The 57671-nt window shown below is 30.2% G+C and carries 51 protein-coding genes and 1 riboswitch (1 of these 52 running past the window's edge); of the genes, 36 read left to right on the top strand and 15 right to left on the bottom strand.

What is annotated here, in order from left to right; all coding sequences use genetic code 11:
* Positions 1-2047 carry the 5' portion of an amidohydrolase family protein gene (locus tag Q0684_RS05235; protein WP_299013486.1) on the bottom strand. The gene continues 914 nt to the left of window position 1, outside the view, so only the first 2047 of its 2961 coding nucleotides appear in the window; it begins with the start codon at positions 2045-2047; its stop codon lies beyond the left edge, outside the window.
* A gap of 458 nt (positions 2048-2505) precedes the next feature.
* On the opposite strand from Q0684_RS05235, the gene Q0684_RS05230 reads away from it, so the two are divergent.
* The gene (locus Q0684_RS05230) at positions 2506-2859 is read left to right on the top strand and encodes a hypothetical protein (RefSeq protein ID WP_299013484.1); all 354 of its coding nucleotides are present in this window, start codon (positions 2506-2508) and stop codon (positions 2857-2859) included.
* Between the two features lie 121 nt (positions 2860-2980).
* The gene (locus Q0684_RS05225; RefSeq protein WP_299013482.1) at positions 2981-3619 is read left to right on the top strand and encodes a hypothetical protein; all 639 of its coding nucleotides are present in this window, start codon (positions 2981-2983) and stop codon (positions 3617-3619) included.
* Between the two features lie 17 nt (positions 3620-3636).
* Here the strand turns inward: Q0684_RS05225 and Q0684_RS05220 are convergent, their stop codons facing one another.
* Positions 3637-4695 carry a DUF3810 domain-containing protein gene (locus tag Q0684_RS05220; protein WP_299013480.1) on the bottom strand — a complete coding sequence of 353 codons (1059 nt, stop codon included), beginning with the start codon at positions 4693-4695 and terminating at the stop codon, positions 3637-3639.
* A 165-nt stretch (positions 4696-4860) separates the two neighbouring features.
* On the opposite strand from Q0684_RS05220, the gene dnaB reads away from it, so the two are divergent.
* The 10 genes from dnaB (at position 4861) to Q0684_RS05170 (ending at position 19385) form a co-directional block, all read left to right on the top strand.
* A complete protein-coding gene (dnaB, locus tag Q0684_RS05215; protein ID WP_299013478.1) occupies positions 4861-6375 on the top strand; it encodes a replicative DNA helicase in 1515 nt (504 codons plus the stop codon).
* Between the two features lie 61 nt (positions 6376-6436).
* Positions 6437-6688 (top strand): DUF6364 family protein, encoded by a 252-nt coding sequence (locus Q0684_RS05210; RefSeq protein WP_299013476.1) that lies wholly within the window; start codon positions 6437-6439, stop codon positions 6686-6688.
* Positions 6688-7104: a PIN domain-containing protein gene (locus tag Q0684_RS05205; RefSeq protein WP_299013474.1), complete on the top strand. Its 417-nt coding sequence runs from the start codon at positions 6688-6690 to the stop codon at positions 7102-7104. The genes Q0684_RS05210 and Q0684_RS05205 overlap by 1 nt, the downstream gene beginning before the upstream one ends.
* Before the next feature lie 78 nt (positions 7105-7182).
* A complete protein-coding gene (locus Q0684_RS05200) occupies positions 7183-8367 on the top strand; it encodes an asparagine synthetase B (RefSeq protein ID WP_299014359.1) in 1185 nt (394 codons plus the stop codon).
* A 294-nt stretch (positions 8368-8661) separates the two neighbouring features.
* Complete coding sequence (locus Q0684_RS05195; RefSeq protein WP_299013472.1) at positions 8662-9507, top strand: transketolase; 846 nt, start codon at positions 8662-8664, stop codon at positions 9505-9507.
* 244 nt (positions 9508-9751) lie between these two features.
* Positions 9752-10882, top strand: a complete 1131-nt coding sequence (gene bshA / locus Q0684_RS05190) for an N-acetyl-alpha-D-glucosaminyl L-malate synthase BshA (RefSeq protein WP_299013470.1) — start codon at positions 9752-9754, stop codon at positions 10880-10882.
* Positions 10883-10969: 87 nt separating this feature from the next.
* Entirely contained in the window at positions 10970-13864 is a 2895-nt protein-coding gene (locus Q0684_RS05185; protein WP_299013468.1) for a histidine kinase, read from the top strand.
* 2 nt (positions 13865-13866) lie between these two features.
* Entirely contained in the window at positions 13867-14622 is a 756-nt protein-coding gene (locus Q0684_RS05180) for a LytTR family DNA-binding domain-containing protein (RefSeq protein WP_299013466.1), read from the top strand.
* A 92-nt stretch (positions 14623-14714) separates the two neighbouring features.
* A complete protein-coding gene (locus Q0684_RS05175; RefSeq protein ID WP_299013464.1) occupies positions 14715-15758 on the top strand; it encodes a hypothetical protein in 1044 nt (347 codons plus the stop codon).
* A 99-nt stretch (positions 15759-15857) separates the two neighbouring features.
* Positions 15858-19385 carry a LamG-like jellyroll fold domain-containing protein gene (locus Q0684_RS05170; protein ID WP_299013462.1) on the top strand — a complete coding sequence of 1176 codons (3528 nt, stop codon included), beginning with the start codon at positions 15858-15860 and terminating at the stop codon, positions 19383-19385.
* A gap of 147 nt (positions 19386-19532) precedes the next feature.
* On the opposite strand, the gene Q0684_RS05165 is transcribed toward Q0684_RS05170, so the two are convergent.
* A complete protein-coding gene (locus Q0684_RS05165) occupies positions 19533-20183 on the bottom strand; it encodes a DUF937 domain-containing protein (protein ID WP_299013460.1) in 651 nt (216 codons plus the stop codon).
* 120 nt (positions 20184-20303) lie between these two features.
* Here Q0684_RS05165 and Q0684_RS05160 point away from each other — a divergent pair, with 120 nt between their 5' ends.
* From Q0684_RS05160 to typA, 10 genes are all read left to right on the top strand, one after another.
* Positions 20304-21632, top strand: coding sequence for a dicarboxylate/amino acid:cation symporter (locus Q0684_RS05160; protein WP_299013458.1), 1329 nt, complete (start codon positions 20304-20306; stop codon positions 21630-21632).
* 224 nt (positions 21633-21856) lie between these two features.
* A riboswitch (TPP riboswitch) is annotated at positions 21857-21951 on the top strand.
* Between the two features lie 42 nt (positions 21952-21993).
* A complete protein-coding gene (thiS, locus tag Q0684_RS05155) occupies positions 21994-22197 on the top strand; it encodes a sulfur carrier protein ThiS (protein WP_299013456.1) in 204 nt (67 codons plus the stop codon).
* A 42-nt stretch (positions 22198-22239) separates the two neighbouring features.
* On the top strand, positions 22240-24099 hold the full coding sequence (gene thiC, locus Q0684_RS05150; RefSeq protein WP_299013454.1) for a phosphomethylpyrimidine synthase ThiC: 1860 nt from the start codon (positions 22240-22242) through the stop codon (positions 24097-24099).
* A gap of 157 nt (positions 24100-24256) precedes the next feature.
* Positions 24257-24850: a thiamine phosphate synthase gene (locus tag Q0684_RS05145; RefSeq protein ID WP_299013452.1), complete on the top strand. Its 594-nt coding sequence runs from the start codon at positions 24257-24259 to the stop codon at positions 24848-24850.
* Positions 24851-24861: 11 nt separating this feature from the next.
* Positions 24862-25632, top strand: coding sequence for a bifunctional hydroxymethylpyrimidine kinase/phosphomethylpyrimidine kinase (locus Q0684_RS05140; RefSeq protein WP_299013450.1), 771 nt, complete (start codon positions 24862-24864; stop codon positions 25630-25632).
* Entirely contained in the window at positions 25629-26276 is a 648-nt protein-coding gene (thiE, locus tag Q0684_RS05135) for a thiamine phosphate synthase (RefSeq protein WP_299013449.1), read from the top strand. The genes Q0684_RS05140 and thiE overlap by 4 nt, the downstream gene beginning before the upstream one ends.
* A 7-nt stretch (positions 26277-26283) precedes the next feature.
* Complete coding sequence (locus Q0684_RS05130) at positions 26284-27054, top strand: thiazole synthase (RefSeq protein ID WP_299013447.1); 771 nt, start codon at positions 26284-26286, stop codon at positions 27052-27054.
* Positions 27055-27058: 4 nt separating this feature from the next.
* Positions 27059-28174, top strand: coding sequence for a 2-iminoacetate synthase ThiH (thiH, locus tag Q0684_RS05125; RefSeq protein ID WP_299013445.1), 1116 nt, complete (start codon positions 27059-27061; stop codon positions 28172-28174).
* A gap of 6 nt (positions 28175-28180) precedes the next feature.
* On the top strand, positions 28181-29233 hold the full coding sequence (locus tag Q0684_RS05120; RefSeq protein ID WP_299013443.1) for a HesA/MoeB/ThiF family protein: 1053 nt from the start codon (positions 28181-28183) through the stop codon (positions 29231-29233).
* A 124-nt stretch (positions 29234-29357) separates the two neighbouring features.
* Complete coding sequence (gene typA, locus Q0684_RS05115) at positions 29358-31130, top strand: translational GTPase TypA (protein ID WP_299013441.1); 1773 nt, start codon at positions 29358-29360, stop codon at positions 31128-31130.
* 181 nt (positions 31131-31311) lie between these two features.
* Here the strand turns inward: typA and fahA are convergent, their stop codons facing one another.
* Positions 31312-32595, bottom strand: a complete 1284-nt coding sequence (gene fahA, locus Q0684_RS05110) for a fumarylacetoacetase (protein ID WP_299013429.1) — start codon at positions 32593-32595, stop codon at positions 31312-31314.
* A gap of 192 nt (positions 32596-32787) precedes the next feature.
* On the opposite strand from fahA, the gene glyA reads away from it, so the two are divergent.
* Positions 32788-34062: a serine hydroxymethyltransferase gene (glyA, locus tag Q0684_RS05105; protein WP_299013422.1), complete on the top strand. Its 1275-nt coding sequence runs from the start codon at positions 32788-32790 to the stop codon at positions 34060-34062.
* Between the two features lie 172 nt (positions 34063-34234).
* Here glyA and Q0684_RS05100 read toward each other — a convergent pair whose 3' ends face one another.
* Together Q0684_RS05100 and rmuC are read right to left on the bottom strand one after the other, a co-directional pair.
* Positions 34235-34645, bottom strand: coding sequence for a hypothetical protein (locus tag Q0684_RS05100; protein ID WP_299013420.1), 411 nt, complete (start codon positions 34643-34645; stop codon positions 34235-34237).
* 177 nt (positions 34646-34822) lie between these two features.
* On the bottom strand, positions 34823-36160 hold the full coding sequence (gene rmuC, locus Q0684_RS05095) for a DNA recombination protein RmuC (protein WP_299013418.1): 1338 nt from the start codon (positions 36158-36160) through the stop codon (positions 34823-34825).
* A 93-nt stretch (positions 36161-36253) separates the two neighbouring features.
* On the opposite strand from rmuC, the gene Q0684_RS05090 reads away from it, so the two are divergent.
* Positions 36254-36784: a 1-acyl-sn-glycerol-3-phosphate acyltransferase gene (locus Q0684_RS05090; protein WP_299013416.1), complete on the top strand. Its 531-nt coding sequence runs from the start codon at positions 36254-36256 to the stop codon at positions 36782-36784.
* 156 nt (positions 36785-36940) lie between these two features.
* Here Q0684_RS05090 and pepT read toward each other — a convergent pair whose 3' ends face one another.
* Genes pepT through Q0684_RS05075 form a run of 3 tightly spaced genes read right to left on the bottom strand, consistent with a single transcriptional unit; the run spans position 36941 to position 39780 of the window.
* The gene (gene pepT, locus Q0684_RS05085) at positions 36941-38182 is read right to left on the bottom strand and encodes a peptidase T (protein ID WP_299013414.1); all 1242 of its coding nucleotides are present in this window, start codon (positions 38180-38182) and stop codon (positions 36941-36943) included.
* Complete coding sequence (locus tag Q0684_RS05080) at positions 38175-38750, bottom strand: hypothetical protein (protein ID WP_299013412.1); 576 nt, start codon at positions 38748-38750, stop codon at positions 38175-38177. Before Q0684_RS05080 ends, pepT begins: the two co-directional genes overlap by 8 nt.
* A complete protein-coding gene (locus tag Q0684_RS05075; protein WP_299013409.1) occupies positions 38740-39780 on the bottom strand; it encodes an oxidoreductase in 1041 nt (346 codons plus the stop codon). The genes Q0684_RS05080 and Q0684_RS05075 overlap by 11 nt, the downstream gene beginning before the upstream one ends.
* 45 nt (positions 39781-39825) lie before the next feature.
* Between Q0684_RS05075 and Q0684_RS05070 the strand changes: the two genes are divergently transcribed.
* Positions 39826-40800 (top strand): patatin-like phospholipase family protein, encoded by a 975-nt coding sequence (locus tag Q0684_RS05070; RefSeq protein ID WP_299013406.1) that lies wholly within the window; start codon positions 39826-39828, stop codon positions 40798-40800.
* Positions 40801-40866: 66 nt separating this feature from the next.
* On the opposite strand, the gene Q0684_RS05065 is transcribed toward Q0684_RS05070, so the two are convergent.
* Positions 40867-42354 (bottom strand): S41 family peptidase, encoded by a 1488-nt coding sequence (locus Q0684_RS05065; RefSeq protein WP_299013401.1) that lies wholly within the window; start codon positions 42352-42354, stop codon positions 40867-40869.
* Positions 42355-42358: 4 nt separating this feature from the next.
* Entirely contained in the window at positions 42359-43813 is a 1455-nt protein-coding gene (locus Q0684_RS05060) for a S41 family peptidase (protein ID WP_299013398.1), read from the bottom strand.
* A gap of 167 nt (positions 43814-43980) precedes the next feature.
* On the opposite strand from Q0684_RS05060, the gene Q0684_RS05055 reads away from it, so the two are divergent.
* From Q0684_RS05055 to Q0684_RS05030, 6 genes are all read left to right on the top strand, one after another.
* Positions 43981-44490, top strand: a complete 510-nt coding sequence (locus Q0684_RS05055; protein ID WP_299013395.1) for an RNA polymerase sigma factor — start codon at positions 43981-43983, stop codon at positions 44488-44490.
* On the top strand, positions 44477-44899 hold the full coding sequence (locus Q0684_RS05050) for a hypothetical protein (protein ID WP_299013393.1): 423 nt from the start codon (positions 44477-44479) through the stop codon (positions 44897-44899). The genes Q0684_RS05055 and Q0684_RS05050 overlap by 14 nt, the downstream gene beginning before the upstream one ends.
* A gap of 22 nt (positions 44900-44921) precedes the next feature.
* Entirely contained in the window at positions 44922-45440 is a 519-nt protein-coding gene (locus Q0684_RS05045) for a DUF4252 domain-containing protein (RefSeq protein ID WP_299013391.1), read from the top strand.
* A gap of 61 nt (positions 45441-45501) precedes the next feature.
* Positions 45502-46044 (top strand): DUF4252 domain-containing protein, encoded by a 543-nt coding sequence (locus Q0684_RS05040; protein WP_299013388.1) that lies wholly within the window; start codon positions 45502-45504, stop codon positions 46042-46044.
* A gap of 77 nt (positions 46045-46121) precedes the next feature.
* Entirely contained in the window at positions 46122-47696 is a 1575-nt protein-coding gene (locus tag Q0684_RS05035; RefSeq protein ID WP_299013385.1) for a S41 family peptidase, read from the top strand.
* 121 nt (positions 47697-47817) lie between these two features.
* A complete protein-coding gene (locus Q0684_RS05030) occupies positions 47818-50262 on the top strand; it encodes a M1 family metallopeptidase (RefSeq protein ID WP_299013383.1) in 2445 nt (814 codons plus the stop codon).
* 121 nt (positions 50263-50383) lie between these two features.
* On the opposite strand, the gene Q0684_RS05025 is transcribed toward Q0684_RS05030, so the two are convergent.
* Positions 50384-50740, bottom strand: coding sequence for a helix-turn-helix transcriptional regulator (locus Q0684_RS05025; protein WP_299013381.1), 357 nt, complete (start codon positions 50738-50740; stop codon positions 50384-50386).
* Between the two features lie 346 nt (positions 50741-51086).
* Between Q0684_RS05025 and Q0684_RS05020 the strand changes: the two genes are divergently transcribed.
* From Q0684_RS05020 to Q0684_RS05005, 4 genes are all read left to right on the top strand, one after another.
* Positions 51087-52145, top strand: coding sequence for a M14 metallopeptidase family protein (locus Q0684_RS05020; RefSeq protein WP_299013379.1), 1059 nt, complete (start codon positions 51087-51089; stop codon positions 52143-52145).
* A gap of 76 nt (positions 52146-52221) precedes the next feature.
* On the top strand, positions 52222-52701 hold the full coding sequence (locus Q0684_RS05015) for a winged helix-turn-helix transcriptional regulator (protein ID WP_299013377.1): 480 nt from the start codon (positions 52222-52224) through the stop codon (positions 52699-52701).
* A gap of 125 nt (positions 52702-52826) precedes the next feature.
* The gene (locus tag Q0684_RS05010; RefSeq protein WP_299013375.1) at positions 52827-53831 is read left to right on the top strand and encodes an NADP-dependent oxidoreductase; all 1005 of its coding nucleotides are present in this window, start codon (positions 52827-52829) and stop codon (positions 53829-53831) included.
* A complete protein-coding gene (locus tag Q0684_RS05005; protein ID WP_299013372.1) occupies positions 53831-54016 on the top strand; it encodes a CPXCG motif-containing cysteine-rich protein in 186 nt (61 codons plus the stop codon). The genes Q0684_RS05010 and Q0684_RS05005 overlap by 1 nt, the downstream gene beginning before the upstream one ends.
* A gap of 301 nt (positions 54017-54317) precedes the next feature.
* On the opposite strand, the gene Q0684_RS05000 is transcribed toward Q0684_RS05005, so the two are convergent.
* Positions 54318-55022 carry a pseudouridine synthase gene (locus Q0684_RS05000; protein WP_299013366.1) on the bottom strand — a complete coding sequence of 235 codons (705 nt, stop codon included), beginning with the start codon at positions 55020-55022 and terminating at the stop codon, positions 54318-54320.
* 127 nt (positions 55023-55149) lie between these two features.
* Here Q0684_RS05000 and Q0684_RS04995 point away from each other — a divergent pair, with 127 nt between their 5' ends.
* Entirely contained in the window at positions 55150-55692 is a 543-nt protein-coding gene (locus Q0684_RS04995) for a DUF4251 domain-containing protein (RefSeq protein ID WP_299013363.1), read from the top strand.
* A 76-nt stretch (positions 55693-55768) separates the two neighbouring features.
* On the opposite strand, the gene Q0684_RS04990 is transcribed toward Q0684_RS04995, so the two are convergent.
* Entirely contained in the window at positions 55769-56176 is a 408-nt protein-coding gene (locus Q0684_RS04990; RefSeq protein ID WP_299013361.1) for a DUF805 domain-containing protein, read from the bottom strand.
* Between the two features lie 49 nt (positions 56177-56225).
* Entirely contained in the window at positions 56226-57557 is a 1332-nt protein-coding gene (locus tag Q0684_RS04985) for a DUF58 domain-containing protein (protein WP_299013359.1), read from the bottom strand.
* Positions 57558-57671 lie beyond the last annotated feature (114 nt).

Genomic DNA, 57671 nt, shown 5'->3' with positions numbered 1-57671 from the left:
TTAGTTTAATAATTGCAGAACGCCCACCAATAGGATTTGCAGAACCGTGTAAAATTTGTGCAGTTGTGGTTCCTCCAGAAAGATTTCTATAAATGTTGATGTCATTTGGATCTACAACATCTTCTATAGTAACTTCTGCCGTAGAATTTTGTGCCCATTCATTTACTGCAGATGTTGCAATATGCGAATGTTCATCTACAATTCCAGCAGTAAGATGTTTGTTTGTACCGTCAATAATGTTAGCACCTCTTGCTTTTAAATTCTTGCCAATTTTTTCGATTTTACCATCTTTTAACAAAACATCTGTATTTTCTAGAATTCCTGCATCTTCGCTTGTCCAAACTGTAGCGTTTTTAATTAAAATGGTTTCTGTTTTTGGCAATTCGTAGTTTCCAAAACCTAAATTTGGGTAACTTACAGGAAGCACAACAATTGGTTCTTCTTTTTCTTTTTTATTCTTCTTTTTCTTGTCTTGTTTTTTTACTTTTTTAGCAGCAGACCAAGAAGTTTCGTTTCCTAAAGTATCAAAAGCGGTGCCTTGCATAACATTGGCAGCATTAATAGTTTGCCCCATCATTCTAGTATAACCACTGTCTTCATTTAAAGTAATCGAAATCCAATCGTCTATAAACGAGAATTTAGACTTTATTTTTTTATCACCTAATTTAATAACAGCTGTTTGTTTTGCACCTTTTCCTGAAATGGTTAAATCATACGTTTTGTTATTTACAGACAACATATAGTTTCCAGATAAATCTTTAACAGACATATCATTCACCATATTTTTTGAACCTTGTACCCAGTTTTCATAAAGTGTAGTTTTAGCATCAAAAATATCACCAGAAGTGATTATAAAATTAGCGTAACTGCCTTCGTTTAAATTACCAATTTTAGTGTTTCCTAAGATATTTGCAGGAATAGCAGTTAATGCCGCTAAAGCTTTTTCTTTACTAAAACCATACTTAATAGCTTTCTGTAAGTTTTTATGGAAAGTTTTTACAGATTTTAAAGTATTGGTAGTTAAAGCAAAATTTACTCCGTTTTCTGCTAAAACCTTTAAGTTAGAAGGTTCTTGATTCCATTTACGCATATCTCTTAAAGAAATTTGTTGCGCTAAAAGCGGATTAGAAACATCATAAGCATTGCTAAAGTTTACAGGAATAATAAAGTTGGCGTTTGTACTTTTAATATCTGCCACTCTTTCATATTCGTCTCCAGAACCAACAATTGTATATTGAATTCCAAATTCGTCACCAACCTTATCTGCTCTAAAAGCATCCAACAAGTTGGAAGTTTTAAAGATTTGTACTAAGTTTTTATTTGCATTTAATGCCTCTAAAGCCAAATCTTTATTTTTCATGTTTCCATTAGCATACCAAGAAGCATCATTATAGGTTTGTCTTAACAAAGCCATTGCACCCATAATAGAACCAGGATACACTTGTAAAGAAGTCACACTTTTACTGAATGATAGGTATTGTGCAGATTTGGTATCTAAAATTCTGTAAGCATCAGAAGAATTTGGATTTAAAGCTACCAATAAACCATTTCCTCTAATAATACCATCTTCCATGTGTGTATTTACCACACCAAAACCAGCATTAATTAATTCTTTTGCTTGTTTGCTATCAAAAGAAAACGCTTTTAACGGATTTACATCTGATCTAATATGGTCGTTCCAATAATAACCTTCCCTAGAAGCTTCATATTGTGTTCTTCTAGAATTGCTTGTTTTTCTGTTGGGTTTTTTAATTCCGAAATTTGAATAAATATCAACAAAAGAAGGGTAGATGGTTTTACCTTCTAAATTAATGGTTTTCGCATTTTTAGGAATTTTTACAGATTTACCAATCGCAATAACTTTACCATTTTCTATTAATAAAGTCGCTTTTTTAAGTATCTTTTTAGAAGTTACATAAATCTTAGCATTGGTAAATGCTGTTAAAGTGTTTTCTGTGGTTTTTACTCCAGCATCCGTAGGAAAATAATCTTGTGCGTAAGAAAAAGAGAGCGACAAGAAAAAGAGTAAGAAAAGTAGTTTTTTCATGTAGTACATATTAATTTGAATAATTTCTAAATTTATTACTATGAAATTGGAAAGCCGTTAAAATGAATCATTTTAACATATTTTTAGGAAAGTTAGCGGTTTTGAGAAGTTTCAAAATAAGTAATCCATAAATCACCTAATTTACACTTTATCTTTACAGCGTAATTGCAATTATGGTCTACTGTGTTATGCAAGACCTAAAATAAATAAGACATTATTATTTAATCAGAATTCTTTATATATCTATTAAATAAAGTATTCGCAAAATTTCTTTTATGAAATAAATATTTTCTTTAGTTTTAAAATTAGTTTTAATTAGTTTTGCTTCCTGTGATAGTGAATATAATACAACAGCAAATAAGGCTACATCATGGGATTTCTAGATCGAATTAACAAAATTAAACTTAAAAGCCAATGGAAAGGTTTCAACAAAAGGTAGTTCAGATTTAAATAGTTTAATGATCATTAATGTGATAGATGAGGAAAATAGCGTTTTAGATTTTGATATTTCTGATGAAATGATAGCTGCTATGGGATTACCAAAAGACGAATTATACAATTCAATTTACAATGAACTGAATAAAAATGGTTATGAGACAAAAATATCAGAGAAAAGTGATGGTAAAGATGACAAAAAGGGCGATAGCGATTATAAAAATTGCAGAAAAAACTGTCAAGATAAACATACAGATCCTGATACTGGTGAAAAGACAGGACCAAGAGGTTGGTGCAAAGCAGGTTGTTTTGGACAAGCTGTTCTAGATGCAGCTGTAGTTGCATTGCCAGCAATTATAATTGCTATTATAAGTTAACTTATTTCTAATAAAAGAGAAGTTTTTTAAAAAAAAACTTCTCTTTAACCTATTTTTTATGAAAAATACAATTTTAATATTATTATTTCTGATAACTTTCAACTGCTGTACAAAAATTTATATGGCCATTATTACTCCTAAAAATGTTACCAAAAGTTTAAAAATTTTCGAAAAAGATGATCAAACTGTCATTTTTCTGCCTATGGTACATTTGGCGAAAGCAAAATTTTATGATGAAGTTAAAATAGTTATTGATTCTTTGAAAAAAGAGGGTTTTACAGTTTTTTATGAACAAATATCAGTTTATAAAAACCAACAAAAAGATACTTTAGACAAAAATATAAGAAAGTTACGTAAGATGTTTGGAGCCAATATTGTTGGACCTTATAACAAAAAGGATAATCACTCTTTGCCTAGTCTTTTCAAAAACAAAAAATATGTATCCCAGCAAAATATCAAATTAGGTTTAGATTCTTTAGATATTATCGCAGATTTAGAGTTAACAGAATTAATTAGATTACGTGAATTGAAAGAAGGTAAAATAGTTTTAACCGATTGTGATTTTAAAACTGATTTAAATGAGAAATATAAATGTAAAACTGTAGGTAAATATTATGCAACTCATATTTTGAGAGATAGTATTGCTGCAAATGTTGTTTTAAAAGCTAACAAAAAAAAGAGCTTAATAGTATTTGGTAAGGCTCATTTCTATGGGATTTTCCGATATTTCAGAGATGAAGATTTTCTTTTAAAAGAATAATTTAAAATCAAAAGTAATTAATTCATCTTGTTTAAATTTTTATGCTCAAAATAAGTAATCAATAAATCCACTACATAATTATAAGATGCAATGCCTTTATCTTGTTTATTGGCTTTTAAATAGGCATTGTATCCTTTTTTAACCAAAGGCTCAAACGGATTTTTATAGGCTTGCCAAAATTGAGAACTCGCACTAAAATCTTTTAAAATTCCCTTATTTACTTTGGCAATTACTGTTTTAGCCATTTCAGGATTTCTTTTTCGTAATTCTGAATAGCAATACAAAAATGCCATTCTGTAACTGGCGTATTTAAAAAATACGTCATTATTATAATTAGCTGCTAAAAATCCTACAAAATTCGCTTCATTTTCTGCTGCAAAACCAATTTGATGCGCCATTTCATGACAAACTGTAGTTGGGTAACTCGTTTTTGGTATTCTATCATTTACCTGTGCCTCACCCGTTAACGGATTTAAATAGCCAGAAGTACCATTATAACTTTGTAGCAAACTCATTAAAGAACTTTTTACAGATTTATGAGTGTATTTTAATTGTGGAATGTCTTTTTCCAAATTTTGATAACCATTCAGAGCCAAATTGTACATTTCTTTTGGACTATATTTATTGATCACTTTTAAACTATCGTTTTTAGTGATTTTAAATTGATAAATATTCAGCTGTTTTGCAATACTTTCTGTAACTTTTTGCAGTTGTGCTGTAGTATATTTTTTTTGTTGATAATTTAGATTTTCAGCTAAAGTTTTTCTGTAATAATTTAATCCCCAGAAAAGATAAAAGCACCCATAAATTACTGATAAAACAGCAAAAAAATGTATGAATTTTGGAACACAGTTTTTAAATTTGTTTTTTACAATTCGATATAAAAATCGAAGAAAAATAAAGAGGAGGAAAGCCAACAAAACATCACCAAAAGAAAAAGGTAACCAACCCAATAAAATTCTTAAAAATTTAGCAATGTAAGGGTAAATTCCGTTAGAATAATAACGTTCTACAAAATCTGGATTACTGGCAGCCATTTGCACTAAAACAACCTGAATAGGTAGTAAAATAGCCAAAAAAATATGTTTTTTATTCCATTTCATTTCAGCTAAAATAGTAAAATGAAATAGAAGTGAACTGGTTATTAACAAGATAATAACAATTTAGTTTACAATAAATGTCAACAAATAAAAACTAAGTTTAACAGCGCACAATCAACCTAAAAAAGTACATTTGTAATTATGGAAAAGTCAAATACAATCCCAGGAAAAAAAATAGATAAATCTAGAATTATTAGCCTTGAGAAAGGTAAAATTCCGCCACAAGCAGTAGAATTAGAAGAAGCTGTTTTAGGTGCAATGATGATTGATAAAAAAGGTATTGATGATGTAATTGATATTTTAAGCTCAGATGCGTTTTACGATGCCAAACATCAAGAAATTTACGCTGCTATTTATGAGTTATTCCAAAACTCACAACCAATTGATTTACTTACGGTTTCTAACTTATTAAAAAAGAATGGAAAATTAGATTTTGTTGGTGGCGATTTTTTCCTAATCCGTTTAACACAAAAAGTAGCCTCTTCTGCGCATATTGAGTTTCATGCACGTATTATCCTTCAAAAATACATACAACGTAAATTGATTTCTATTTCTAGTGAAATTATAGAAAATGCTTACGATGAAAGTACAGATGTATTTGATTTATTAGATGATGCTGAAGGAAAATTGTTTGAAGTTACCCAAGGAAACCTTAAAAAATCTTCTGAAGATGCAGGTTCTTTGGTAAAACAAGCCTTAAAAAAGATTCAGGAAATTGGTAACCAAGAAGGAATGTCTGGTTTGGCAACTGGTTTTACAAAATTAGATGCATTAACTTCTGGCTGGCAACCTTCAGATTTGGTAATTATTGCAGCAAGACCTGGTATGGGAAAAACAGCTTTTGTAATTTCTATGGCCAAAAATATGGCAATCGATTTTAATCATGGTGTTGCAGTTTTCTCTTTAGAGATGTCTTCTGTGCAGTTAATTACACGTATGATTTCTTCTGAAACAGGCTTAACTTCAGAAAAATTAAGAAAAGGAAATTTAGAACCACATGAGTGGGAACAATTAAACGTAAAAGTTAAAAAATTATCTGATGCGCCTATTTTTATAGATGATACGCCATCACTTTCTATTTTCGATTTGCGTGCAAAAGCACGAAGATTGGTATCACAACACAATGTTAGAATTATTGTAATTGACTATTTGCAATTAATGACAGCAGGAGGAAAAGCAGGAGGAAACCGTGAACAAGAAATCTCTATGATTTCTAGAAATTTAAAAGCTTTAGCCAAAGAATTAGAGGTGCCTGTAATTGCACTTTCGCAATTATCGCGTGCTGTAGAAACACGTGGAGGCTCTAAAAGACCACTTTTATCAGATTTACGTGAATCTGGGGCAATTGAGCAAGATGCAGATATTGTAAGTTTTATTTTTAGACCAGAATATTACGGAATGACAGAGTGGGATGATGATGATCACTCACCATGTGAAGGACAAGGAGAATTTATTGTTGCCAAACATAGAAATGGTGGTTTAGATAATATTCGATTGAAATTTACTGGTCATTTGGCCAAATTCTCAGATTTAGAAGAAGGTTTTAGCTCAGAATTCCAATCTTCTATGAACAATCCTTTTGAAGATGAAGGGTCTATAAACCAAAGAATAGAACCAAAAGATGCTTTTGGAGGTGAAGATGATGTGCCTTTTTAACAGTTTGTAAAATAACTTATACGTAATAATTTATTATATTTGTACGTATAAATTAATTCTTATGGATTCTAAACTCACTTTAAAATTAGATAAAGCTGTAATAGAACAGGCGAAAGCTTATGCAAAAGAACAGCAAATAAGTTTATCTCGTTTAATAGAAAATTACCTTTCAATTTTAACTAATAAAGATAAAAAGGAAGATGATTTTGAAATTTCACCATATGTAAAAAGTATTGCAACAGGTAAAAGTATACCTGCTGATTTCGACTACAAGAAAGAAATCGGAAATATCTTATCTGAAAAATATCAATAATGGATAGAATCTTTTTAGATACAAATATTATGATAGACTTTTTAGGGATTAGAAAACCATTTTACAAAGCAGTATCAAAAATATTAACGTTGGCAGCAGAGCAAAAAATAATTGTTGTTTTATCTCCAATTTCTTTTATTAATACTAATTATGTTTTGATTAGAACAGAAGATAATGCATTGGTATTAGATAAATTAAGAAAATTTAAAGTTATTTGTGAAGTTTGTGAAACAGATGATTTGATTATAGAAAAGAGCTTACAATCAGGTTTTAAAGATTTTGAAGATGCTGTTCAATATTTTAGTGCTCTAAAATCTAAATGTAAAGCAATTATTACAAGAGATTCCAAAGGTTTCTTAAAATCTGAAATACCTGTGATGTCTCCTTCTGAATTTTTAAATTCTTTAAAAAACTAAACATTGAAAAAAATCATATTTTCACTCTTATTAGTACTGATTTCTAAATCAATATTCGCATCATTTATTTACGTGCCAATGAGTGACGATAACCAGAAAAATCACTTAAAAGCTTATGGAATCGTATACTTTTCTTTAGAAGCTGGTTTAAAATCCAAGTGGCTTTTAAATTATGATGGTGGCGCATTTTTAATAGAAAACAACAAATTGGTAGAAAACGAATGTAAAATTCGTGGCGTTTCTTATCAAGTTATTTCAGACGCAAAATCGCAATTAATTTTGCAAGAAATTGCTTCGCCAAGTTCTAATCAAGATGCAGTAACTTTAGAAAAAGCACCAAAAATTGCTGTGTATTCTCCAAAAGATAAAATGCCTTGGGACGATGCAGTAACCATGGTTTTAACCTATGCAGAAATTCCTTTTGATGTAATTTACGATAAAGAAGTTTTAGAAGACAAACTACTTATTTACGAGTGGTTACACTTGCATCACGAAGATTTTACAGGACAATATGGTAAATTTTATGGCTCTTTTAGGGCCACACCTTGGTACATAGAAGGCAAACAAAGAGCAGAAAAATTAGCACAAGAATTGGGCTATAATAAGGTTTCACAAGAAAAATTAGCGGTTGCCAAAAAAATTAGAGATTATGTAGTTGGTGGTGGCTTTATGTTTGCTATGTGTTCTGCAACCGATAGTTTTGATATTGCATTGTCTGCAGAAGGCGTAGACATTGCAGAAGCAATGTTTGATGGTGATGCATCAACACCCAATTATCAATCGCTAATCAACTTTAATAAAACATTTGCGTTTAAAAACTTCAATTTGGTAAGAAGTCCAACTACCTACGAGTTTTCTTCCATAGACATGACAAGAAAACGTAAAATACCAAAAACTTCAGACTATTTTTATTTAGTAGAATTCTCTGCAAAATGGGATCCTGTGCCAACAATGCTCACACAAAATCATACGGTTTTAGTAAAGGGTTTTATGGGGCAAACTACTTCTTTTGATAGAAATACCGTAAAAAGTAACGTCTTAGTTTTAGGAGAAAATAAGGTAAATAGAGAAGCACGTTACATACATGGTACCAAAGGAAAAGGCATGTTTACTTTTTATGGTGGTCATGATCCTGAAGACTATACACACAGAGTTGGCGACCCAAAAACGGAATTAGATTTGCACCCAACTTCACCAGGTTACAGACTAATTTTAAACAATGTTTTGTTTCCAGCAGCAAAAAAGAAAAAGCAAAAAACTTAACATACTATTTTGGGCGTTACCTAAAGGTCGGGCTTTTTGTTACAATCTTTTTTTTACCCTGAATTTATTTCAGGTTCTCTCTTTTCTAAAAACTTTTATTAGAATCCTAAAAATAAGCTGATTACAATAAAAAGGATTTTCACTACAATCCCTAACGCAAATTGTTATTTTCAATTAAAATTTGTCTTTTATTAAATTAAATAGAAAAAATTAATAATTCACAAATAAATTCTTTAGAAAAACCATTCAAATTAAATCACTTTTGTATTTTTGCTCGCAACAAATAAAATAATAATGCCAACAACACAACAATTACAAGATTTTACACAACAAGTTCGTAGAGATATTTTAAGAATGGTGCACAAAGTAAACTCTGGACATCCAGGAGGTTCTTTAGGTTGTGCAGAATTTATTACCTGTCTTTATCAAGAGGTAATGGAGTATTCTACAGAATTTTCTATGGATGGTAAAAATGAAGATTTATTTTTCTTGTCAAACGGACATATTTCTCCCGTTTTTTACAGTGTTTTGGCACATTCAGGTTTTTTTCCTGTAGAAGAATTAAATACATTTCGTTTAATAGATTCTCGTTTACAAGGGCACCCAACAACTCACGAAGGTTTACCAGGAGTTAGAATTGCATCTGGTTCTTTAGGCCAAGGTTTGTCTGTAGCTTTAGGTGTTGCACAAGCTAAAAAATTAAACGGAGACAATAAATTAGTGTACACTTTACACGGAGATGGAGAGTTACAAGAAGGCCAGAACTGGGAAGCAATTATGTATGCATCTGCTAAAAAAGTAGACAATTTAATTGCAACTGTAGATTTAAATGGAAAACAAATAGACGGTTCTACAGACGATGTATTACCAATGGGAAGCATTAAAGCAAAATTTGAAGCTTTTGGTTGGGACGTTTTAGAAGTAGAAAAAGGGAACGATATTGAAGCCATTTTAGCAGGTTTAGCAGAAGCAAAAGCATTAACAGGTAAAGGAAAACCAATTTGTATTTTACTAACTACAGAAATGGGTAATGGCGTAGATTATATGATGCATACACATGCTTGGCATGGTAAAGCACCAAATGACGAGCAGTTAGAAAACGCTTTAGCGCAAAATCCTGCCACTTTAGGGGATTACTAAAGCAATCCCCATCCTAACCTTCCCAAAGGGAAGGAACTGTTATGGTTAAATTGTGTGAAGTATTTTTAGAATTTAATGTTTACACAATTACACAATTAAACATTTACACATGTAAAAAAAAGAGTTTTTCAAGCAATTGAAAAACTCTTTTTTTATGATTTCATTTTGTATCCTTTGTAAGATTACAGTTATCTTTACATCTAAGATTATAAAAACAATTAATTTTTACAATTTATAATTATTTATGAAAATAGGTATTGTATGTTATCCCACCTTTGGTGGAAGTGGAGTAGTAGCAACAGAATTAGGTATGGCTTTGGCAAATAAAGGGCATGAAGTCCATTTTATAACCTACAATCATCCTGTACGTTTAGACTTTTTATCACATAATTTACATTTTCATCAAGTTCAGGTAGAAGAATATCCTTTATTTGAGTATCAACCTTATGAATTGGCACTATCTAGTAAAATGGTAGAAGTTGTAAGAAAGTATAGTTTAGAAGTTTTACATGTGCATTATGCCATACCACATGCGTATGCAGCATATATGGCCAAACAAATGCTAAATGAAAAGGGAATAAATATTGGTGTAGTAACCACTTTGCATGGCACAGATATTACTTTGGTAGGTAGCCACCCAAATTATAAAACAGCAGTAGAATTTAGTATTAATAATTCAGATATTGTTACTTCTGTATCTAATAATTTAAAAGAAACCACAAACTCCTTGTTCAATATTACCAAAGATATTGCAGTTGTTTATAATTTTATAGATACCAATAAGTACGATAATGCGCATAAACAAGAATGTAAAAGAAGTGCATTAGCAAAACCACACGAACGCATTTTAACGCATATCAGTAATTTTAGACCTGTAAAAAGGGTAGAAGATGTAATTAAAATTTTTAATGAAGTAAGAAAGACGGTTCCTTCTAAATTATTAATGGTTGGTGAAGGGCCAGAAAAAATAAAGGCAAAAAGATTGGCCAGAAAGTTAAAAATAGATCAGGATGTTTTCTTCTTAGGAAATAGTACAGAAATAGAAAAAATCCTTTGTTATACAGATGTGTTTTTATTACCGTCACAAACAGAGAGTTTTGGTTTGGCAGCATTAGAGGCTATGGCTGCTAAAAGTGCCGTAATTTCTACAAATACAGGTGGTTTGCCAGAAGTAAATATTCATGGAGAAACAGGTTTTTTAAGCAATTTAGGCGATGTTGAAGATATGGCTAAAAATGCCATAGCCATTTTAAAAGACGATGCTACTTTGACACGTTTTAAAGAAAATGCAAAATTGCACACCAAAAAATTTTCTTTAGAAACAATTTTACCTGTCTATGAAGAATTGTATAAATCTTGCTTTGTACCACAATAAAGTAGTTTGCTAAGAATATAGCACCATTCACTAAGTAAAATCATTTTATTTTTTTAATTAATTGTATTTTTGAAACAAAGCTAATATGTGAGAAAAAATACAATTTTTATTCTCTTTTTATTCCTGTTTGCATTTTTTTCATCTGCACAAGAGCCTCTTGCCATACATTTAACAGAAAAAGATGGCTTGCCAGATGTAACAATTTATGACATGTTAGAAGATAACCAAGGTTTTATTTGGTTAGCTGCAGATAAAGGTTTGTATAGATATGATGGTAGAGAATACAAGTTATTTACAAACCCTTTAAAAAGAGGTCGCTCTCTTTTTAGTTTAAAATTAGACGAACAAGGCAGATTGTGGTGCAACAATTTAGCGGGTCAATTTTTTTATATAAATAATGATAGACTAGAGTTGTATAAAGATTTTGAAGATGTAAAAACTTTAGTAGATTATTATTTTTTTGATAAACATTTAGTCGTTTACAACAAAGATAAAATTTTATTTGTTGCGCTCGATTCAAAAAAAATAGAAAAAACATTAGCTGGTGTTATTCAACTAAATAATAACAGTTTTCAGAAGAAATTAGATCATTTTTACTTTACTAGAAATGATACTGTTTATAAGCTAAATAGCTTAAAAAGTAAATTAAAAGCTATTGGTTTACTAAATACTACCAAAAATTTTAAAAGAGCTACAAGACAGTTGTTTGCTTATCAAGAAAACACATATATTTTAGAACAAAATGAAAGCGAACTGTTATTAAAGTTAAAAAACCTAAATTCAAATAGATATTTAGAAATACCAAAAAAAATAAATGGTAAGGTAATTCATAAAGTTATTGTTAAAGAGCATACCATTTATTTATTAAGTAATAAAGGTATTTATTTCTGTAAAATAAAAGACAATTCGCTACAAGTTTTACAACACTATTTTAAAGAAAATTATGCGACTGATTACCTGTTAGATAAAAATAAAAATTTATGGTTTTCTACTTTGAAAAATGGAATTTATGTAATTTCTAATTTGGCTTTTCAAATATATGATAAAGACCAATTTAAAGACATTACTTTTCTTTTAAAAAAGAATGAAAACACACTTTTTCTTGCCAAAAATAACGGACGAGTTTTAGAATATAATATTAGCAATAAAAGCATTAATTATTTAAATTTTACATCTTTAACTGCTGTTAAAAGCCTGTATTATAACAATATATCTAACGAGTTGTTTATTATTAATAATAACATTACCACAGTTTATAATTTAACAAATAATACCTCTAAAAAATTCAATTTAGGAGCAGCTAAAAGTATCGATTATATTAAGGATGATATGTATTTGGTAAGTTCATCTGGCTCTTTTTTAGCATTTGATTTTAGTACAAATACAAAGCATGAGTTTATTAGTAAAAGGTCTTACAATGCTGTCTATGTAGACCAAACAAAACAACATTTTGTAACTTTAATAGATGGTTTTGCAGAATATTATCCAAAGGATGAAAAATTTAGAACACCACTATATAATTCTAAAAAAGTTTATGGTTCTTTATTGGAAAAAACAGCAGATGGTACTGTTTGGATTTCTACACATACCAATGGTATTTTAGCTTATAAAAACAATTGTTTTACAGACAGTTTAATCGTGAAAAATGGTTTGGCATCTACCATTATTAACGATTTACAAGCGGCAGATAAGACCTTGTGGATTTCTACAGATAAAGGTTTACAAACTTATGATTACAAAGAAAAAAAAATAAAAACTATTACTAAAGTAGATGGTTTAGCTACATATACTATAAATAATATTGCAGTATTAGATAGTTTGGTTTTTTTAAATACGAATACTAATATTATTAGCTTTAATAAGAATAAAGTATTTAAAACTAAGGAAAAACCAAAGATTTATTTTAACAGTTTAGAGGTTAATAGAGCACCTGTAGCATTAAAAGAAGAATTGCAATTAAAACAAGATAAAAGCGACTTTAAAATATATTTTAACAGCAATGGCTTTCAATCTAAAGAAAATATTATCTATGAATACTGGTTAGATGGTTTTTCTAAAAACTACACTAGAATTGCAGCAGGAATTAACTTTATCAATTTTAACACCTTACCAACAGGTAATTTCACTTTAAAAGTTAGAGCAAAAAATAAATATGAAACGCAATATTCAGATGCTATTGCACTAAAAATCCAAGTTACAAATCCGTTTTATAAATCTATTTGGTTTTTGTTATTATGTGGTTTAATTCTGCTGATTTTTATTTATTTGTATTTTGATAAAAAGAATAAAAGACTGCAAAAAGAGCAAAAAATTGCTTTAGAAAAAGCCGAAATTAGCAAAGAGTTGGTTTTTTCTCAATTAGAGAATTTACGATCTCAAATGAATCCGCATTTTATATTCAATGCCTTAAATTCCATTCAGGATTTTATCATTTTAAATGAAAAAAAATTAGCAAGACAATATTTAGTTAAGTTTTCTAAATTGATTCGAATTTATTTAGAACACAGTCAAAAAAATGAAATCACTTTAGAAGAAGAATTGAAAGCGTTACAGCTCTATTTAGACTTAGAAAAAGATCGTTTTAATGATGGTTTGTTTTTCGAAATAAATGTGGATAAAGCATTAAATACAAGTCTTGTTTATTTACCCTCTTTATTTTTGCAACCTTATGTAGAAAACTCTTTAAAACATGGTCTATTACATAAAAAAGAAGATAAAAAAATACAAATCGAATTTTTGAAAAAACAAGAAAATTTAGTTTGTATTATCACAGATAACGGAATAGGAAGAGTAGCATCAGCAGAAATAAATAAAAAAAGAAATAACAAGCCAAAATCTTTTGCAACTTCTGCAAACCAAAAAAGAATAGATTTATTAAACCTTGCAAATAATACAAATTCAACACTAAAAATAGAAGATTTGTATAATGATAATTTGGCAATAGGAACAAAAGTTATAATTAATATCCCCGTAAAAAAATAACTATGAATGTAATTATTATTGATGATGAAAGTAGAGCAAGAAATGTTTTAGGAACTTTGCTTAGAGAAGAATGCACAGGAATTACCAAAATTTTAGAAGCTTCTAATTTAGTAGATGGTGTTGCCTTAATTAAAAATAAACAACCTAAAATTGTCTTTTTAGATGTAGAAATGCCACAACATTCGGGTTTAGAAATTTTAGATTTTTTTAAAAATGAACCTATAGATTTTCAAATAATTTTCACAACAGCATACAGTCAGTATGCAATAGAGGCATTTCGTTTATCTGCTATAGATTATCTAATGAAACCTATAGATATAGAAGATTTAAAATTAGCATTACAAAAGGCAAAAGATGCCATAAAAGAAGAAAATATCAACCATAAATTACAGAATTTAGAAAAAGCTTTTCAGCAATTGTCTTTAAATAAAATTGCTTTAGAAATACCTAAAGGAATCATTTTTGCTTCACATGACGAAATTCTATTTTTTGAAGCAGATGGTGTGTATACCAAAGTGCATCTTAATGATGGCAAAAGCCAGTTGATTTGTAAAACACTCAAACATTTTTCAGATCAATTAAAAGACAAACCATTATTTTACAAACCACACAGATCTTATTTAATCAATTTAAAATTTATGAAAGAAGTGGTTAAAAAAGATGGTTTGCACGTTGTGATGCAAAATAAAAAAACCATTCCTATTGCTAGAGATCGTAAAGATGCTTTTTTACAAATGATAAACACTTCTTTTAATTAAGTACCGTTTAAAAACAAATACTTACCGTTCACTAAATAGTTATGTTTAAAAACGCAATCTAATTCTATATTTAAATAAAAAATATAGAAATTATGAAAACACTAACAACTTTAACCGTATTATTTTTTACACTAACATCTTTTGCGCAGACTTCATTTTTTAAAACCATAGAAAAAAATGGAAAAGATGCTGTTTATCAACGTTATTACTCTGTTTATAAAGATGATAATGGCAAACAACACATCAAAGGAGAGCAATACCAACTAAAAGCTGAAATTATAAAGTTTAACGGTGTATATGCTGGTTTAAAAATGGTAGCTGCAACTAAAAATGATAAAGCAGGTATTTTTACCATTGATGCAACAAAATCTAAATCGAGTAAAATTATTGGCTATCCAAATGTTTCACATGTTGTAGACAGAATATCACGCAAAGGCTTTGTAGCTATAGACGATTATATCTTTAAAATTGGTAATGTTTGGAAAGCAAAAGATGGCAATGGGTTTAATTCAATAGATGAAATTTACATTAGAGTAGGAGCTAAAGGCGATGAAACCAATACATCGACTAAAAAGAAAAAGAAAAAGAAGTTTGGTGCATTTATGAAAAAACTAAAAGATGCTGCAGTAAACAACGCACCATCTGAATGTACTAGTCCTGCTTGTAAAAAAGCAGAAAGTATGGATTTGGTTGCTTTTGTTAGAAAGTATTTAAAGCAAATGGAAGCCAAACAAAATAGCTATGTTTTAACTGCAAAAGACAAAGCTGATATTGCCAAAATAAACAATGCTGTAAATGCGTATTATGGCAAAGTAAAATCTAAAAATGATGCGTATTGGAAAAGTGCAGAAGGACAAGCAATAATAGAAAATAGACGAAGAGCAAACGGATATGCTAAAAAAAATGAAGTAACCCTGATAAATAAATCGGGAAGTACTATTTATATAGCCTCTAAGGGATCTAGAAACGCAGGAACTTTAATTGGTGTTGGGCAATCTGTTTCTTGGAGTTGTAAAAGAGACGCTTATTTACAAACAAAGTTAAAGAAAGATACCAATACTTATTACTTTAAAACTACTTCTAGATCAGTTTATAAAGCCAATACCAATTGTGGTGGTTCAAAAACAATAAATTAATTTACGGTTTACTAAGAAAACAATACTATTCACTAAAAAACACCAAATGCAGCCTAAATAAGGTTGCATTTTTGTGTTATAATTAAAAAAATAAATATTATGAAATTAAGATTACTTGCTTTAATGCTTTTTATTACAAGCATTTTATTAGCCCAAGGACCAACAGACTATGAAAAACGTTACGATTTTACAAATAACGACTTTACCAATTTAGCAAATCCCGGAAATAAAGATATGATTATTTCAGGCACAGATTATAACTCTACAGAAGATAGAAATGGAGTTGCCAATAATGCTTTAGAAATTAGATCTTTTGGTATGAATTCTGGCAACTATAGTGCAACTGGAGAAGAATTTACTTTTAGTTTTTGGGTAAATTTAACTCAATCTGATAGTTCTTATCGATTAATAATGAAACAATGGAATAACAATAATAATGGGAATAGTGGTGGAATAAGCATTGCTCAAGAAAACGGGGGAATAAGAGCCTCTATAGATGTAGTAAATTCTGGTTTAGCAAATGCCTCTACTTCTTCTAGTATTTCAGATGGTAACTGGCATCATATTATAGTTGTGGTTTCTAAAGAAGTAGATGGCAATAATGATAGATTTCGAGTAAGTTTATTTGTAGACGGTGTTCAAAATGGTACAGGTACTACACCATATCAATCAATTGCAGCAAATAGAGTTTTATTTAATGGAAACAGAACAGCATTATGGTCAAGATCTCCTGGTGCGTTTCAGTTTATTGGAAAACTTGATGATATAAAAGTTTGGACTCGTCCTTTAGATTTATTTGAAATAGAATCTTTAAGCGAAGTTGAGCCAAGTGACGATTTATTAAAATATGATTTTAGCCAAGGAAGTTTAAACAGTACTGGTAGTATTCAAAACAATTTAAGTTTAATAAACGGAAATGCACCAACAGTAGTTGAAGGTCAAGATGGAAGTGCTATGAGTGCTTTAGAGTCTGCAGGAGCTACAGGCTTAAGAGCGAACGGCATTGGTATTAGAGAAAATTTAACAGTATCTTTTTTTATGAAGACTAATGTTAGTAATGGAAATAATAATGAAATGATACAAAGTACTGTTGCTTCTGGCCCACAGTTTGGTGGTTTAGTGGGTCATGGAATTTCTACTTTAAATTCGGGTGTAGAAGCCATAATAAGAGCAACTTGTAATAATAGTTGTAGAAGTCAACCTATAACTAGGGTTTCTGGAGGTATTGTTAATGATAATAATTGGCATCATATTGCCTATACTATAGAGAAAATTACTACAGGTGCTACAACTCAATTTGAATTGAAACTATTTATAGATGGTATTTTTGAAAATTCTGCAAGAACTCCATTAGTGCCAACATCTAATCAGCCTAATTTTACTGTTGCAGGTCAAGATTTTAGAGTTTTTCAAGGAGGTGGTAATTTCTACACTGGGGCATTAGATGATATCAGAGTTTTTAATAGAATTTTAGATGTTAGTCAAATTCAACTCATCGGAAATATCACTATTTTACCTCCAAGAGATCAATATTTTGTAGATGTTAATGCTACTGGTGCCAATAATGGTTCTAGTTGGGCAGATGCCTACACAAGTTTAGAGGAAGCAGTTGATAGAAAAACTGGAAAAGAATTCTGGGTTGCTGCAGGTACTTATGTGCCATCTGCACGTAATAAGTCTTTTAGAATTGGTAATGAAAATAAATTATATGGAGGTTTTAGCGGTACAGAAACTAATTTAAGCGAAAGAAATGTAAAAACAAATGTTACTATTTTATCAGGAGACATTAATAATAATGACACAGGTTTAGATTTTTCAGGTAATAATAGAGGAGATAATGCTTTTAATATTATAAAAATAATTGCTGATGATACAGTTTTAGATGGATTTACCATACAAGATGGCCATGCTAACGGCAGCACAGGAGATCAAAAAGGTGGGGCTGGTATTTTCATAAATTCAGGCACAAAAAATACAACAATAAAAAATTGTATATTTAAAAACAATGTTTGTTTGGGCGGAGGCTTAATTAGAGCTTTAGATGTTAAAGGAGATTTAAATTTAGAAAATGTAGAAGCTCTTAATAATTTAGCAAAATTTGGTGCTGTTTTATATACTAGAGGTCAAAATGGTGAAGTATTAAATGTTAATATTACCAATTCATTATTTAATGACAATATTGTTAATGATGCAAGTAATGCAAGTGCACCAGGTTCAGTTGCTTGGTTTAGACAAGATAGTAACGCTACACAAAATGTAAGAATTATTAATTCTACATTTGTAGGAAATAATTTTGCTTCAAATACCAACGCTACTTCTTCTGTTATAAACGCTTCAAGAAATGGAAGCGGTAGAATATTTTTAGAAACAGCGAATTCTATTTATTATTATAATCTGAACAATATTAATGGCTCTTTAAGATCTATAGGGAACAGTCTAGCAAATTTTAGAAATGTTATTTTAAGCGCAAATAATTGTATTGCTCAAGATTTACTAAATCAAATACCTGCAAATAGAAAGGTAAATGTAACAGCTTCAATACCAGAATTTTCTAATGTAACAGCTAAAGATTTTACTTTATTGGCTACTTCTCCAGCTATTGATGCAGGAGATAATACAAAAGTTCTTTCAAGCTCTAGAACTGATCTTTTGGGGAATTCTAGAATTTTTAATGGAACTGTTGATTTAGGTGCATACGAGTTTGGAGCATCAACACCAATTAATAGAACGCTTACATTGGCAGCTGTTAATGGAACAATTACAACTAACCCTAATCCAGTTAATGGAACTTATGAAGATGGTGAAGCTGTGCAATTAACTGCAACCCCAGATGCAGGTTTTCAGTTTGATGGTTGGTCTGGAGATGCAACAGGAACTACAAATCCATTAAGCATTACCATGGATGCTGACAAAACAGTAACTGCACAATTTAGTAAAATACAAAGAACCTTAACAATTGTGGCTACAGATGGTGCTGTTACAGCAAGTCCTGCACCAGTAAACGGAACTTATGATGAGGGGTCAGTGATAACCTTAACAGCAACCCCAGATGCAGGTTTTCAGTTTGATGGTTGGTCTGGAGATGCAACAGGAACTACAAATCCATTAAGTATTACTATGGATGCTGACAAAACAGTAACTGCACAATTTAGTAAAATACAAAGAACCTTAACAATTGTGGCTACAGATGGTGCTGTTACAGCAAGTCCTGCACCAGTAAACGGAACTTATGATGATGGAACACTAGTAACATTAACAGCAACACCAGATGCAAACTTTGCATTTGCAGAATGGACAGGAGATATTACAGGAACTGCAGCTATAACTACAGTTACTATGGATGCTGATAAAAATATAACTGCTAATTTTAGCTCTACGTTAAGTGTTCAAGACGAAGATTTTGTAAACAATATTACCATGTATCCAAATCCAGTATCAAATGTTTTAAACATCAAAACAAACAATATCACAATTCAAAAAATTGAAATGTATAGTATTCTAGGTAAAAAAGTATTAGAAACTAGTGAAAATAGAGTTGATGTAAGTACTTTATCAAAAGGAGTATATTTAATTAAAATACAAAATAACAAAGGTAAAATTGCAATTAGAAAAATAGTTAAAAACTAAATATAGAAAAAAGAAGAGGTTCAATAAAAAAGCTCAAAATCGTAAAGATTTTGAGCTTTTTACTTTTATTAATTTATTGAAATTAGTTTAGTGATTTTAGTATAAACATTTTAGTTTTTTTTCAAACTTCAAACTTCATACCTGATTTTATTTTCCAAAAAGACCACCAAGCATTCCACCTAATCCTCCAGATTTTTTTTCAGCACCGCCTAAAAACATTCCAGCAACGTCATCTATAACGCTACCATCACCATCTGCATCTAGTATTTTTTCCAAGAAACTTTGTTCTGTAGTTACTGGTCCAGAATTACTTGCACCGCCTAATAAACCGCCTAAAAGACCTCCAATTCCGTTAGAATCTGTAATGTTTTGTTCTCTTTTTTGCTTTCCTAAAACTCCCATTAAAATTGGTGCCGCTACTTTTAATATATTACCAACAGCACCCGCATCTAAACCAGATTTCTGACCAATAATTTGTTCAACTCCAGATTGTTTAGCACCAAGAACATGTTTTAAAATTCCTGCTCCATCTTGTTTTACAGCATCATCTACACCACCACCAAAAAAACCACCTAAGTTGTCTAAAATACTGCCATCATGCTTATTTTCTAAAGCGTTTTGTAAGCCTTGTGCACCTTCTGGTGTTGCAGTATTGCGTTCCATTGCTTTCATTAAAACTGGTAACGCCATTGTTAATACATTTCCTGCTTTGCCAGAATCTGTTCCTGTAGAGCCTGCTACTCCAGATATAATTTGCTTTCCTAAATCACTGTTTAATAAATCTAAAATTCCTGCCATTTTTATATTTTTAATAATGAATATGTTTGTTCTCTAAAAATATGACACAATATATAAATAAAGTCACGGAAAAATTAAATATTTTTTTATCTTTCAATTTTTAAAAAGGTAAAAGAATTAATGAAAAACTTAGCACTACACTGGAAAATTTTAATAGGAATGGCATTGGGTATTATTTTTGGCTTTGTCATGAATAATATAGATGGAGGGAAAGGCTTTGTAACAGATTGGATAAAACCATTTGGTACAATTTTTATAAATCTATTAAAACTAATTGCTGTTCCGCTAATTTTGGCATCTTTAATTAAAGGAATTTCCGATTTAAAAGATATTTCTAAAATCAAAAAAATGGGTTTTAGAACAATTGGTATTTACCTTTCTACAACCATTGTTGCTGTTATAATAGGTTTAGGTATTGTAAATTTGGTGAAACCGGGCACAGGCATGTCTATAGATACTATTTCTAAAATAAAAGAAAAATACGCTACGTCATCTGGTGTAACTGATAAGTTGACAAAGGCAGGTGCACAAAATGATGCAGGGCCTTTACAAGCTTTGGTAGATATTTTTCCGAGTAATATTTTTAAAGCATTTACGGATGCCAGTATGTTGCAAATAATTTTCTTTGCTTTATTTGTAGGAATTTCTTTGTTATTAATATCAGAAAAAAAAGCAAAACCATTGGTAGACTTTTTCGATTCTTTAAATGAAATGGTAATGAAAATGGTAGATTTAATTATGCTTTTTGCGCCTTATGCTGTTTTTGCATTATTAGCAAACGTAATTATAGCTTTTGATGATACAGAAATTTTAGTAAAACTACTATCTTATGCTTTATGCGTGCTTGGTGGTTTGTTGTTAATGATTACTTTTTATCTTACCTTAGTTAGTATCTACACAAAAAAATCGCCAATTTGGTTTTTAAAACAAATTAGTCCAGCACAATTATTAGCTTTTTCTACAAGTTCTAGTGCAGCCACTTTACCTGTAACTATGGAAAGGGTAGAAGAGCATTTAGGTGTAGACAAAGAAGTATCTGGTTTTGTTTTACCAGTTGGTGCTACTGTAAATATGGATGGTACAAGTTTATACCAAGGAATTGCAGCCGTTTTTATAATGCAAGTTTTATGGCCAGAAGGCTTAACCTTAAGCAATCAATTGGTAATAATTGGTACTTCTGTTTTAGCATCTATTGGTAGTGCTGCAGTGCCAAGTGCAGGTATTGTAATGTTGGTAATTGTTTTAGAAACTATTGGTTTTCCTGCGGAATTTTTACCTATTGGTATTGCACTTATTTTTGCTGTAGATAGGCCTTTAGATATGTGCAGAACTGTTGTAAACGTTACAGGAGATGCTACAGTTTCTATGCTTGTTGCAAAGTCCTTAGGGAAATTAAAAGAAAATCCCCAGCCTAAAAATTGGGATGACAATTACGATAAAGTGAAGTAAAAGGCTTTTTTAATTTTACAATAGCTTCACATTTTATAGCATTCTTTAAGCAGTATTTTTAGGGTAAAAACTAAAAATGCTGCTTTTTTTTTAAATAGCTAAAGAAAAAACGGCGTACTTATAATTTTCAGGTAAATTCTATTCAAGTTTATTAATATTAGTACTAGCCTAAAATTTAAAGTTAAAAGTCACGTTTTTAAATAGTTTTCTTGTTATCTTTACATAGTAAACTTTAGGAGTAGCTATTAAATTAGTTTGAGAAAAATCCTTAGAACCTGATTTGGTTAATACCAACGTAGGAAAAAGTTGCTTAGATTTAGTATTGTTACTTCTCTTTGGTTTACAGTAAAATCGTATAAACATGATTACTATAAAAGTAAACCAAGAAAATCATCAATTTTCAGAAACATTAGCGTTAGAAGATTTAGTTCGTTTTTTAAACATAAAAACGAACGGGATTGCTATTGCTATTAATGGCAGTGTTATAAAAAAAACCGATTGGTCTTTGCAAACGCTTCAAGATAATGATGATGTTTTAATAATTAAATCCACACAAGGTGGTTAAAATTACTTTTAAAATACTAGCTATAAACAATCTAATATCATTATGAAAAAAAAAGACACCGCCCCAAAACAAGATGGAGTAACAAGAAATCCTTTTCCAAAATCTAAAAAGATTTATGTGCAAGGAAAAATTCATCCTCAGATTAAAGTAGCAATGCGCGAAATTTCTTTGAGTGATACTACAGATTCTCTAACAAAGAAAAAAACACCCAATGAGCCTGTAACAGTTTATGATACTTCTGGTCCTTATACAGATCCTAACAAAAAAATAGACATTCATGCAGGAATTGAAAGAATTCGCGAAAACTGGATCAAAGATCGTGGAGATGTAGAACAATTAGAGGGTTTTTCTTCTAAATATTGTAATGAGCGTTTAAACGATAAAAGTTTAGACCACATGCGTTTTTCTTTATTAAAGAAACCATTGCGTGCTAAAAAAGGACAAAATGTTACCCAATTACATTATGCTAAAAAAGGAATTATAACGCCAGAAATGGAGTACATCGCTATTCGAGAAAATCAACGAATAGACGAAATGACGGAAATAAGAAAACAGCACAAAGGAGAACATTTTGGAGCTTCTATTCCAGATAAAATTACACCAGAATTTGTGCGTTCAGAAGTTGCAAGAGGGCGTGCTGTAATTCCTTCAAACATTAATCACCCAGAAGCAGAACCTATGATTTTAGGTAGAAATTTTCTGGTAAAAATAAATGCCAACATTGGTAATTCTGCAGTAACATCTTCAATAGAAGAAGAGGTAGAAAAAGCAGTTTGGGCGTGTAGATGGGGTGCAGATAATATTATGGATTTATCTACAGGAGAAAATATTCATGAAACCCGTGAGTGGATTATACGCAACTCTCCAGTACCTATTGGAACTGTGCCAATTTACCAAGCGTTAGAAAAAGTAAACGGAGTTGCAGAAGATTTAACTTGGGAAATTTTTAGAGATACATTAATAGAACAAGCAGAGCAAGGTGTAGATTATTTTACAATTCACGCAGGTGTTTTGCTACGTTATGTGCCCATGACAGCAAAACGTGTTACAGGTATTGTTTCTAGAGGTGGTTCTATTATGGCAAAATGGTGTTTGGCACACCATAAAGAAAGTTTTTTGTACACTCATTTCGAAGATATTTGTGAAATTTTAAAATCGTATGATGTTGCCTTTTCTCTAGGAGATGGTTTAAGACCAGGTTCTATTGCAGATGCAAATGACGAAGCACAATTTGCAGAGTTAGAAACTTTAGGCGAGTTAACACAAATAGCACGCAAGCACGAAGTGCAATGCTTTATCGAAGGTCCAGGACATGTACCAATGCATATGATTAAAGAGAATATGGAAAAACAAATAGACGTGTGTGATGAAGCTCCTTTTTATACTTTAGGGCCTTTAACCACAGATATTGCACCTGGTTATGATCATATTACATCTGGTATTGGTGCTGCAATGATTGGTTGGTTTGGTTGTGCCATGTTGTGCTATGTAACTCCAAAAGAACACTTAGGTTTGCCAAATAAAGAAGATGTTAGAGTAGGCGTTGTAACTTACAAATTGGCTGCACATGCTGCAGATTTAGCAAAAGGACATCCAGGCGCGCAGCACAGAGATAATGCATTAAGTATGGCTCGTTTTGAGTTTCGTTGGGAAGACCAGTTTAATTTAGGTTTAGATCCAGAACGCGCTTTAGAATATCATGATGAAACATTGCCTGCAGACGGCGCAAAAGTGGCACATTTTTGTTCTATGTGTGGTCCTAAGTTCTGTTCTATGAAAATATCGCAAGAAGTTAGAGATTTTGCCGCCGAAAATGATATAGTAGACAATGAAGTAATTGCAAAAGGTTTCGAAGAAAAATCGAAAGAGTTTAAAGAAAAAGGGTCTAAAGTTTATTTATAATATTTTATGGAAGTTCCCACGCTTTTAGAGCGTGGTCGGGCTTTCCGTTTTATCTTTTGTAAAAACAAAAGGATGCCACTTCAATCCCTAACTCAAAATAGAGTTGCCATTACAAGTTGTAAAATCAAAATAATCTGTATATAAATTAATAAAAAATATGATTGTACTTATTGCTCCAGAAAAAGATATTGCAAACGAAATTGAAATTTTGCACCAATTGTTTAAAGAAGGGTTGCAGTATTATCATTTAAGAAAACCAGAAAAAAACTACGAAGAGCATGTTGCCTATTTAAATAAAATAGACAAAAAATACCATAACCGAATTGTATTACATTATTATCATGAATTAATAAATGACTTTGATTTAAAAGGCATTCATTTTCAAGAGCAAAAACGTAAATATCACATAGAGAATCCAAGTGCGTATTTTAAAAATTTAAACATGTATGGTAAAACAATTAGCTCTTCTTTTCATGAACCAGAAGTTTTAAAAGATTGTTATTTTGAATTTGATTATCATTTGTTAAGTCCCGTTTTTACATCAATTTCTAAAAAAGGATATGAAGGAAAAGGATTTGATGTAAACCATATAGATAAAGTTATTATTGGTATGGGTGGCATTCATTCAAAAAACATACAAGAAACGTTGCAGCTAGGTTATAAGGGAATTGGAGTTTTAGGCGGCATTTGGAATGCGAAAAATCCTGTGGAAAGTTTTGTGCAAATAAATACAGTGTATAAAAACGCTTAAAAATATTTTTTATGAAACCCAAAGCATATATTTTAACAATTGCAGGTTTAGATCCATCTAGTGGTGCAGGCATTACATCAGATATTAAAACGTTTGAGGCCCATAATCTTTATGGTTTATCGGTTTGTACAGCAGTTACAGTTCAAAATGATACTGCTTTTAAAGCGTGTATTTGGATAGAAAAACAGGTTATTTTAAATCAGATTAAAATACTTTTTAAACGTTTTTTAATAGACACTGTTAAAATTGGTATTATAGAATCTTGGGCAACCTTGTTAGAAGTTACTATTTTATTAAAAGAACAAAATCCTAACATTAAAATAATTTTAGATCCTGTATTAAAAGCGAGTGCTGGTTTTACATTTCATTCGCATCAAAATTTAGAAATTTTAGAAAAGGTATTTAAAAATTGTTTTTTTATCACCCCAAATTATGATGAGATAAAAGCTTTATTTCCAGAAAAATCGGTAGAAGAAACCATTCAATTTATAACAGAAAGAACCAATTTATATTTAAAAGGAGGTCATAGAGTTCATAAAAAAGGTTGGGATCAAATTATTTATAATAAAAATATAAAAATCACTTTAGAGCCTTCAAAAGAAAACATACATAAAATTTCTGAAAAACATGGAAGTGGTTGCGTTTTATCATCTTCTTTAGCTGCTAATTTAACGCAGCATAATACAATAGAAGTAGCTTGTAAAAAAACAAAAAAGTATATCGAGTACTTTTTAACATCAAATACTTCTTTATTAGGAACCCACAATTATCAATTAAAATGATACACAAATTACATTATATATCACAAGGAAAAGATACAGAGGCACATTTGCAAAATATAAAGCAGGCTTGTGTTTCTGGAATTGCTTGTGTACAATTAAGGTTAAAAAATGTAGATTTTGATACGGTTTTAGAAACCGCAAAAAAAGCGAGAGAAATAACAGCATTCTACCAAACAAGATTAATTATTAACGACTTTTATAAAATTGCAAAATTAGTAAATGCAGATGGTGTACATTTAGGTAAAAACGATTTTTGCCCACTAAAAGCACGTGAGTATTTAGGCAAATGGTACACCATAGGTGGTACAGCAAATACCTTAAATGATTGTGAAAAATTAGTTGCTAAAAATGTAGATTATATTGGTTTAGGTCCTTTTCAATTTACAAAAACAAAAAAAGAATTGAGTCCTGTTTTAGGTTTTGAAGGTTATCAAAAAATTATTGGTGCATTACAAGCTACAACACCAATTTTGGCAATTGGAGGGGTTACTTTACAAAATGCAACCAAGTTTAAAAATTTGGGTTTGTATGGCTTGGCTGTATCTAGTGAAATTACAAACGATTTTAATAAAATTTCCACTTTTCATAAAATTTTAGAAGATGAAAGCACTCGTGAACAAGTGTATGATTTAAACAAAAAATAGCTAAAAAATGATTGACATATTAAAAATAGCAAATAAAGAATTTAGCTCTAGATTATTTACAGGAACTGGTAAGTTTAGTTCTTCAATGGTAATGAAAGAAGCTTTATTGGCCTCTAAAAGCGAGTTGGTAACAGTGGCTTTAAAAAGAGTAGATATTAACAATAATGACGATGATATTTTAACCCATTTAAATCATTCGCACATTAATTTATTACCAAACACCTCTGGTGTAAGAAATGCGAAAGAAGCAGTTTTTGCGGCAGAATTGTCTAGAGAAGCCCTAGAAACCAACTGGGTAAAATTAGAAATTCATCCAGATCCTAGGTATTTATTACCAGACGCTATAGAAACTTTAAAAGCAGCAGAAGAATTGGTGAAATTAGGTTTTGTAGTAATGCCTTATATACATGCAGACCCTGTTTTGTGTAAACGTTTAGAAGATGTTGGTGTGCAATGTGTAATGCCTTTGGGTGCACCCATTGGAAGTAATAAAGGTTTAAAAACTGTTGATTTTTTAGAAATAATTATAGAACAATCTAATGTACCTGTAATTGTAGATGCTGGTATTGGAGCTCCATCTCACGCTGCATTTGCTATGGAATTAGGTGCAGATGCTGTTTTAGTAAATACAGCAATAGCAGTTTCTAAAGATCCTGTAAAAATGGCAAAAGCATTTGAAAAAGCAGTTATTGCTGGCAGAATGGCTTTTGAAGCAAAACTGGCTAGCATAAAAAATACTGCAGAAGCAAGTAGTCCGCTAACGTCTTTTTTAAATTAAAAATATGAGCCATTTTAAAGAACTATTTGATACTTACAATTGGGAGGAAACGCTGCAAAGTATTTTTAAAAAAACTACAGAAGATGTGCAATCGGCTTTAGCCAAAGAAAAAATTGATTTAGAAGATTTTAAAGCGTTAATATCTCCTGCAGGAAAACCATTTATAGAGCAAATGGCACAAAAAAGTCAGTTGCTTACTAAAAAAAGATTTGGAAACACTATACAAATGTATGTACCCATGTATCTTAGTAATGAGTGCCAAAATATTTGTACCTATTGTGGTTTTAGTATGACCAATAAAATACCACGCAGAACATTAACGGACTCAGAAATTCTAAAAGAAGTGGCTTTTTTAAAAGATAAAGGATATGATCATATTCTTTTGGTTACAGGAGAAGCCAATAAAACTGTAGGTGTAAACTATATTAAAAATGCAATTCAATTAATACGATCTCAATTTTCTAATATAACTATAGAGGTACAACCTTTAGATAAAGAGGAATACGAAAGTTTAATAGAAAGCGGTTTGTATGCAGTTTTAGTCTATCAAGAAACCTATCATAGAGAAGAATATAAAAAACACCATCCTAAAGGAAAAAAATCTAATTTTGATTATCGTTTAGATACTCCAGATAGATTGGGTAAAGCTGGTATTCATAAAATAGGAGTAGGCGCTTTGTTTGGTTTGGAAGATTGGCGAGCAGATAGCTTTTTTACAGCATTACATTTACAATACTTAAAGAAAACATACTGGCAAACAAAGTATTCTATTTCATTTCCGCGTTTAAGACCACATTCAGGTGGTTTAGAGCCAAAAGTAGAGATGAAAGATGCAGATTTGGTACAATTAATTTGTGCTTTTCGTTTGTTAGATGAAGATGTAGAATTATCGATGTCTACAAGAGAAAGTGAAATTTTTAGAAACAATATTGTTAATTTAGGAATTACTTCTATTAGCGCAGAATCTAAAACAAACCCTGGTGGATACGCTGTAGAGCCAGAATCTTTAGAGCAGTTTGAAATTTCTGATGAACGTGGTACAGAAGAAATTGTGAGCATGCTTAAAAGTAGAGGTTTAGAGGTGGTTTGGAAAGATTGGGAACATTTTGAAAAGGTTTGATACAAAATGGAATTCACAAAAGGAGAAAAAAAACAATACGATAGGCATCTTATTTTAAGTGAAATAGGAGAAGTTGGGCAGTTAAAACTAAAACAAGCCAAAGTATTGGTTATTGGAGCAGGAGGATTAGGATGTCCTATTTTACAATACTTAACTGCTGCAGGAGTTGGCACCATAGGAATTATAGATGATGATGTAGTAGCACAAAGTAATTTACAAAGACAGATATTGTACACCATAGACGATATTGGTTTCTCTAAGTCAGAAATTGCTGCAAAGCGTTTATCTAAACTAAATCCCTTTGTAAAATTTGATGTGCATACTAATAAATTGACAAAAGAAAACGCGCTTTCGTTGTTTACGAAATACGATGTTATTTTAGATGGTAGTGATAATTTTTCTACAAGATATTTAACCAACGATGCTGCAGTTATTACTAATAAACCTTTAGTTTATGGAGCTATATTTAAATTTGAAGGGCAAGTAAGTGTTTTTAATTACCAACAAAGTGCTACGTATAGATGTTTGTACCCTGAACCTCCAAAGCCAAAAGAAATGCCAAATTGTTCAGAAATTGGAGTTTTAGGCATATTACCTGGCATTATTGGGTGTTTACAGGCAAATGAGGCTCTTAAGATTATTTTAGGTATTGGAAATGTGTTGGCTAATAAATTATTGTTATACAGCGCATTAAATGCAAGTCAGACTATTATTAACTTTCAAAAAGATACCACTCTAAAAATTACGGATTTAGAAAATAATTACGATTTATTTTGCGGCATTACTTTTGATATTGAAATTTCCAAAGCAGACTTGCAAAAAAATATAGAAAAGTATAATTTGTTAGATGTGCGAGAAGAGTGGGAAAGAGAAGAGTTTCATATTGGTGGTTTACACATTCCATTGCATGAATTAGCAGATAAAATACACTTAATACCAAAAGATAAAGAGTTAGTAGTGTATTGTAAGTCTGGTTTGCGTAGTAAAAAAGCCATTTCATTTTTAAAAGAGAAAAAAATGAACATACAATTGTTTAATCTTAAAAATGGTTGTTTTTAGGTGAAAATGAAATAAAAACGAACCGTGTATAGTATTTTAATTTTTAGGCAGTTAAACTTTTAAAAAAAGCATCTAATGTTTCATCTAAAAAGACTACTTTTGCACGAAATTTAAGAAATTACCAATGCAAGAAATCAGAAATATTGCAATTATTGCCCATGTAGATCATGGTAAAACAACTTTAGTAGATAAAATTATAGATCAAGCAAAAATCTTAGACGAGCGTAAAGAACGTACAGATTTATTGTTAGATAATAACGACTTAGAGCGTGAAAGAGGAATTACAATTCTTTCTAAAAACGTTTCTGTAAGATATAAAGACACAAAAATTAATGTAATTGATACTCCTGGTCACGCCGATTTTGGTGGAGAAGTAGAAAGAGTATTAAAAATGGCAGATGGTGTTTTATTATTAGTTGATGCTTTTGAAGGTCCTATGCCACAAACGCGTTTTGTACTAGGTAAAGCACTAGAGCTAGGATTAACTCCAATTGTAGTGGTAAACAAAGTAGATAAAGAAAACTGTACTCCAGATATCGTTCACGAAAAAGTTTTTGATTTAATGTTTGCTTTAGAAGCAACTGAAGAACAATTAGACTTTACTACCATTTATGGTTCTGCAAAGAACAATTGGATGTCTACAGATTGGAAAAACGAAACTGAAGATATTGTACCTTTATTAGATGCAGTGTTAGAATCTATACCTGCAACAAAATACAATGAAGGAACACCACAAATGCAAATTACTTCTTTAGATTTTTCTAAATTTACGGGAAGAATTGCTATTGGACGTGTATTTAGAGGAGATTTAGAAGTAGGTAAAGATTACAGTTTATGTAAGGCAGATGGTTCTATTAAAAAAGTAAGAATTAAAGAATTACACGTTTTTGAAGGAATGGGTAAAGCCCAAGTAGATAAAGTTCCTTGTGGAGATATTTGTGCTATCACTGGTCTTGATGGTTTTGAGATTGGAGATACCATTGCAGATTTAGAAAACCCAGAAGCATTACCAAGAACAGAGATTGACCAACCTACAATGAGTATGTTGTTTACCATTAACAATTCTCCTTTCTTTGGTAAAGAAGGTAAATTTGTAACTTCTAGACACCTAAGAGACAGGTTATTTAAAGAATTAGAAAAGAATCTTGCATTAAAAGTAGAAACAACAGATAGTGAGGATAAATTTAATGTTTTTGGACGTGGAGTTTTACACTTATCTGTTTTAATTGAAACAATGCGTAGAGAAGGGTATGAGTTACAGGTGGGAAGACCACAAGTAATTATTAAAGAAATAGATGGTAAAAAACACGAGCCAATGGAAACATTGTCTATTGATGTGCCAGAAGAAATGGCTTCTAAAGCTATTAATTTAGTTTCTTTAAGAAAAGGAGATATGTTAGTAATGGAACCAAAAGGAGATTTACAACATTTAGAATTTTCTATACCATCTAGAGGTTTAATTGGTTTAAGAAATAAAATTTTAACAGCAACAGGTGGTACAGCAATTATTAACCACAGATTTAGTGAATATGGTCCTTATAAAGGAGATTTTACTGAAGAAGTAAAAGGAGCAATTGTTTCTTCTGCAGCTGGTAAAGCAACTGCTTATGCATTAAACCGTTTACAAGATAGAGGTGTTTTCTTTATAGACATTAATCAAGAAATATATGTTGGACAAGTAATTGGAGAAAACAGTAAATCTGATGATATGGCTGTGAATTTAATTAAAGGAAAGCAATTAACAAACATGCGTAAATCTGGTACAGATGATGCTATGAAAATTGCTCCAAAAGTTGATTTCTCTTTAGAAGAAAATATGGAATATATTAAAGCAGACGAGTATTTAGAAGTTACTCCAGAAAGCTTACGTATGCGTAAAATTAATTTTAAGGCATAACTATAATTTCCACTTTGTGGAAAATATTTTTTATAAATTATAAAAACTCAAGAATTTTAATTCTTGAGTTTTTTTTATGTGCTTTTAATACTTTTTTACTAGAAATAGATTTTTAAATGGAAAAAACCTCAAAATCTAAAAGTTTTAGTAATTGAGATTTAAAAATAGAATAGTTTACTTTTTAAAACTCGTTAGCAGGTAATATTTTACCTATACATTCTCCAAAGCCAATTCTTACTTTATCGTTTTCACAGTGTGCGCGCATAATAACAGTATCATTATCATTTATAAATTTACGTGTTGTTTCATCTTTTAAAGTGATCGGTTTTTGACCTTTCCAAGTTAATTCTAACATAGAGCCAAAACTATCTTTGGTTGGTCCAGAAATGGTTCCAGATCCCATCATATCTCCACTTTCAACAGGACAACCATTTACAGTATGGTGTGCCAATTGTTGTGCCATTGTCCAATACATATATTTAAAATTAGAATTGGCAACTACAGTTTCTTCTCCATTTTCTGGCTGAATTCCTACTTGTAGTTTAATATCATAACTTCCTTTACCTGTTTGCTTTAAATAGGGTAGTGGCTCATGTATTTGTTTTGGGTTTTCTGTTCTAAAAGGCTCTAAAGCATCTAAAGTAACAATCCAAGGAGATATTGTAGATGCAAAACTTTTTCCCAAGAAAGGACCTAAAGGTACATATTCCCAAGCTTGAATATCTCTTGCAGACCAATCGTTAAATTGCACCAAACCAAAAATATATTCTTCTGCTTCTTCAATAGGAATTCTTTCACCTAAAACATTAGCATCTGTAGTTATAAAAGCCATTTCTAACTCAAAATCTATCAACTTTGAAGGCCCAAAATTTGGCACGTTACTTCCTTCAGTGGGTTTTGTTTGACCATAAGGTCTTCTAATTTTTGTGCCTGAAGGGACAATAGAAGAACTTCTACCATGATAACCAATAGGAATGTGCAACCAATTTGGGAGCAAAGCATTTTCTGGATCTCTAAATAAAGAACCTACGTTTGTAGCATGTTCTTTACTTGCGTAAAAATCTGTATAGTCTCCAACAGCAACAGGCAAAAGCATTTCTACTTCTTCCATTCTAAAGATAATTTTATCTTTATGCTCAGCATTATCTCTTAAACTGCCATTGGTTACATCAAAAACTTCGGCAATTCTGTTTCTTACTAGGCGCCATGTTTTTCTACCATCTGCAATAAAATCATTTAAATTATCTTGTAAAAAGATATCATCCGTCAAAGGAATTCCTTCAAAATAGCCTAATTGATGAAATGCGCCTAAATCAATAGCAAAATCGCCAATTCTACTACCAATGGTAATAATATCGTCTCTTGTAATAAAAACACCAAAAGGTATGTTTTGTATCGGAAAATCTGAATTTTCTTTTACGTTTAACCAAGATTTTCTGTTTGGGTTGTTTGCTGTTATAATCATTTATCAAGTTATTTTTCTCAAATCTATGTATTTTTTTTATCATTTTAAGATTGAAAATATAGCAATAACGTATTTTTAACATTCTTCATTTTATTACTAATCAATCTTAATAAGTTTTAATAAATACTAATAAAACATCATATTAAAAGTTGGTTTTTTCTTATTTTTGATCTTTGATATAAAACAACACAAATGCAATTAGATAATCAAATTTTTGACCTGATACAGGAAGAGAAAGAAAGACAATTAAACGGTTTGGAGCTTATTGCTTCAGAAAACTTTGTGAGCGACCAAGTAATGCAAGCGCAAGGATCTATTTTAACGAATAAGTACGCAGAAGGTTATCCTGGAAAACGTTATTATGGAGGTTGTGAAATTGTAGATATTGTAGAGCAAATTGCAATTGATAGAGCTAAAGAATTGTTTGGAGCAGAGTATGTAAACGTTCAGCCACATTCTGGTTCTCAGGCAAATACAGCTGTATTTTTTGCTTGTTTAAACCCTGGAGATAAAATTTTAGGTTTCGACCTTTCTCATGGTGGGCATTTAACACATGGTTCTCCAGTTAACTTTTCAGGAAAATTATACAATCCTGTGTTTTATGGAGTAGAAGAGGAAACAGGTGTTTTAAATTACGATAAAATTCAGGAAACTGCAACTAAAGAGCAACCAAAATTAATTATTGCTGGTGCTTCTGCATATTCTAGAGATATCGATTTTGAGCGTTTTAGAGTAATTGCAGATTCTGTAGGTGCTATTTTAATGGCAGATATTTCTCATCCTTCTGGTATGATTGCAAAAGGAATTTTAAATGATCCTTTACCTCATTGCCATATTGTTACTACTACAACACACAAAACGTTACGTGGACCAAGAGGTGGTTTAATAATGATGGGAAAAGATTTTGATAATCCTTTTGGTTTAACTTTAAAAAGTGGAAAGCCTAAAAAAATGTCTATGTTACTAAATTCTGCTGTTTTCCCAGGAAACCAAGGAGGACCTTTAGAGCACGTTATTGCAGCAAAAGCAGTTGCTTTTGGTGAGGCTTTAACTGATGAGTTTTTAGAATATCAAATTCAAGTGAAAGAAAATGCAGCTGCAATGGCAAAAGAATTTGTAGCTAAAGGTTATAAATTAATTTCTGGTGGTACAGACAATCACTGTATGTTAATTGATTTACGTAATAAAAATATTTCTGGTAAAGACGCAGAAATTGCTTTAGGTAAAGCAGATATTACTGTAAATAAAAATATGGTACCTTTTGATGATAAATCTCCTTTTGTAACCTCAGGAATACGTGTTGGTACGCCAGCAATTACCACGAGAGGTTTAAAAGTAGAAGATATGAAAGCTGTGGTTGACTTTATAGATGAAGCGATTCAGAATGCAGATAATGATGAAGCGTTGCATGAAATTGGTGAACGCGTTGCAGTTATGATGAGTTCAAGAAGATTATTCGTAATGTAAGAAGGCAATGCCTTCTTATAATTAGCGCACTCTTGCGTATTACATATTTTACTATACTTTCTCTTTCGAGTATAAGGATATTATAAAAGCTAAAAAGCATCAAGATTAAATTCTTGATGCTTTTTATTTGTGCTATTGTTAATTTAGTAAAATATAATAACGCAATAACTTTTTATTTAATTTCTATTTCTAATACGTTTCCATGATAATGACCACATAAATTTAACGTATGTATTTTGTTATGCGGAATATATTTTACACTTTTAATTGCACTTGGTTCAATTTTTATATTTTCTTTAGCAGTGCCATGTATTAAAAAATCACCTATCATTATTATATCAATAGCTTTCCATTTTTCTGGTACGATAGCAAAACTATCTAAATTTAAATCTTTAAAGTTTAGCAGTTTAAATTCTTTTAGTTGTTCAATTTTTAGGCTTTTGTCTCGTTTGTTTATTCGTGTATTTTTAATATTGTCCTTATCTAAAAAGAGAAAAGGAAAAAAAGGAACTTCCTTATTATTTAGAAATACCTGATAACCTGCATATGTTTTTTTTAAAACTTTTGCTCTAGTGTATTTCATATTTCTACTAGCGCAACTAAACATAAACAGTAACGTAAAAAGTAACAGGTAAATTCTCATTTTGTTTTTTATCAAAAATATAATTAAAGTATTATCTGTAAAAGTTACCATTAGTAAACAGTGCTAAAATTTTAGTTAACAGGAATTTTAAAACAATAAAAGCTAATAACTACGGTCTTAAGAACTCGCGCGTTCTATAATTTTTTCGGGTAAAGATTTTTTAGCTTTTGCACCCATTTTCTTTAATTTTTCTATGCTTGTTATAATGTTTCCTCTTCCTTCAACTAATTTATTCATAGCACCAGAATACTCTTTTTTACTATCGTCTATGCGTTTGCCAATATTTATTAAATCACCTAAAAGACCTTGAAATTTGTCATACAAAGCACCTGCTTGTCTTGCAATTTCTAAAGCATTTCTTTGTTGTTTTTCATTATTCCACATAGAATCTATGGTACGTAATGTAGCTAAAAGAGTAGAAGGTGTTACAATTACAATATTTTTCTCAAAAGCTTTATTATACAAATGATTATCGGCATTTAAAGCCACTGCAAAAGCAGGTTCAATAGGTACAAAAAGCAAGACAAAATCTGGTGATTCTATCCTGTAAATATCTTCATATTTTTTTTCACTTAACTGCTCAACATGTGTTTTTAAAGATAGCACATGCTTTTTTAGATGTTGCTCTTTTAATGTTTCATCTTCCTCATTAATAAATTGCTCATAAGCTACTAAAGAAACTTTAGAATCTACAATCATTTTTTTGTTATCTGGTAAATGAATTACAACATCTGGCATTACACGTTTGCCATCATCATTAGTAAAACTTTGCTGTACAAAATACTCTCTATCTTTTTCTAAACCAGATTTTTCTAGAACTCGCTCTAGAACCAATTCGCCCCAATTACCTTGCATTTTATTATCGCCTTTTAAGGCTTTGGTTAAGTTTATGGTCTCTTTACTCATTTGCAAGTTCATTTCTTTTAAACCAACAATTTGCTGACGCAAAGCAGCATGATAATCTATACTTTCTTTGTGCGTTTTTTCTACTTTATCTTCAAAACCCTTTATTTTTTCTTGAAGCGGACTTAAAATATTTTTAATATTCTCTTTATTTTGTTCTGTAAACTTATTAGATTTTTCATCTAAAATTTTATTGGCTAAGTTTTCAAATTCTTTGGCGAATTTTTCATTTAATTTTTCAACTTCACCTTTATTTTCAGATAATTTTATATTTAAGTTACTAATCTCAGCATCTTGTCTTGTATTTGCCGTAATTAGGTTTTCTTTTTCTTGCTGAATTGTTTTTAACTCTTTTTGCAATTCTATATAATTATTTTCTGAAATATCTTTAGACTGCTGTAACAATACAACACGTTCTTCTAATGTAGATTTTTCTTTTTCTACAGCGGTTTTATCTTTTTCAAAATTAAGTTTCGATCTTAAATTCCCTATAAATAAACCAATTAACGCAAAAACTATTGCTATTAATAAGTATATGATAATTTCTGTCATTTTTTAGTTTTAAGTCCTTAAATTTAAAACTTTAAAAAACAACAAAAAACCTTTAAAATAGTTTTTTGTAAACAATCTTAAAAAAAAACATATTTGAAAGTATTTGCAACATTTATATTATACAAAATTTTAGGTTGGAAGGTAGAAAATGGTTTTCCTGATACTCCTAAGAAATATGTGGTAATTGCTGCGCCACACACAAGTTGGTTAGATTTTCCTATTGCAATTTTAACGAGAATGAGTGAGGGAAAAATGGTTAATTTTATTGGTAAAAATTCACTCTTTAAATGGCCTTTTGGGTATTTTTTTAAAGCATTAGGAGGAACTCCTGTAGACAGGACTAAAAGTAACAATATGGTAGATGCTGTGGTAAATGTTTTCAATGCTAAAGAGGAATTCCGCTTAGGAATCTCTCCTGAGGGGACAAGAAAAAAGGTAGAGAAATGGAAAACAGGATTTTATTACATTGCAAAAGAAGCGAATGTACCAATTGTTATGGCTACATTAGATTTTGAAAATAAAAAGGTTAAAATATCTAAACCTTATTATACAACCGATGATATTCATAAAGATTTTAACTTGTTTTATAGTTATTATAAAGATATTAGAGGTAAAAACTATTAATTCTATTAAATTTAGCATTTAATTTATATATTTTAATAATTTTTAACTAAATTTGCGCCAGTAATGTTTGCGTAATAGAGATTAGGGGCTCTATTATCAATAATTTACTTATAGCATAAGCTATGACATTGTCTCCAGTTTTACTGGAGACTTTTTTTATGCATATTTTTCAGTAGCTTTTTCTGCTATTTTGACTATGAGCTCAGTAGCTTTTTGCATGGATTCTACTGGAACATATTCAAACCTGCCATGAAAATTGTGGCCACCAGCAAATATATTTGGACAGGGTAGACCTTTGTATGAAAGTTGTGAACCATCTGTGCCTCCACGAATAGGTTTTATTATAGGCGAAATATTTATTGCTAACATGGCTTCTTCTACCAAATCTACAATATGCATTACTGGCAAAATTTTCTCTTTCATGTTAAAATATTGGTCTTTAATTTCTACAGTAATTATTTTTTTTTCTAAACGCTCGTTTATCTTTTTAGCAATGTTTTGTAAAACTAACTTTCTTTGCTGAAATGCCTCTAAATCATGATCTCTTATAATAAATTCTAAAACTGTTTTTTCTACAGTACCTAAACTATCATGTAAGTGATAAAAACCTTCATAACCAGTCGTTTTTTCTGGTACTTCATTTTCTGGTAAAGCATTTATAAATTCATTTGCTAGTAATATTGAGTTTATCATTTTTCCTTTGGCATAGCCAGGATGAACAATTTTACCATTTATTGTAATTTTTGCACTTCCTGCGTTAAAATTTTCGTATTCTAATTCGCCAATTTGACTACCATCCATAGTGTAAGCCCAATCTGCACCAAATTTTTCTACATCAAATAAATGCGCACCTTTACCAACTTCTTCATCTGGTGTAAAGCAAATTCTAATTTTACCATGTTTAATTTCTGGGTGTGCAACTAAATATTCCATAGCAGTTACAATTTCTGTAATGCCTGCTTTATCATCTGCACCTAAAAGCGTTGTTCCATTTGTAGTAATTAAAGTCTGCCCTTTATATTGAAGTAAATCGTCAAAATAATCTGGAGATAGTATGATATTTTCATCTTGGTTAAGAACAATATCTTTACCGTTATAATTTTTTACAATTTGTGGTTTTACGTTTTTACCTGTAAAATCTGGACTTGTATCTATATGAGAAATAAAACCTATAGTAGGTACTTTATAATTGATATTACTTGGCAAAGTTGCCATAATGTAGCAATTTTCATCTAGCTCAACTTCTTGTAATCCAATAGCTTTTAAATCTTCTACCAATATTTTTGCCAAATCCCACTGATTCTCTGAACTTGGAAAATCTGGGTTGTTTGGATTGGATTCTGTGTCTACAGTTACATACTTTATAAAACGATTTGTAATGTGCTGTTTATCAATCATTATTTTGTGTGAGTTTTATTTTATCTAATAGCGTAATTGCTTTGCATAATCTCTCCTTTTTGTTGGTGTCTCCGTAAATTTCGGCTTTAGCCACAAAAGATTTACTGTTATTTATAGGTACAAATAATTCAAAAACCTGATATGCAAAATTGTTTTTAATTCCTATAGAAATAGAGTAATAACTAGGTTTTCCTAAAAAAACGATTTCTTTAGCTTCAGTTTTAATTAATTTCTCAGCTAAATTTTCTTGTTCTATTTTTAATTTAAAAATGTCGTTAATTACAATTCCGTTTTTTAAGGCACTAATATCTAATAAAATAGAATTGGTTAATTGTTTGGTTGTATCTGCCAAATATATAGAGGATTGCAGGGCATCTGTATACAAATTTGTTTTCCAGTTTTTTGGTAAATTTGCTGTAAAATTATTGCTTACATCATTTACCGTTTCTAAGTTTGATAAATATGCTGTTTTGCAATTACATTCTGCTGTTAAATTTGGTGCCTGTTTACAACTTGTAAATAAGATAAATAGCGTTAAGAGCGTGTATACTAATTTATTAAAATTCAAATTTTCCTATTTTTTCGTTACCACTTAACCAAGCTGTATTTTTGTCTGCAAATTGTATGGCATAATAACTTTTTTTAGACACATTTTGCCAAGTATTACCACCATCATTAGAAAAAGAAACACCTGTTTTACCAACAGCAAAAATCTCTTTACCTTGTGTATTGGGTACATATTGTACACAACTTTTATAATTAGGTAATTGTAGATTTGCAACTAACTGCCAAGTTTTACCACTATCTTTAGTTATTGCTTTATTTGCTTTGTTTTCAAGTGGTTTGGAGTAATCTCCGCCAATAATAATTCCGTTATTTTTATCAGCAAAATCTATTGAATAAATTCCTTGTGGCCCATTTCCTTGAATAACTGGTGTATTAAAAATTTGCCAAGTTTCTCCATAATCATTAGACTTTAAAATTCTTGCTTTTGCGCCTCCAGAGGCAATCCAAACTGTACTTCCAATGGTTTTAATATTGGTGTTACTTGCAGCAAAAAAGGCTTCATCTTTTGCTATTGTTGGTAAATTATCACACGGAATTTTCTGCCAAGTTTCTCCGCCATCTTTTGTTAAAATAATAGATGCACAATTCTCTGTTGGATCTCCAACTGCAATACCATGTTTGTTATCATCAAAAAAAGTGAGTGCATCATAAAAAACTTTTTCGTGTGCTTCTTCATAAACTAAACTTGTTTTTCCATCCAAAACCTTATATAACAATGCTGGGTTTTCAATAGAAAGTGCAAATATGGCATTGTTGTTTACAGCAATGCTTCTAAAATTTGGTACTATAGAGTCTTGGTAAACAGGGTAATAAATACGTTTTGATTTTTTATCATCAGAAAAATAACCAATTATGCCGTTTGAAGTTGCATAAACAATGTTGTTTTTATCTAAAACCTGAATGGCTCTAATGCTAGAACCATCCATTTGATATGATTTAATAATGATTTTATCTATGTTTCTTGGTTGATATTCTTGCTTACAAGAAACAAAAAAAAGGAAAACAAAAATAATTGTAATTATTCTTTTCATTTTTAATATTTTTATACGACTAAAATACATAAAGTAACATAGATAATGAAAAAAGCATTGGTAATTTCTGGCGGAGGAAGTAAAGGAGCATTTGCAGGTGGAGTTGCACAATACTTAATGAAAAATGAAGGAAAAGAATACGATTTATTTCTTGGAACATCTACAGGTAGTTTAATGGTTTCTCATTTGGCAATGGGCATGCTAGATGAGTTAAAAAAGTTATACACCAACGTAAATCAAGAAACTATTTTTAGTAACAACCCATTTAAAATAAAAAAGGTTGCAGGAGAAAAAGTAATTAGTATTAATCATTTAAATACGTTTTGGAATTTTTTAAACGGGAGAAAAACCTTTGGTGAAAGTAAAAACTTACGGTCTTTAATTAAAAGAAACGTTACCAAAGAAATGTACCAAACTATTAAAGAGGCAAATAAAGAAGTTGTGGTAACCGTTTCTAACCTAACAGCAAATCAAATAGAGTACAAGTCTATAAACGACTGTTCTTATGAAGACTTTTGTGATTGGATTTGGGGATCTTGCAATTATGTGCCTTTTATGAGTTTATTAGAAAAAAACCATTGCCAATATGCAGATGGTGGTTTTGGGTCTTTAGTGCCAATTAGAGAAGCAATTTTAAGAGGCGCAACAGAAATTGATGCGATTATTTTAGAAACCGAAGTTTCGCAAATAAATAGATTGCATGCCAAAAATCCGTTTTCTTTATTATTTGATGTTTTTGATTTTATGCTAGTGCATGTAGAAAGGCATAATATAACTATTGGTAAATTGGCGGCTGCCAATAAAAATGTAAAACTAAACTTATATTACACCCCTACAGTTTTAACAACCAACTCTTTGGTTTTTGATAAACATTTAATGAGAAAATGGTGGCAATCTGGTTTTGACTATGCGCAATCTAAAGACAAAGATAAAATGAGCGAATTTAGACCAGATGTTTTAACAGATAAAGAAATTGAAGATTGTGCTGAGGATGCTGTAAACTTAAATATTAATAATTAGTAGATGTAAATAAAAAAGCTTTCTATATTGCAAAATATAGAAAGCTTTTTAATAATTGTAATGCTTTTAATTTTTTAATTCTGTATACATATTATTTCCGGCAGGCGTTGCCAGTTTAGAATCGTAAATTTCTTCTGTAATATTTATATTTTCAGATTTAAAATTTCCTTTAGCGCCTGTAGTAATTAAGGTTAAGGTTCTTTGTAATAAAGGATCTGATGTTTCTCCTAGAACACCTAAATTGCCTGGGTTTTCTGCTAAATTAATACCACTAAAATTAGCACCAGCAGCATTACCAGGAATAATACCATTTATATAATTAATACCATCTTTATTTTGAATTTCAAAAACCAAAGGCTGCATTGCATATCTGTGATCTGGGTTTAAATTATCGCCACTTCTAAATAAATTATCAGAATCGTATAAAGTTATAGACCCAACTTGCTTACCAACAGTTTTTGTGCCAACTACTTGTACATCTATATAAGCATCTAAAGCATTTATAACCAATTCAGAGGCAGATGCAGAACTACCAGAAACTATAAAATAAACACGCGGCAGATTTAAACTATTTATGGCTTCATCTACATTATTGCTTACAATTCTTGTAGGGAAATTATCTACAAATTGGTCTTCATCAATGGCATTTCTAACTTTTTCATTCCAAACTTGTTTGGCGTATACTTGATTAGGAAATTGACCAGTAATCATACTTCCTAAACGCGTTGCACTTCTTGTAGAACCTCCAGGGTTGTATCTTAAATCTACAATTAAATCCTTTACACTTTCTGCTTTAAACATACCAAATGCAGTATTTAATTGCTGATCAAAAGAACTTGCAAACTGATTATACAGTAAATAACCAACTTTACTATTGCCACTTTCTATAACCTTTGCTACAGCAATAGGGTTTTCTTGAAGCTCTGTTTTTGTTAAGTCAAAAGTAGTTGAATTGTCTATTGGATTGCCTTCATTAAAATCTCCTAAACCTATAGTTAACGAGTTATTTGCTCCAAAAAGTAAATTTCTAAAATTTGTATCTGTAAGTTGTGTGTCATTTACTCTATTTATAAGCATGCCTCTTTGTAAGCCTGCTGTTGCTGCACTAGAATTAGGTATTACATAACGTACGTAAGCATAAACATTAGTAGGGTTATCTGCATATCTTCTCAAACCAATTTCCATACCTGTAGTTAAATTTATGCCTTGAAACGAGTTTTCTAAAGTAATATAATCGTCTACAATCCAAGAAAAACGATCTGTAGTACCCTCTTGAAATAACAAACTACTAAAGGTGCTTTCTGGTGAATTAGACTCTCTGAAAAAAGTAAATAATTCATTTAGATTATTAAATCTATTGTCTGCTAAATCAGGCACATCTGCTTGCCATAAATAATACAAGTTTAAGCCTTTCCATATAAAATCATTAACTTCATCTGCTGTTGTAATTTCTCCAAGTTCATCTTCTAAAGACGTTGTTGTAGGTTCTTCATCATTACAAGCAAAAGCTATAAATAAGAAAGCTATTAGGGCAATTAAAGTGTATTTTTTCATAATTTTAATTGGTATTAGGTAAATTTTGGTCTATAAATACACCATTATCTATTTGACGCTGATTATCTATAGAATTGTAAATAAATTGAAAATTGTTAGGATTACAGTTACTATTTGTAGTAGCACTTCCAGTAGCAATAAAATTTAAAACACTCTTTAAAATAGGCTCAGATTGCTCTCCTAAAACTCCAAGATTTAAAACATCTTCATTATTACAAATGGTAATGCTTGGTATAAATCCATTTTCATAAGTTTCGTCGTTTTTATTTGTAAAACTTAACACTTTTGGTTGTAATGCAACCGTGTGTGTAAAATTTCTATTTGCAAAATTATAATCTTCAGAATCATATAAAGTAATACTTCCAATAGTATTACCAGCCGTATTATTACCAATAAGTGTAACGTTAATGTATGGTTTTAAGCTGTTTATTAATAATTCTATAGAAGCAGTTCCCGTAAAGTTCTCATTATTTAAAATAATATAAACATCATTAACATTTAAACTGTTAAAGTTTGTATTTTCATCTATTTGGTTTGGAAATCTTGCTTCTATTGCCTCTGGTTCATTTTCTAAAAAGTAGGTTTGTGCTTTTGCATTCCATTCTTTTTTTATGAGTATTTCATCTGTAAATTGACCTGTAATTAAAGTGGCAAGATTTATCATGTTTTTATCAAACTCACTACCAGAAATACTATATCTTAAATCTAAAATTAATTTATTAACAGATTGGTTTTTAAAGCTTAAAAACGTATTATTTAATTCTTTTATTGACCTGTTAGAAAATGAATTATTATAAATTAGATAACCAATATTATCTGCTCCATCAACAATAACCTTGTTTAACAAACTTGTTGGGTAATTGTAATTTTCTTTTTCTAGTGTTACTGTTTTGGTAACATTAGAAAACACATTTCCATCAAAATTTATAATGTCTATGGTTATAGGGTTGTTTGTTGTAACTAGTAAATTTTCAAAATTATCTCTGGTTAATGTAGTTCCATTAACTGCATTAAAAAATTCGCCTCTAACTATATTTTTTGAAGATGCATTAGAATTGGGTAAAATATGTGTAACATAACCCAAAACGTTCTGAGCGCTTCCTGGTTGGTTTATAATGCCAAATTCCATACCGTTTACAAAGCCAGCTCTAGGCTCTTCAACTATTAAATCTGTATAATTTTCTACTAAGTTAGATGTTACATCAGTACTTATTAAAAGACTATTAAATAAAGTATTAAAATCTGAAAAGTTACTTAAATAAGCGTTCAATTCCTCGTCTGAATTAAAACGTCTATCCGCTAAATCTGTTACCTCTTCTTGATGCAAATAATATGCGTTTAAACCTTTCCAAATAAAATTTTTAATTACTAAATTTTCTGGCAAAGGTTCTACATTAGCACATTTGCTAAAAAATAATACAATTATGAATAAAAATGCTAGACTAACTTTATGTTTCATTGAGGTTTATTGTAAAAGTTATTTATAAAAACTAACGCAAGATAAAGAGAAATAGTATTATTTTTAACTTCCATTGTAACAAATTATAGACTGCCTCGTCATAATTATGTGAACTAGTAAAAACCTATTAAAACTAGGAATTATAAAGACAAGCGATAAACTAAAGCATGAAGGCATCAGACTTTTTAAACATTGTTTTACCATTTAAAGATAAGGTTTTTAGGTTATCAAAAAGGCTTTTAGTGTCTAGAGAAGAGGCAGAAGACGCCACACAAGAGTTAATTTTTAAGTTATGGAAAAACAGAGACAAAATTGCAGGATATAAAAATGTAGAAGCTTTTGCTATGACAATGACTAAAAATTATTGTTATGATCGGTTAAAATCTAAACAAGCCAATAATTTAACCTTAATACACAGCAATTATAAAGAAAATGAAACCGCTTTAGATAAAAAACTAGAATTTAAAGACAGTGTACATCAAGTGCATCAACTCATAGAAAATTTGCCAGCACAACAAAAAATGATAATTCAATTAAGAGATGTTGAACAATATGAATTTGATGAGATTAGTAAAATGTTAGATATGAAACCCACAGCAATAAGAGTGGCTTTATCTAGAGCGAGAAAAACCATTAGAGAAGCCTTAATAAAAAAACACAACTATGGAGTTAGCTAACATAGAAATATTAATAAAAAAATACCTGAAAGCAGAAACATCTTTGCAAGAAGAAACAACCTTAAAAAACTATTTTACAGGAGGTAATGTGCCACCACATTTGCAAGAATATGAGTATCTGTTTCAATATTTTGTGAATGCAAAGCAAGATACGTTTACACAGACCATTAGTTTAAAACCTAAAAAATCTAGCAAGAATAGTTTGAAATGGTTTTCTGTAGCGGCATCTATATTGCTTTTAATAAGCGTGTTTATTGGCAAGCAAGAATACGAGAAATACCAAGCTAAAAAAATATATGCACAAGTAAGCAAAGGTTTAAAACTATTATCTACAAATCTCAAAAAAGGAGAAGAGGCTGTAGCTAACTTGTATGTGTACGAAGATTCAGTAAAAAAAATTATAAAATAAAAAACTAATACCAATAGAAATTATGAAAAAAACAGCAATTTTAATAGCCTTTATACTGGCACCAATAGTAACTAACGCACAATCTTTTTTTGATACTTTAGAAGATATGGATGGTGTAGATATGGTTGTTGTAAACAAAGATGCCTTTGAATTATTATCTAAATTTAGTCCAGAAAAGTTAGAAGCAAGTAAAGAAATGAACGTTTTTAATATGATTAATGATTTAAATGAGTTTAGAATGTTTTCTACAGATGACATTAGTGTTGCCAAAAAGTTGGAAGCAATGACTAATACGGTAATTGAAGAGAAAAAATTAACCCAATTAATGCGTATTAAAGAAGACGATTCTCGCATTAAAATTTACGTTAAAACTACTGAAAATAAAGATTATGTGAGTGAAGTTTTAATGTTTATAAAAGGTTTAGATAAAAGAACGAAAGGTATTTCAGAATCTATGATTGTTTCTTTAACGGGTAATATAGACGTAAATAAAATGTCTGATTTAGCAGACGCTTTTAGAAAAGAAGACAAGAAAAAATAAACTTATGATTAATGTTGATAAAGTTAAACAGCTATTAATTGAGAATATAAAGCATACAAAAATGAAAAAAATAACAACAATATTTTCTTTGGTTTTTCTAATGATATTTGCAACTTCTTGTAAAAATGAAAAATCTTTGCAAAGCTATTTAGTAGACAGCAATGGTAAACAAGGTTTTATTACCGGAGATTTGCCATTAAGTTCATTTTTATCGCCAAAGGCGGATGTTTCTGAAGACGTAAAAGAAACCCTGCAAAGTATCAAAAAGATTAACGTTGTTTTTTTACCAAAAACAGCAGATAATCAGCCTGCGTATGAAATGGAAAAGTCTAAATTAAAAAACATTTTTAAAGACAATACAACATATAAAGGCCTTGTTACTATGAAAGCAAATGGTATGAATGCAAAAGTTTTTTATGCGGGCAATACAGATAAAATTGATGAAGTAATTCTATTTGGTTATAGCAAAGATAGAGGAGTAGGAGTGGCAAGATTGTTAGGTGAAAACATGAACCCTGCAAAGATTGTAAAAACCTTAAAAAATTTAGAATTAGATGAAAATAGTGCCGCTTTAAAACAGTTTGCAGGTCTGTTTACTAAGTAGTACAGACTTGTTTTATATTAATAGCCATAATTCTTTAGAGAGTTGTGGCTTTTTGTTATTTTTAACGAAAAAATAGTATGAAAATTAAAGTGTTTTTCCTCCTTCTTTTAATTATCCTTAATTCTTGTGTAAGTGTTCAAAAACACAATCAGCAAATTACAAAACTGCATGCGGTTAAAGAATTAAGAAACGATGTAGATGAGCTTTACAATCAGTTAAAAAAACACCATCCAAAATTATATCAATACCAAAATAAAGCTTTTTTAGATTTTAAATTCGATAGTTTAAAACAAGCACTTGTGCCTATGAATAGCAATGATTTTTATAAAAAATCTGCTGCTGTTGTTGCACAAATGAGACATGGACACACAAGTGTGAAGTCAGTTGATTTGCGAAAGACAAAAGAAGAAAGAAAATTGTTTTTTGATAAAAAAAACGATTTTAACAAATTGAGTTTTGAGTATTTACAAAAACAATTATTTATTACGAATACCAAAGAAAAAGACAGTGCTTTGTTATATGCAGAAGTTCTTAAGATAAATGGAGATAGCATATCTAATTTAGTTAAAAAATATAAAAAACGATTTACTGCAGATGGTTTTAATACTACTTTCTATGATAAGGTAATAGGCAAACATTTTAAAGAACTTTATAAGAGAGATTACAATAAAATAGATAGCCTTGCCTTAACATTACAATCAGAAGATTCTACATTTGTAAAAATTTTTAAAACATATTCTAAAAAAGCGCTAACTAAAAAAAAGTTAAAAAAAACAGACTCAATTAAAAAAGATTCCATTAGAAAAAAACCTGTAAGGCTTAGCAAAGCAGAAAGGAGAAAAAGGCGCAAATTTAATAAAATACATGGTTATGATATTTACGAAAAAACATATACAAGAAACTTAAAATTTATTGGAAAAGATAGTACTGTTGCCTACATGAAAATAAAAGGTTTTGAAAACGGAGATTTTGAAACATTTTATGAACAAACTTTTGAGACACTAAAAAAGAAAAAAACAGAAAATCTAATTATAGATTTGCGTTATAATGGAGGTGGAAGAGCAGTAGAAATTATAGATTTATATTCGTATTTAACAGATAAAGAATTTCAGTTTTTTACCAAAAGTGAGGTAAACTCAAGGTTTCCTGTATTAAATGCAGTGTATACAAATACCACCAATTTGTATAGTAAAATAGTGGTAGGCATTGCTTCACCAATAATTGCTACTTACCGCCTTTTTAAAGTTAAAAAAGAAGATGGCCAATTGTATTTTTATTACAATACAAAAACCAAACAACCAAATCCGTTAAATTTTAAAGGCAAAGTTTATGTGTTAATTAATGGCTATTCTTTCTCTGCATCTGCACTTTTAGCCGCATATATAAAGGCAAACAAACGCGCAACTTTTGTTGGCGAAGAAACTGGTGGCGCATATAATGGGGCTGTAGCTGGTTTTAGTAGAGTACATGAATTAAAGAACACTAAAGTGAAAGTTAAATTTGGTGTAATGAATTTAAAAACACCATTTCAGCAAAAACCAGACGGATTTGGTGTAAAGCCAGATGTTGAAATTCTACCCACTTTAAAAGACAGAAGAGCAAAAATAGATCCTGAATTAGAATGGGTCTTAAAAGATATAGAGAAAAAATAAATAATTTAAAATACCAAAAAGGCTTTAATTCGTTATAAAATTAAAGCCTTTTGTTTTAACTACGTGTTAACAACTGCAATATTTTAATTTGTTATTTTTGAAACAAACACGACAACATTTTATGAGCATTAAAAATATAGTTTTTCTTTTTGTGCAATTTATTTTTGTAGCAAGTTTTTCTCAAAACACAATTAGTTACAAAGCAGAAAGAGAAAAAACGCACAACCTAATACATACTAAGTTAAAAGTAGATTTTAATTTTAATAAAAAAGAAGTAAATGGTGAAGCTTGGGTAACCGTAAAACCTCATTTTTATGCAACAAATCAATTGGTTTTAGATGCAAAAGCCATGTTGTTTCAAGAGGTTTCTATGAATGGTAATACTTTAAATTATACCTATGACGATTATCAGATAGCTATAAATTTACCAAAGAAATATACTAAAGAAGAGCAGTTTACCATTTATATAAAATATACTGCCAGACCCAATAAAGTTAAAGACAAACTTACAAATACATTAACCAAAGAAAAAGGTTTGTATTTTATAAACGCCACTGGAAAAGATAAAAATAAACCTACTCAAATTTGGACACAAGGAGAAACTGAAGGCAGTAGTTGTTGGTTTCCTACAATTGATGCTCCAAACCAAAAAACTACGCAAGAAATTTACATTACTGTGCCTAAAAAGTACAAAACATTGTCTAATGGTAAACTAATATCATCAGAAGAAAAAGGTAAAAATAGAATAGATTACTGGAAATTAGATCAAAAACATGCACCGTATTTGGCTTTTGTAGGCGTGGGAGAGTTTGAAGTTATTAATGATATTGCTTATAAAAATATTCCTATTAATTATTATGTAGAAAAAGAATATGCAACTGCTACCAAATCCATTTTTGGAAATACACCAGAAATGATGGCTTTTTTCTCAGATAAATTAGGTGTTGAATTTCCTTGGAATAAATACAGCCAAATAGTAGTTAGAGATTATGTTTCTGGTGCTATGGAAAACACAACTGCTGTAGTACATGGTGAGGCTGCTTACCAAAAACCCGGGCAATTAATAGATGAAAATACCCATGAAAATACAATAGCTCATGAGCTTTTTCATCATTGGTTTGGCAATTTGGTAACTTCAGAAAGTTGGGCAAATTTAGCTTTAAATGAGTCTTTTGCCAATTATGGTGAGTATTTGTGGCAAGAATATAAATACGGCAAAGAAGCCGCAGAAATGCACTTGTTTAAAAATAACCAAGCGTATTTAACAGGGCAAGAATCTGATAAAAATTTAGTTCGTTTCGATTATATTGAAAATCAAGATATGTTTGATTTGGTAAGCTATAATAAAGGAGGAACAGTATTGCACATGTTACGCAATTATTTGGGTGATGAAGCATTTTTTGAAAGCCTTAAAACGTATTTAAATGAATACAAATATCAGGCTGCAGAAGTACATGAGCTGCGTTTGGTTTTTGAAAAAGTAACCGGTAAAGATCTCAATTGGTTTTTTAATCAATGGTTTTATGGCGCAAATCACCCTATTTTAGGCATTTCTTACGATTATAATATTTTAAGAAAAACAGTAACTATTAATATTTTACAACAACAGCCAGAAACTTTTCAATTTCCATTAACCTTAGATTTTTTTGAAGGTGGTAAAAAGATTAGAAAAACGGTTTTTGTAGAAAGTAAAGACGCATCTTTTACTTTCGATTATAAAATACAACCCAAATTGATACAAGTAAATGCAGGTGGTGTTTTATTGTGCGAAGTAAATGAAAACAAAGTATTAAGCGATTATATTTTTCAACTAAAAAATGCAGTAAACTTTATGCATCGTAAAGAAGCATTAGAGCAGGTTATGCAAAAGCAAGAAGACAAATTGGCTTTTAATGCGGTTGTTGGTGCTATAAATGATGCTGCTTACCAAATTCAGGTTTTAGCTTTAGAAAACATAGATTTAATAAATAAATTTTCTAAGAAAGATGCCATTCAAAAGATAATGAATGTAGCCAGTTCTAATAAAAATACCATGGTGCAAGCTGCGGCAATACAAACGTTGGGTAAATTAACAGATCCTGAATTAAAATCTTACTTTTTAAAAGGTTTAGAAAGTGAGTCTTATTCGGTTGTGGGTAAAAGTTTGGTGGCAATGTATTACATAGATAAAGAATTGGCACTTAAAAAATCTAAAGAATTGCCAGATGAAATTCGTAAAATTTTAGCAACGCCGTTAACACGAATTTTTATTGAATCTAATGATACTTCTGAGTTGCCTTTTATAGCCAAAAGTGTTGTTTCTGGTATGTTTTTATCTGGTAATGGGCCTAATAAAAAATTGTACGAGAGAGCATTTGAACAAATCTCTAAAAGTAACAATATGCAAGCTATACAGAATCTTACAGAAGATATGGTTGCCAAAGGGATTCAGTTTAAAAGCTTTAATTTCGATAAAGTTGTAATTAATTTAATGCGTAAAATGATTACAGAGCAAGAATTAAGCGATAATGCTAATAAAGACAGAAACGTGGCATTAATTAAAACAGCTATGGAAGGTTTGTTATAGATTTAAATCATTCTTAATTAAAATTTAATATTACATTAAAGTAAATTGGTTTGTACGCTTAAATTATGATTTCAATTCAATTACTTCCATTTTACAATATTAGTATAACACACAATACTTTTTATTTTAGATATTCATCAAAAGTGCCATCAGAATAAAACACCACAATGCGTTGTATATTTTTTCCTGATGAAGTTTCTACTTGGAATAAAGATGGAGTAGAAGCCAATTTATTTTCTTTTGCAATCTCTTTTTTAGGAAAATCACCTGTTCCATTCAACAACCATTTTATATCTACGTCTTCAAATTCTGTAGTTACTTTTAATATAAAATCTAAACTTGGTTTATTTCTTCCAGATAAAATATGGGAGATGCTAGAACGTTGCACACCAACTTTGTCTGCAAACATAGAAGCAGAAAGTGTATGAAAATCCATTATTTTTTTAAGTCTATCTGTAAACGCTTTACTGTTTATCATTGTAAATTGTTAGTGTTTTACAAATGTAAAACTTCTTTAGGTATCTACAAAAGTATTTTCAGATATTGTTTTCATTCACTTTATTTCGTGTAAATAATAACTTTAAGTAAGTTGTACAAATTGCTTAATTACAATAATTTAAGTATTTATTATAAATGTTTATTATAGGGTAAGTTACAGTTATGCAAGATTGTAAACTATTAAAAACTTAAGATTTACAATTGTAACAATATCTAAATTATAACTTGTTTACAATTGTAATAAGTTTACAATTTACAATTGTGAATTTTTGTTTGATTACAAATGTGAAAAGATTATTTTTGTAACCTATTCTATAAATCAAAACATGAGTATTTTAACAAAAAATTTTTTAGAATCATTATTTACAACACAAAAAGAAAAATCATTATCAGGCAAGTGGATTCGATTTAAAGACATTAAAGAGTTGTTTCAGAAATACGAGAATGTATTTGAGGTTACTCAGATTGGTACATCAGAATTTAATAGACCTATATATAGTTTAAAAATAGGATCTGGAGAAAAGAAGATTTTGTTATGGTCTCAAATGCACGGAAACGAAAGCACAGGCACAAGAGCTTTATTCGATTTATTTAATTGTTTTTTAAATGACGATGCAGCAGAACTGGACACTATTTTAGAAGCCTGTACATTGGTATTTATACCCATGTTAAATCCTGATGGAGCAGAAGTATACACAAGAGTAAATGGTAATAATGTAGATTTAAATAGAGATGCTGTAGATAAAATAGCAAAAGAAAGTAAGCTGTTGCGCAAGGTTTTAGACGACTTTAATCCTAAATTTTGCTTTAATTTGCACGATCAACGTACTATATTTAATGTAGAAGGCTTTAAAAATCCAGCTACCATTTCTTTTTTGGCTCCTTCAGAAGAAACTACAAGAGCAATTACACCTGGCAGAAAAGAAACTATGAATGTAATTATTGCCATGAATAGCATGTTGCAAAATATAATACCTAATTATGTAGGCAGATATACAGATGAATTTTACCCAACTGCAACAGGAGATAATTTTCAAAAATTAGGTTACAATACCATTTTAATAGAATCTGGCCATTATCCTAATGATTATAATAGAGAAATTTGTAGAAAATTTACTTTTTTCTCCATCTTACAAGGTTTGGTTTATATTGCATCCAACACAAATTTTAGTAGTTACAAAGACTACTTTAATATACCCAATAATGGTAAAGATTTTTACGATGTAATACATAGGTATTCAGAAGGTTATAGAGATGAAGCCTACCAATATAAAGATGAAATTATAGATGATAAATTAGTGGCTACACTAGTAAAGGTAGATGACAACAATATAAAAGATAAAATTGGCCACGCAGAAATTGATTTCAAAAGCAAAAATAATTAGATATTTCTCAAATATAATATTGTTTAACTAGATTAAATTTATAAATTTGCAGAGTTAATTGAATAATTTACAAAATATGAAAAAATTTATCTTAGACGAAATTGATCATCAAATATTAGATATATTAATTGAGAATGCAAGAACACCCTTTACAGATATAGCAAAGCAATTGTTAGTATCTGCAGGTACAATACATGTACGTGTTAAAAAAATGGAAGATGAAGGTATTATTCAAGGTTCTACATTAACATTAAACTACGAAAAAATGGGCTATTCTTTTATAGCACATGTAGGTGTATATTTAGAAAAAACATCTATGACACAAAACGTTATAGAGAATTTAAGAAAAATACCAAATGTAACAGTAGCTTACGTAACTGCTGGTAAATACAATATATTTTGTAAAGTAAGAGCAAAAGGTACTAATGATGCTAAAGATATTATTTACGCTATAGATGATGTGCCTGGAGTAAATAGAACAGAAACTATGATTGCTTTAGAAGAAAGCATTAACGATAAAAAGAGAATGATGCACGCAATTTTTAAAGAATTGTAGTCTTAATTCACCACATTAAAATTTTAAAACTCTTCCAATTTTCGGAAGAGTTTTTTGCTTTAAAATAATAAAGATAGTTTTAAAATTTCTTATCTTTATTCAAATAAAAAGCACATTATTTTAGTATGCAAAACAAACAAATCATCTTAAAGAACAGACCAAAAGGTTACCCAGATTCTAGTACTTGGCAATTAGAAGAAAATAACATTCCAGATTTAGAAGAAGGCGAAATTTTAATAGAACACCACTACATTTCTCTAGATCCTGCAATGCGAGGTTGGATGAATGACACAAAATCATACATTCCGCCTGTAGCTATAGATCAAGTAATGCGTGCAGGTGCAATTGGTAAAGTAATACAAACCAATAATAACCCAAAGTTTGAAGTTGGAGACTGTGTTACAAGTTGGGGTGGTGTGCAACAATACAGCATTACAAACGGAGATGGTTGGTATAAAGTAGATAACAATTTGGCAACAATGCCCATGTATTTAGGTGTTTTAGGTATGCCTGGCATGACCGCCTATTTTGGTATCTTAGAAGTTGCCAAAATTAAAGCAGGCGATATTGTTTTAGTTTCTGGCGCTGCAGGTGCAGTAGGTGCAATTGTAGGGCAAATTGCAAAAATAAAAGGTTGCTCTGTTATTGGTATTGCAGGCGGAAAAGAAAAAACAAACTATCTAAAAAACGAATTGGGTTTTGATGAAGTAATCGATTACAAAACAGAAAATATTTATTCAGCATTAAAAAAGAAATGCCCAAAAGGTATAGACGTTTATTTTGATAATGTTGGAGGCGTAATTTTAGATGCCGCTTTAAGTAAATTAAGAATGCACGCCAAAGTAGTAATCTGTGGTGCAATTTCTCAGTACAATAACAAACACAAAATCAATGGCCCAAGTAATTATTTATCGCTTTTAGTAACAAGATCTACCATGCAAGGTATGGTAGTAACAGATTATGTGAAACAATTTGGTGAGGCTGCAAAACAAATGGGTATTTGGTTAAAAGAAGGTAAATTAAAATCTAAAGAAGACGTTTATAACGGTATAGAAAACTTTCAAGAAACCTACAACAGATTGTTTACAGGAGAAAAAAACGGAAAATTAGTATTAAAAGTAAAAGAGTAGTGGAGCAAGAACATTTTTTTCAGTGCCCTTATTGTTGGGAAGAAATCTCAATGATTTTAGATAGCAGTGTGCGCCAACAAACCTATATAGAAGATTGCGAAGTGTGTTGCAATCCCATAGAAATAAGTCCAACTTTTGAAGAGGCAGCACTAATTGGTTTTAATGCACAATCTATAGAACAATAATTTTTAGAAGCTATGTCCTGCTTTCCATTATATCTTTTTATGCAGCATTTTTAGAAACGATTTTGCTCAATTAGAAGTTTTTTTATTTTTTAAAGAAGATATTAAAAACTAGATTGGCATAAAAAGGATGCCATTTCAATCAGGGCTACACCTTTTTAATAACTTTTTTTTTAAACCCGCATATTTATGTAAAGTTTATCTACTTAGCAAGCTGTTTTTAATCAATAATATTTTTGGTTACAAACCTTAAAAAAGGAAACAAGTTCAAAAAATAAATAAAATAACAAGTTGCTATTTATTACTACAAAATAGGATTTTTCCAATTAAATTTCTCAAAAGCAACCAACCAATCTTTAGGGAAAGCTGCTTTTAGTATTAAATCTTCTTTAGTAAACGGATGTTGAAATTTTAATAGTCCAGCATGTAAAAATAAATTAGTACAACCAAATTCCTTCTCAAACATTAAGTTATGGTTTTTATCACCATATTTTGGGTCGCCAATTAATGGGTGACTGATTTTATTACAATGTACTCTTAATTGGTGCATTCTTCCAGTTTTTGGTAGCATTTGTACCAAAGAATATCTAGAAGAATCGTAAGGTTTTACAGGAATTTGTAAAGTAACATTGGCTAAAGTTTTTAAATAGGTTAAAGCTTCTTTATGCACATTGGCATCTCTACCTTTTACGGGCGAATCTATTTTTTTTTCATCTGGCGAAAAACCACGTACAATTCCAAAATACACTTTTTCTATAGTATTGTTGGTAAATAACTCTTGAAATTTAGAAACATAACTTTTATCTTTTGCTAAAAGTATAATGCCAGATGTTTTTCTATCCAACCTATGTATTGGGTAAGTTTTGTATCCTTTTTCAGTTTCAATAAATTGTAAAAGGGCAGTTTCTTCTGCAACATTTCTAGAATGGTGTGCATGGTGCACCAACATATTATTGGGTTTACTCACGCATATAACGTAATCATCTTCAAAAAGTACCTGTAAACTCATTCGTGTTTTTTAGGCTTCAAAAATAGTATTTAATTTACAATATCAATTTAAGCATTACACAACATTTGTGATAATTTTAAAAGCCTTGTTAATACAAAATTTGTAATTTTAAAGTAAATATTTAGATATGAGAATAGTAACCTTAGTAATATTGGTGGTTTTTATGAGCTGTTCCAGCTCAAAAAATATAACTACAACAGCAGAAAATAATAATCTAGAAGAAATAGTAACTAAAAAAGAATTTGCAGTTTCATTTGATATGGCAAATCCGTTACTTTTAAATAATGTAATAGGTATAGAACGCTTGTTGCCTCCAGGTAGCAATACAGCTAGCATTAATTTAGCAGGAAACCCAAATCACTTTAACGTGCAAAAAGATAGTTTGTCTTTGTACATTCCTTATTTTGGCGAACAACGTATTGCTAGTGGTTATTCAGAAGATAATAGTGTAAAATTTGAAGGAACACCAACTAGGGTAGAACAAAAATACAACAGTAAAAAAGGCGCTTACATTTTAAAATATTGGACAAGATCTAAAGCAGAAAGTTATGTGTTTACTTTAACGTTATTTGCAAACAATAGCGCCAATTTAAATGTGAATAGCAGCCACAGAAGCAATATCAATTACCTTGGTAAATGGGAAAAATTACCTACAAAAGAAGAAATTTAAAAAGAAAAGGCGCTGCTTGAATAATAGAGCAACGCCTTTTTATTAATTTCACCATTCACCATTCACCATTCACCATTCACTCCTTACCTATACTGTCAATTGCGGTTAAATTACCAACTCCTTTTGGATTTGGTCCCCATTGGTTTTGTTTGTTTTCTCCTTCCATACATAACCAAACTAATAGCCATATCCAACCTATAATTGGTATTAAAATAAGTAAAATATACCAGCCACTTTTACCATAATCATGTAATCTTCTAACAGTTACAGCCAAAGAAGGTAAAAAAACCAATAAACCATATACAGTTTCTAAAATACCTTCTTCGTTATGATCTCCATAATTTAAACCTAACGTTTGGTCTAATAAACCTAAAATTGCAGAAATAATAACATTAATTAACACAAACATCCAATATTCCTTGCGTCTTGCTCTTCCTTTAAAATCTAAATAATGATCTCTTACAACTTTTAAATACCAATTCATTTTATTTTTTTTAGTTTGTTTTTGTTTGCAACGAAAATAACAAATTTGACTATAACCCTCTAGCTTTTAATTCTAAATATTTGTTGATTGTATCTGCAGTTAAATTTTCCGGAGAAGTTAGCACAGAGGCAATACCATATTTTTTAAGTTCGTTTACAATGCGTGTTTTTTCATACATAAACTTCTCTGCAATAATGCTATCGTACACTTCTTGTAAATTATCGGTTTTTGTGTTTATTAAAGAATTTAATTCGGTGTTTTTAAAGAAAACTACCAACACTAAATGGTTTTTTGCCAACGCTCTTAAATAACCAATTTGACGATTTAAGCCATCCATAGTTTCAAAATTAGAATAAATAATTAATAAACTTCTATGGGTAATTTTACGTTTTACTACATTATACAATGTACCAAAATCCGACTCTGAAAAATCTGTTTTTAAGTTGTATAAAGCTTCAGAAATTAAACGCATTTGGCTATTTCTTTTTTCTGCAACAACCATGTCTTCTAACTTTTTAGAAAAAGACAACATACCAGCTTTATCTTGTTTACGCAATACTACATTACTTATGGCTAAAGTTGCATTTATGGCATAATCTAATAAACTAAGGCCATTAAATTGCATTTGCATTGCACGTCCTTTGTCTATAATTGCATATACTGGTTGCGATTTTTCCTCCACATATTGATTCACCATAAATTGGTCTCTTTTTGCAGTAGCTTTCCAGTTTATTGTTCTAATATCGTCTCCAGAAACATATTCTTTAATTTGTTCAAATTCTAGAGAATGTCCAATTCTTCTTATTTTTTTAGAACCATAGGCAATTGCATGGCTATTAAAAGCTTTAAAATCAAATTCTTTAAATTTTAAAAATGAAGGATAACATTTCAAAATAGTTTCAGTACCCAAAACATATTTTTTGGTAGCCAATTGCAAGGGTGTATTTACATAAACGTTGGTTTTGCCAAAATTATAGACACCTCTTTCTGTTGGTTTTAAATCGTAGAAAAAGTTTTTTTCTTTTTTTGGTAAAATTTGTAATGGAAAAATAAAATCTCTTTTTTGAAACTGAAAGGGGAGCTCTTCTATAATAGATAAATTTGCAGTAAAGGTGTAGTTGTTTTTAAGCAGTACACCTATTTTATTAACATCTCCATTAGACAAACGTTCTGGTAAATTTCTTTGTAATTTTATTCCGTTTTGTAAACGATAGAGTAAAAAAACATCAATAATTACCAAAACAGAAAGTATAAATAACAAAACCTTAGCAAACAAGAAAAATAGAGGTACAAAAAAGCCCACCACAAACAGAGTAGCAATGCCACCTAATACATAGAAAAAACGGTTGTTTATAAAAAGCGATTTATATAAGTTTTTCAAAGTTTTGTTTTATTGTATAATTGTTTTATTTACGCTTAATGTCATTTCGACTTTATGGAGAAATCTAAAGGTTTTAGTTTGTAGATTTCTCAACTTCACTGCGTTTCGTTCGAA

Source organism: uncultured Polaribacter sp. (assembly GCF_947503875.1).
Classification (GTDB): domain Bacteria; phylum Bacteroidota; class Bacteroidia; order Flavobacteriales; family Flavobacteriaceae; genus Polaribacter.
This window is presented reverse-complemented; position numbering and strand designations above follow the sequence as displayed.

Bases quoted from the DNA above. Each gene is read 5' to 3' on its own strand.
- Q0684_RS05230 (WP_299013484.1), top strand. From the start codon at position 2,506: ATGATCATTAATGTGATAGATGAGGAAAATAGCGTTTTAGATTTTGAT.
- Q0684_RS05225 (WP_299013482.1), top strand. From the start codon at position 2,981: ATGGCCATTATTACTCCTAAAAATGTTACCAAAAGTTTAAAAATTTTC.
- dnaB (WP_299013478.1), top strand. From the start codon at position 4,861: ATGGAAAAGTCAAATACAATCCCAGGAAAAAAAATAGATAAATCTAGA.
- Q0684_RS05210 (WP_299013476.1), top strand. From the start codon at position 6,437: ATGGATTCTAAACTCACTTTAAAATTAGATAAAGCTGTAATAGAACAG.
- Q0684_RS05205 (WP_299013474.1), top strand. From the start codon at position 6,688: ATGGATAGAATCTTTTTAGATACAAATATTATGATAGACTTTTTAGGG.
- Q0684_RS05200 (WP_299014359.1), top strand. From the start codon at position 7,183: ATGAGTGACGATAACCAGAAAAATCACTTAAAAGCTTATGGAATCGTA.
- Q0684_RS05195 (WP_299013472.1), top strand. From the start codon at position 8,662: ATGCCAACAACACAACAATTACAAGATTTTACACAACAAGTTCGTAGA.
- bshA (WP_299013470.1), top strand. From the start codon at position 9,752: ATGAAAATAGGTATTGTATGTTATCCCACCTTTGGTGGAAGTGGAGTA.
- Q0684_RS05180 (WP_299013466.1), top strand. From the start codon at position 13,867: ATGAATGTAATTATTATTGATGATGAAAGTAGAGCAAGAAATGTTTTA.
- Q0684_RS05175 (WP_299013464.1), top strand. From the start codon at position 14,715: ATGAAAACACTAACAACTTTAACCGTATTATTTTTTACACTAACATCT.
- Q0684_RS05170 (WP_299013462.1), top strand. From the start codon at position 15,858: ATGAAATTAAGATTACTTGCTTTAATGCTTTTTATTACAAGCATTTTA.
- Q0684_RS05165 (WP_299013460.1), bottom strand. From the start codon at position 20,183: ATGGCAGGAATTTTAGATTTATTAAACAGTGATTTAGGAAAGCAAATT.
- Q0684_RS05160 (WP_299013458.1), top strand. From the start codon at position 20,304: ATGAAAAACTTAGCACTACACTGGAAAATTTTAATAGGAATGGCATTG.
- thiS (WP_299013456.1), top strand. From the start codon at position 21,994: ATGATTACTATAAAAGTAAACCAAGAAAATCATCAATTTTCAGAAACA.
- thiC (WP_299013454.1), top strand. From the start codon at position 22,240: ATGAAAAAAAAAGACACCGCCCCAAAACAAGATGGAGTAACAAGAAAT.
- Q0684_RS05145 (WP_299013452.1), top strand. From the start codon at position 24,257: ATGATTGTACTTATTGCTCCAGAAAAAGATATTGCAAACGAAATTGAA.
- Q0684_RS05140 (WP_299013450.1), top strand. From the start codon at position 24,862: ATGAAACCCAAAGCATATATTTTAACAATTGCAGGTTTAGATCCATCT.
- thiE (WP_299013449.1), top strand. From the start codon at position 25,629: ATGATACACAAATTACATTATATATCACAAGGAAAAGATACAGAGGCA.
- Q0684_RS05130 (WP_299013447.1), top strand. From the start codon at position 26,284: ATGATTGACATATTAAAAATAGCAAATAAAGAATTTAGCTCTAGATTA.
- thiH (WP_299013445.1), top strand. From the start codon at position 27,059: ATGAGCCATTTTAAAGAACTATTTGATACTTACAATTGGGAGGAAACG.
- Q0684_RS05120 (WP_299013443.1), top strand. From the start codon at position 28,181: ATGGAATTCACAAAAGGAGAAAAAAAACAATACGATAGGCATCTTATT.
- typA (WP_299013441.1), top strand. From the start codon at position 29,358: ATGCAAGAAATCAGAAATATTGCAATTATTGCCCATGTAGATCATGGT.
- fahA (WP_299013429.1), bottom strand. From the start codon at position 32,595: ATGATTATAACAGCAAACAACCCAAACAGAAAATCTTGGTTAAACGTA.
- glyA (WP_299013422.1), top strand. From the start codon at position 32,788: ATGCAATTAGATAATCAAATTTTTGACCTGATACAGGAAGAGAAAGAA.
- Q0684_RS05100 (WP_299013420.1), bottom strand. From the start codon at position 34,645: ATGAAATACACTAGAGCAAAAGTTTTAAAAAAAACATATGCAGGTTAT.
- rmuC (WP_299013418.1), bottom strand. From the start codon at position 36,160: ATGACAGAAATTATCATATACTTATTAATAGCAATAGTTTTTGCGTTA.
- pepT (WP_299013414.1), bottom strand. From the start codon at position 38,182: ATGATTGATAAACAGCACATTACAAATCGTTTTATAAAGTATGTAACT.
- Q0684_RS05075 (WP_299013409.1), bottom strand. From the start codon at position 39,780: ATGAAAAGAATAATTACAATTATTTTTGTTTTCCTTTTTTTTGTTTCT.
- Q0684_RS05070 (WP_299013406.1), top strand. From the start codon at position 39,826: ATGAAAAAAGCATTGGTAATTTCTGGCGGAGGAAGTAAAGGAGCATTT.
- Q0684_RS05065 (WP_299013401.1), bottom strand. From the start codon at position 42,354: ATGAAAAAATACACTTTAATTGCCCTAATAGCTTTCTTATTTATAGCT.
- Q0684_RS05060 (WP_299013398.1), bottom strand. From the start codon at position 43,813: ATGAAACATAAAGTTAGTCTAGCATTTTTATTCATAATTGTATTATTT.
- Q0684_RS05055 (WP_299013395.1), top strand. From the start codon at position 43,981: ATGAAGGCATCAGACTTTTTAAACATTGTTTTACCATTTAAAGATAAG.
- Q0684_RS05050 (WP_299013393.1), top strand. From the start codon at position 44,477: ATGGAGTTAGCTAACATAGAAATATTAATAAAAAAATACCTGAAAGCA.
- Q0684_RS05045 (WP_299013391.1), top strand. From the start codon at position 44,922: ATGAAAAAAACAGCAATTTTAATAGCCTTTATACTGGCACCAATAGTA.
- Q0684_RS05040 (WP_299013388.1), top strand. From the start codon at position 45,502: ATGAAAAAAATAACAACAATATTTTCTTTGGTTTTTCTAATGATATTT.
- Q0684_RS05035 (WP_299013385.1), top strand. From the start codon at position 46,122: ATGAAAATTAAAGTGTTTTTCCTCCTTCTTTTAATTATCCTTAATTCT.
- Q0684_RS05030 (WP_299013383.1), top strand. From the start codon at position 47,818: ATGAGCATTAAAAATATAGTTTTTCTTTTTGTGCAATTTATTTTTGTA.
- Q0684_RS05025 (WP_299013381.1), bottom strand. From the start codon at position 50,740: ATGATAAACAGTAAAGCGTTTACAGATAGACTTAAAAAAATAATGGAT.
- Q0684_RS05020 (WP_299013379.1), top strand. From the start codon at position 51,087: ATGAGTATTTTAACAAAAAATTTTTTAGAATCATTATTTACAACACAA.
- Q0684_RS05015 (WP_299013377.1), top strand. From the start codon at position 52,222: ATGAAAAAATTTATCTTAGACGAAATTGATCATCAAATATTAGATATA.
- Q0684_RS05010 (WP_299013375.1), top strand. From the start codon at position 52,827: ATGCAAAACAAACAAATCATCTTAAAGAACAGACCAAAAGGTTACCCA.
- Q0684_RS05000 (WP_299013366.1), bottom strand. From the start codon at position 55,022: ATGAGTTTACAGGTACTTTTTGAAGATGATTACGTTATATGCGTGAGT.
- Q0684_RS04995 (WP_299013363.1), top strand. From the start codon at position 55,150: ATGAGAATAGTAACCTTAGTAATATTGGTGGTTTTTATGAGCTGTTCC.
- Q0684_RS04990 (WP_299013361.1), bottom strand. From the start codon at position 56,176: ATGAATTGGTATTTAAAAGTTGTAAGAGATCATTATTTAGATTTTAAA.